General features: G+C 46.5%; 31 protein-coding genes, 1 pseudogene and 1 CRISPR repeat array (1 of these 33 only partly in view). Of the genes and pseudogenes, 10 read left to right on the top strand and 22 right to left on the bottom strand.

Translation table 11 applies throughout. The annotated features are described in order from the left end of the window. Positions 1–118 precede the first annotated feature (118 nt). Positions 119–2,176, top strand: coding sequence for a PhoX family protein (locus K5Q99_RS02165; RefSeq protein ID WP_220775895.1), 2,058 nt, complete (start codon positions 119–121; stop codon positions 2,174–2,176). Positions 2,177–2,339: 163 nt separating this feature from the next. Here K5Q99_RS02165 and K5Q99_RS02160 read toward each other — a convergent pair whose 3' ends face one another. Continuing rightward, entirely contained in the window at positions 2,340–3,104 is a 765-nt protein-coding gene (locus K5Q99_RS02160) for a tRNA-uridine aminocarboxypropyltransferase (protein ID WP_220775894.1), read from the bottom strand. A 287-nt stretch (positions 3,105–3,391) separates the two neighbouring features. On the opposite strand from K5Q99_RS02160, the gene ampC reads away from it, so the two are divergent. Continuing rightward, on the top strand, positions 3,392–4,576 hold the full coding sequence (gene ampC / locus K5Q99_RS02155; protein WP_106650564.1) for a class C beta-lactamase: 1,185 nt from the start codon (positions 3,392–3,394) through the stop codon (positions 4,574–4,576). Positions 4,577–4,991: 415 nt separating this feature from the next. Continuing rightward, positions 4,992–6,224 carry a multidrug efflux MFS transporter EmrD gene (gene emrD, locus K5Q99_RS02150; RefSeq protein ID WP_220775893.1) on the top strand — a complete coding sequence of 411 codons (1,233 nt, stop codon included), beginning with the start codon at positions 4,992–4,994 and terminating at the stop codon, positions 6,222–6,224. A 110-nt stretch (positions 6,225–6,334) separates the two neighbouring features. Here emrD and pssA read toward each other — a convergent pair whose 3' ends face one another. Both pssA and K5Q99_RS02140 read right to left on the bottom strand, forming a co-directional pair. After that, positions 6,335–7,648, bottom strand: coding sequence for a CDP-diacylglycerol--serine O-phosphatidyltransferase (gene pssA / locus K5Q99_RS02145; protein ID WP_220775892.1), 1,314 nt, complete (start codon positions 7,646–7,648; stop codon positions 6,335–6,337). An 11-nt stretch (positions 7,649–7,659) separates the two neighbouring features. Next, the gene (locus K5Q99_RS02140; protein WP_006081709.1) at positions 7,660–7,992 is read right to left on the bottom strand and encodes a DUF1904 domain-containing protein; all 333 of its coding nucleotides are present in this window, start codon (positions 7,990–7,992) and stop codon (positions 7,660–7,662) included. Between the two features lie 475 nt (positions 7,993–8,467). On the opposite strand from K5Q99_RS02140, the gene K5Q99_RS02135 reads away from it, so the two are divergent. Together K5Q99_RS02135 and dacB are read left to right on the top strand one after the other, a co-directional pair. Then, on the top strand, positions 8,468–8,644 hold the full coding sequence (locus K5Q99_RS02135; protein ID WP_006086754.1) for a hypothetical protein: 177 nt from the start codon (positions 8,468–8,470) through the stop codon (positions 8,642–8,644). 66 nt (positions 8,645–8,710) lie between these two features. Beyond that, positions 8,711–10,219 (top strand): D-alanyl-D-alanine carboxypeptidase/D-alanyl-D-alanine endopeptidase, encoded by a 1,509-nt coding sequence (gene dacB, locus K5Q99_RS02130; RefSeq protein ID WP_220775891.1) that lies wholly within the window; start codon positions 8,711–8,713, stop codon positions 10,217–10,219. Between the two features lie 105 nt (positions 10,220–10,324). On the opposite strand, the gene K5Q99_RS02125 is transcribed toward dacB, so the two are convergent. From K5Q99_RS02125 to aroA, 10 genes and pseudogenes are all read right to left on the bottom strand, one after another. Beyond that, entirely contained in the window at positions 10,325–12,082 is a 1,758-nt protein-coding gene (locus K5Q99_RS02125; protein WP_220775890.1) for an acyl-CoA dehydrogenase family protein, read from the bottom strand. Between the two features lie 221 nt (positions 12,083–12,303). Next, positions 12,304–12,846, bottom strand: coding sequence for a DUF2058 domain-containing protein (locus K5Q99_RS02120; RefSeq protein ID WP_220775889.1), 543 nt, complete (start codon positions 12,844–12,846; stop codon positions 12,304–12,306). Between the two features lie 70 nt (positions 12,847–12,916). Then, positions 12,917–13,738, bottom strand: a complete 822-nt coding sequence (locus tag K5Q99_RS02115) for an SDR family oxidoreductase (RefSeq protein WP_220775888.1) — start codon at positions 13,736–13,738, stop codon at positions 12,917–12,919. 51 nt (positions 13,739–13,789) lie between these two features. Further along, entirely contained in the window at positions 13,790–14,485 is a 696-nt protein-coding gene (gene pyrF / locus K5Q99_RS02110; RefSeq protein ID WP_106650571.1) for an orotidine-5'-phosphate decarboxylase, read from the bottom strand. A 45-nt stretch (positions 14,486–14,530) separates the two neighbouring features. Continuing rightward, positions 14,531–15,691 (bottom strand): lipopolysaccharide assembly protein LapB, encoded by a 1,161-nt coding sequence (gene lapB / locus K5Q99_RS02105; RefSeq protein ID WP_220775887.1) that lies wholly within the window; start codon positions 15,689–15,691, stop codon positions 14,531–14,533. A gap of 1 nt (position 15,692) precedes the next feature. Beyond that, positions 15,693–15,968, bottom strand: coding sequence for a LapA family protein (locus K5Q99_RS02100; RefSeq protein WP_106650573.1), 276 nt, complete (start codon positions 15,966–15,968; stop codon positions 15,693–15,695). A 122-nt stretch (positions 15,969–16,090) separates the two neighbouring features. Continuing rightward, a complete protein-coding gene (gene ihfB / locus K5Q99_RS02095) occupies positions 16,091–16,378 on the bottom strand; it encodes an integration host factor subunit beta (RefSeq protein WP_006081718.1) in 288 nt (95 codons plus the stop codon). 73 nt (positions 16,379–16,451) lie between these two features. After that, a pseudogene (rpsA, locus tag K5Q99_RS02090) lies at positions 16,452–18,122 on the bottom strand (30S ribosomal protein S1); the annotation flags it as partial. Positions 18,123–18,221: 99 nt separating this feature from the next. After that, on the bottom strand, positions 18,222–18,914 hold the full coding sequence (gene cmk / locus K5Q99_RS02085) for a (d)CMP kinase (RefSeq protein WP_220590307.1): 693 nt from the start codon (positions 18,912–18,914) through the stop codon (positions 18,222–18,224). Between the two features lie 186 nt (positions 18,915–19,100). Next, positions 19,101–20,381, bottom strand: coding sequence for a 3-phosphoshikimate 1-carboxyvinyltransferase (gene aroA, locus K5Q99_RS02080; RefSeq protein WP_220775886.1), 1,281 nt, complete (start codon positions 20,379–20,381; stop codon positions 19,101–19,103). Positions 20,382–20,816: 435 nt separating this feature from the next. Between aroA and K5Q99_RS02075 the strand changes: the two genes are divergently transcribed. The 3 genes from K5Q99_RS02075 to K5Q99_RS02065 all read left to right on the top strand — a co-directional run bounded on the left by K5Q99_RS02075 (position 20,817) and on the right by K5Q99_RS02065 (position 24,820). Then, positions 20,817–22,007 carry an amino acid aminotransferase gene (locus K5Q99_RS02075; RefSeq protein ID WP_220775885.1) on the top strand — a complete coding sequence of 397 codons (1,191 nt, stop codon included), beginning with the start codon at positions 20,817–20,819 and terminating at the stop codon, positions 22,005–22,007. 379 nt (positions 22,008–22,386) lie between these two features. Further along, the gene (locus K5Q99_RS02070) at positions 22,387–23,937 is read left to right on the top strand and encodes a YjjI family glycine radical enzyme (protein ID WP_220775884.1); all 1,551 of its coding nucleotides are present in this window, start codon (positions 22,387–22,389) and stop codon (positions 23,935–23,937) included. Further along, complete coding sequence (locus tag K5Q99_RS02065; protein WP_220775883.1) at positions 23,909–24,820, top strand: YjjW family glycine radical enzyme activase; 912 nt, start codon at positions 23,909–23,911, stop codon at positions 24,818–24,820. Before K5Q99_RS02070 ends, K5Q99_RS02065 begins: the two co-directional genes overlap by 29 nt. Here K5Q99_RS02065 and K5Q99_RS02060 read toward each other — a convergent pair. The 9 genes from K5Q99_RS02060 to gyrA form a co-directional block, all read right to left on the bottom strand. Further along, positions 24,817–25,737, bottom strand: a complete 921-nt coding sequence (locus K5Q99_RS02060) for a LysR family transcriptional regulator (RefSeq protein WP_220775882.1) — start codon at positions 25,735–25,737, stop codon at positions 24,817–24,819. The two genes, K5Q99_RS02065 and K5Q99_RS02060, sit on opposite strands and share 4 nt — an antisense overlap. 190 nt (positions 25,738–25,927) lie before the next feature. Continuing rightward, a CRISPR array of direct repeats spans positions 25,928–28,102; the repeat unit is 28 nt; unit sequence TTTCTAAGCCGCCTGTGCGGCGGTGAAC. 152 nt (positions 28,103–28,254) lie between these two features. Next, complete coding sequence (gene cas6f / locus K5Q99_RS02055) at positions 28,255–28,923, bottom strand: type I-F CRISPR-associated endoribonuclease Cas6/Csy4 (RefSeq protein ID WP_220775881.1); 669 nt, start codon at positions 28,921–28,923, stop codon at positions 28,255–28,257. Between the two features lie 2 nt (positions 28,924–28,925). Then, a complete protein-coding gene (gene csy3 / locus K5Q99_RS02050; protein ID WP_220775880.1) occupies positions 28,926–29,954 on the bottom strand; it encodes a type I-F CRISPR-associated protein Csy3 in 1,029 nt (342 codons plus the stop codon). 25 nt (positions 29,955–29,979) lie between these two features. After that, positions 29,980–30,924, bottom strand: a complete 945-nt coding sequence (gene csy2 / locus K5Q99_RS02045; protein ID WP_220775879.1) for a type I-F CRISPR-associated protein Csy2 — start codon at positions 30,922–30,924, stop codon at positions 29,980–29,982. Beyond that, positions 30,921–32,237, bottom strand: a complete 1,317-nt coding sequence (gene csy1, locus K5Q99_RS02040) for a type I-F CRISPR-associated protein Csy1 (RefSeq protein WP_220775878.1) — start codon at positions 32,235–32,237, stop codon at positions 30,921–30,923. The genes csy2 and csy1 overlap by 4 nt, the downstream gene beginning before the upstream one ends. A 248-nt stretch (positions 32,238–32,485) precedes the next feature. Next, the gene (gene cas3f, locus K5Q99_RS02035) at positions 32,486–35,905 is read right to left on the bottom strand and encodes a type I-F CRISPR-associated helicase Cas3f (protein WP_220775877.1); all 3,420 of its coding nucleotides are present in this window, start codon (positions 35,903–35,905) and stop codon (positions 32,486–32,488) included. A gap of 12 nt (positions 35,906–35,917) precedes the next feature. Then, a complete protein-coding gene (cas1f, locus tag K5Q99_RS02030) occupies positions 35,918–36,895 on the bottom strand; it encodes a type I-F CRISPR-associated endonuclease Cas1f (RefSeq protein WP_220775876.1) in 978 nt (325 codons plus the stop codon). Between the two features lie 237 nt (positions 36,896–37,132). Next, positions 37,133–38,224: a 3-phosphoserine/phosphohydroxythreonine transaminase gene (gene serC / locus K5Q99_RS02025; RefSeq protein ID WP_220775875.1), complete on the bottom strand. Its 1,092-nt coding sequence runs from the start codon at positions 38,222–38,224 to the stop codon at positions 37,133–37,135. A 167-nt stretch (positions 38,225–38,391) separates the two neighbouring features. Then, complete coding sequence (gene gyrA, locus K5Q99_RS02020) at positions 38,392–41,142, bottom strand: DNA gyrase subunit A (protein ID WP_220590314.1); 2,751 nt, start codon at positions 41,140–41,142, stop codon at positions 38,392–38,394. 385 nt (positions 41,143–41,527) lie between these two features. Between gyrA and ubiG the strand changes: the two genes are divergently transcribed. Both ubiG and K5Q99_RS02010 read left to right on the top strand, forming a co-directional pair. Then, the gene (ubiG, locus tag K5Q99_RS02015; RefSeq protein ID WP_106650580.1) at positions 41,528–42,238 is read left to right on the top strand and encodes a bifunctional 2-polyprenyl-6-hydroxyphenol methylase/3-demethylubiquinol 3-O-methyltransferase UbiG; all 711 of its coding nucleotides are present in this window, start codon (positions 41,528–41,530) and stop codon (positions 42,236–42,238) included. Between the two features lies 1 nt (position 42,239). Then, positions 42,240–42,832 carry the 5' portion of an HAD family hydrolase gene (locus K5Q99_RS02010; protein ID WP_220775874.1) on the top strand. It continues 79 nt past the right edge of the window, so only the first 593 of its 672 coding nucleotides appear in the window; it begins with the start codon at positions 42,240–42,242; its stop codon lies off the right edge, out of view.

The following is a 42,832-nucleotide window of genomic DNA, read 5'->3' as shown; positions in this document are numbered from 1 at the left end:
ACATATCGATTGGATTACTCTTTAAATTATTCCTGTAATATAAAATCAGCTTTATTGTCATATTGGTACTTTAGCCTTAGACACGAAATTTAATTCATCGTACTAGCCGGAGTAAAATATGAGTAAGGCCACCTTTGATCCTACACTTTATAATAAAAGTAATAATGAACCCTTTAATCAAGTGTTGGATAAGCATTTATCTCGCCGTAATTTCGTAAAAAGTGGTCTAGGCCTCAGCGCTATGACTGCTTTTGCCAGTGTTGGCTTAACCGCTTGTGGTTCAGACAATGAAGCTATTCCTACACCTGTCGATCCAGTCATGCCAGTGCCACCGACTAAAAGTAGTGCCAAGCTTAACTTTACATCGGTTGCGGGTTCTCGCTTAGATGCGGTTGTCGTGCCAGAAGGTTACACAGCGCAGGTGTTAGCACCTTGGGGCACGCCATTAAATGCAAAAGCGGCGCCTTGGAAAAGTGATGGCAGTAACACCGCCGATGACCAAGCCAACTCAGTGGGTATGCACCACGATGGTATGCACTTCTTCCCATTAAACGATGCGGGTGATGACGGCCTACTCTGCATTAACCACGAATACATTGACGAAGATGCTTTGCATCCTACGGGCCAGACGTTTGACCCCACTTCTGGTCTTCGCACTATTATTGATGAAGTACGCAAAGAGATTAACGCTCATGGCGTATCGGTTGTACGTATAAAACTGGTGAATAATCAATGGGAAGTCGTCAGTAATGATGGTCATAACCGTCGATTCACTGGCGCGACTGTGATGGATATCAGCGGTCCTCTGGCCTACTCTTCGCTACTCGAAACCCGCTACTCTCCCGATGGCAGCCAAGCACGTGGCACCTTAAATAACTGCGGCAATGGCTACACGCCTTGGGGTACTTACCTGACCTGTGAAGAAAATTGGCCTGGTTATTTTGCTAACCGTGCTAGCTTAACCGCCGATCAGAGTCGCATCGGGATCAGTAAAACCAGCACTCGTTATGGTTGGGACGATCTTGCCGGTCATGATGAAGAACGCCTCGATGAATTTGCCCGTTTTGATGTCACGCCAAAGGGCGCAAGTGCGCAGGATGACTACCGTAATGAAGCAAACGGCCACGGTTATATTGTCGAAATTGACCCGTACAATGCCACATCTCGCGCGGTAAAACGTACCGCCCTTGGTCGTTTCCGCCATGAGGGTTGTACCTTTGGTAAATTAACCGAAGGCAAGCCAGTCGTGTTCTATTCTGGCCACGATTCGCAATTCGAATACCTCTATAAATTTGTTTCAAATGCGGTCTGGGATGCAAAGGATGCTGACAGCAACAACCGCCTGCAAACAGGCGATAAGTACATGAATGAAGGAACTTTATACGCGGCTAAATTTAATGAAAATGGTGTCGGTATTTGGTTACCTTTGACGTTAGATAGCCAAACCACAGACGGCAAAACCCTAGGCGATAGCTTCGCAACTTTGGCCGAGATTATTTTAAACACCGCGGGCGCAGCGGATTTAGTCGGCGCAACACCTATGGACCGACCTGAGTGGTGCGCGGTCGATCCGTTCACAGGCTCTGCTTATTTGACCCTGACCAACAACTCAAAACGTACCGAAGCGAATCCTGCCAACCCAAGATTGAAAAACTATTTCGGCCATATTATCCGTTGGAATGAAGGCGACAAAGCGACTGAATTTACATGGGATATTTTTGTTTTTGGCTCTCCCAGCGATGGCAATGCTGAGACCAACTTGTCAGGCTTAACCGATCTCAATCAATTTGCCAGCCCAGATGGTTTGGCCTTTGATAAACGCGGTATCTTGTGGGTTCAAACCGACAACGGCGCCAAGGAAGTTGCCGAAGAAACTAACGATCAAATGCTCGCAATAGTGCCTTCAACACTGGTAGATGGCCAAGAGAAACAAGTAGGCGTAACCGCCGATAATCAAATGGAATTAAAGCGTTTCTTTGTCGGCCCCAACGACTGTGAAGTGACAGGTTTTGCCATTAGCCCTGATTACACTTCGGTATTTGCTAACATTCAGCATCCCGGTAACTGGCCTTATTCGTCCAATGCCGCAGAACAAACGCCAACTGGAGTCACATTACGCCCTCGCGCCGCCACTGTGGTTATTCGCAAATTAGATGGTAAAGAAGTCGCTGTATAAGTCGTTTTCTGTGGATATAGCGGCATTGGTCGAAGCGTAAATAAAACGTTATTGCCAAAGAATATATACGCTTATATAAACTCCCCTTACCTGAGGGGAGTTTTTTTATTTAAGATAATAGCTGACTTAAATACTTTAAATACACATTCATTTCGAAGATGAATTAACGCTTGCCGTTATTGGCCTGTTCAAAAGCTAGTTCAAAGGCATCGGTAAAATCTGTGATTGGCAGAAGATCTTCGCGGCAACGACGATTACGACCCAGTAATGATGATTCGACAAACAAATCAAACCATGTACTTAAGGCTTTGCCATTAGCCGCTTCGCCAATCGCCCCTAAAGCTAATGATGCCACCTCGGCGGTGCCAAGTTGAAAGTCATGGCTGCCTTTACGCAATGCATAGGTTGCCAGCGTGTCGGGGTCAAAGGAAAGCAGTGGCAAAGAATGCAAGTATGGACTCTTACGGAACATTTTAATCGCTTCACGCCAACTGCCATCGAGCATGATTAACAACGGCCGTTTGCCTTCGGCTAACATCGACATAGGTACCTGATTTAGTACCGTTTGTCCTTGCTCCGCATATTGGGCAGGAAACACTAAATAGGGTTGATATTGCGGCGAATTGAGTAAGGTAAGTAATGCCGCTTCAGGTTCAGTGCGCGACCAAATATAGGCGTGTGTATCTGGGATAAGATCCGCAATCAAGCGCCCACTGTTAGTTGGTTTTAGCACTTCATCGTTGTACATGATCAGCAGAAAACTCGCTTGAGACTGTAACTGACGGCGCAGCGCGCAGGTACAGAACTGCTCACCTAAAAGACATAATGGACAGCGGATCAGTTTTTTACCACGAGCACCAAAGGGCTTAGTCGATAGAGACTTACGGTACTGATATAAATGGTGCACTGCATGTGGGGCTAAAGCCATAAAACCGATTCTCTTTCAAACTTATTAGGGATTGCAGCTAAGTTATTCAGCACTTTCCTCTCGCGGTGGCGCAGTTTATCCCTTGGCCGTAAAGGGCGCAACAGCTGTAATGCCAAACTCAATGTCACCACATCGCTTTTAACACAGGGTTAGCGAAGTTAACGCTTTAGTTACCTTCAGAGGGAAAATAATGCTAAATATCAGTAAGGGCTTAACTTTCTGAGGAATTGCCGTAATATCGAGTTCAATCTCGACTCTATAAATGCAATTTCGATGAAAGGCCCATTATGCAACGACATCCCCTGCTCGCTTCCATGCCGTTATTAAGCGGCGTACTGCTCACTGCAACGCTATTTTCCAATATCGCAGCAGCACAAACAGTTCATACCACAGACATCCAGTCAATTGTAGATGCCGCAGTTAAACCTCTGATGGCCGAATACGGCATTCCCGGCGCTGTGATTGGTATTACCCTTGATGGTAAACAGTATTTTTACCAATATGGCGTCAGTTCTAAAACCACAGGGCAAAGTGTGACTGAACATACTCTGTTCGAGATTGGCTCTATCAGTAAAACCTTTACCGCGACACTGGCGAACTACGCACAAATCGAAGGCAAGTTATCACTCACGGATATGACCAGTGATTATGTTCCTGCATTAAAAGGCAGCCATTTTGACGAGATTAGTCTCATTAATTTAGCGACTCACACTGCGGGAGATCTGCCGATGCAAGTGCCCGACAAGGTCACGAATAACGCGGAATTAATGGATTATCTTAAGCATTGGCAACCGTCATTTGCCGCAGGGACGCACAGGAATTACGCCAATCCTAGCATTGGCCTGCTCGGCATGATTGCCGCACAGAGTTTAGATCAAACGTTTCAACAAGCTCTTGAGCAAACGCTATTTCCACAATTAGGTATGACCAGCAGCTATATCCAGGTTCCGAGCAGCAAAATGGCTGATTATGCCCAAGGCTACAATAAGCAAGACATGCCAGTGCGGGTCAATCCCGGCGTATTAGCCGATGAAGCCTATGGCGTAAAAACCACAGCCACGGATCTGCTGCATTTTGTGGAGGCCAATATGCAAATGCACGAGCTTGCTAAGCCACTGCAAACGGCACTCGATGAGACCCACACGGGATACTTTGATGTGGGCATGATGACTCAGGATATGATTTGGGAGCATTACTCTTATCCTATTGATCTTGATAAAATACTTATGGGGCATACTCAGGAAGTGGTGTTTGGCAGCACACCCGTTAAACCCATAGTGCCGCCCCTCGCGCCGCAGCAAAATGTGTGGATCAATAAAACCGGCTCAACCGGTGGTTTTGCCGCTTATGCAGCATTTATTCCCGCACAAAAGCTTGGCATAGTATTGTTAAGCAATAAAAATTATCCTGTACCGCCTCGGGTGACTGTGGGGTATCAGATTTTAACTGGCATAGAGAAATTACAAAAATAGCATCTTGCTGGTAGCGACTATCTAGCATTAAGGGAAATAAGGGGATAGCCCGATTCGCTATCTCCTTTTTATTTGTTTCTTACCAATATATTTTTAGCGTGACTTCCTTACATTAGGCACCTTATCCACTTGCTTACCTCCAATCTCTTAATAGCCACTATTTTTAAGCAAACTCCCATGTAAGAAAATAGGCAGTGCGGGGTTAATCTGAGTATTAATTCATTTGCAATTACTCGACCTAGTTAACAGATGAATAACCCTACGTAAGTTTAGCTTTACAGCTAAAAATGAAGAGAAAAACTTATGCATCGCATTAAAATTTATTTCGTTAAATCAATATGATTGATACTTGAAGTTACGCTTTTAGGGAGTAAGATGCGCGCAAATACCTTAAGTGACCTTTTTCGGAACTATCATGTCAGGCACGCCACACTCTCCTATTCATCACGATATCGCTCCAGCGGCGAGTCAGTCTAGTTTACTGTTAATGATTGTCTTTATGGTCGCCTGCGGCCAAATGGCGCAGACGATTTTTGTGCCTGCCCTTCCGCAAATTGTGCTCGGGCTCCATGTGGACGCCAGCCAACTACAAGCAGTGATGGCTTGTTACTTACTCTCCTACGGAATTTTTCAATTTGTGTATGGCCCAGTGTCAGACCGCGTTGGCCGTAAAATGCCACTCGTCGTGGGTATCGCAATTTTTATTATAGGTGCAGTATTTGCGGCTAACGCCACAAGCTTTAACCAATTGATTATGGCGAGCCTTATTCAAGGACTAGGCACAGCCAGCGCGGGCGCATTGTGCCGAAGTATTCCCCGCGATCATTACTTTGGCGACCGACTGGTAAAATTTAATAGCTATGTATCAATGGCCGTAGTGTTTTTACCTTTACTGGCACCATTTATCGGTAGCGCCAGTGCAGCTTATTTTGGCTGGCAAGCTGTGTACTGGGTGTTAGCGGGATTCGGTGCCATGGTCTGGCTATTATTGATATTCGCCTTTAAAGAGTCATTACCTAAGGCGCAGCGAGAACATCAAGCCGTTATCGCATCCTATCGGCATGTCCTGCGCCATAGAGCATTTCGCGCTTACTTGTTTTCTTTGATCGCGACCTTTGCGGGTATTGCGGCATTTGAAGCGATTGCAGGCGTACTCTATGGTCAATATCTTGCACTAACGCCCTTCATGGTCAGTTGCTATTTTGTGGCACCTATCCCTGGCTATTTATTGGGCGCACTTATTGCTGGTCGACAAAATAAGCCGCAAAGAGTTATCTATCAAAGTGTTGCGTTACTCGGTGCTGGCGCATTATTTATGTTGATCCCCGGTCTTTTTAATTTAGTGGTTGACTGGAGCTTACTTATTGGATCAATTTTATTCTTCAGTGGCGCCGGCATGCTGTTCCCTACCCTGACTTCGGCGGCTTTGGAGCCATTTCCACGTCAAGCAGGTATAGCGGGGGCATTACTGGGAGGATTACAAAATTTTGGTGCCGGACTTGCCGCATTGACTATGTCTTTAGTGCCTATGGGCGGCCAGTTGAGCATAGGTTTATTAAGCGCTGTCATGGTGGTGTTAGTGATTTTGTCTTTGTATTACGCCAGAGATCAAAATGATACTCACCACAATTTGATGCCACAGCTTTAATCGAATGCTATTGTCGTAATTAGAAAAAAGCCCACGACTAGGTGGGCTTTGTAATTGCAAACTGTACTTAAATCGAAATAATGGCAAGTTCGTTGCGTTACAAACCAGCGTTACAGAATACGGCGCAGTAAGAAATCGGCTTTAAGGCGACGAATTCGGGTCATGATCTTCTTCACTGGCGCAGGATAACTCTGTAAGGTGTCTACTTGGCTGTAGTGATATAACCGCTGTGTGTGCTCAAGAATATGCGCCTGCTCTGCTTCAAACTGAGCTTTCCAGCAACCAATTTCATCTTGGATCAACAAACCATTCTCAAGATCCAGCGCCCAAGCTCTTGGATTCAAATTCGAACCTGTAATCAAATGCTTATTGCCGTCAGCACTGATGCCCTTGAGGTGATAACTGTTGATGCCGTGTTTCCACAGATGGATATTCAACTGACCATTATCAATCGCCCACTGTTGGCGTTTAGCGAACTTACGCAATGATTGCTCATACATATAGGGCAAGGCACCTATGGTTGAGAAATCCTGCTCTGGCGGAATATAAAAATCGTTAGCCGTCTTGTCGCCCACCACGATATCAATGCGTTTGCCATTGCGTAAATGCTTAGCTAAAGCACGCACTAAAATATACGGCGGATTAAAATAGGGCGTGCAGATAAACAGCGAGTCCTTTGACTCTTCCACCAAGGCGACAACCACTTTATTGAGCAAGTTTTTCTTGCGTCCTAGCCCAAGTAACGGCGTGATACGATTGCCATCACGGGTTTCCTTAAACTGATACTCAGCGTCAGATAGTCTCAGCTTAAAGCTACGCATATCCGTCTTTGGTGGTAGCACTTCTTGCTCAGCATCTTGCGTTAATGAACACACAGCTGGATCAGAAATGATATTTTTCTGGATCATCGCGCGCATACTGCGGGCTAACTCGGCCGACTCAATCAAGTGATAACGGTCGAAACGGTACTTATCATTTTGTTGTAAATAGATATTATTGAGACTGGCACCGCTATAGATCACCGCATCATCGATAATAAAGCCCTTAAGATGCAGTACGCCCATAAATTCACGGGACTTAACGGGGACACCTAAGATATCGATGGGATGTTCGGCTTCAGCCATCACTTTGCGGTACATTAAATAGTTACCGCTATCGCCTTTATGGCCAATCAAACCGCGTCTTGCGCGGTGAAAGTCCACTAAAACTTTGACATCAAGCGCTGGATTTGCCGCTTTGGCATCCATCAGGGCTTGTAATACTTCACGGCCAGCTTCGTCATCTTCTAAATACAGCGCCGCAATATAAATACTGTGCTTGGCGCTCGCGATACGAGCGAGTAATTCTGCCTTGAAACGGCATGGCGTGAGCAACCACGTTAAAGCCTCGGGTTGAACGGCTATTCCACCAAGCTTATCTAGCAAGGCATCCTCCTTTAATCATGCTGACCACCCCGATAGGAAGCACTGGGGTTCAGTGATAAAAACATCACAGCAATATGTGTTAACTCTGGATAGGCCTCTGTCACTGCCTGCCTGATCGTTTGTTCTACTTTAAGATGGATATCAGGGTCCTTAGGGAACCAGAGTAACTCAACTTGGACGAAGCGTTGATCAATTTTTCCATTTCGAAAACTGATGCTTGGGATCCAATCTAACGTGAAACTCTCTGCATTACCTTTACATATATCCGCCAATGACTGCAGTAATGTTTGGCTGAACGCTGCAACGACCGCTTGTGGTAAGCCGCGCATACTAATATGTGGCATGGTTTAGTTGTTACCTAAGAACCTAAAATCGTAAGGGGTAGAAATTACCGACTTCACCTCGTCTCGGCAAGACTTTTCTCCCAAAAGCTCTGTTAAAGCTCGCGGTTTTGCTGGTAATTTGACCTTACGCGATGTTATCCCGCTGTAGCGCCACTATTTAGCTAGAAATCATGTCTTTTGGGCAAGGATTACAACCACATTTAAGGGCTGATTTTTTGGTACAACTATCATGTTAAGGGCAATGCAAAAGTGTGAATATTATCGCTTCTATATTAACCTGACAGTCCCTGAATTAAATGATGTTTAACGCAAGCTGCCTATACAAACCGTCGCTGGCTTTACTGAATATCTGCAAAAATGTCGGTCAAATCACAAAATAATCTTCAAACCTATTTCGTTTACCCCGAACCCAATGATTTAGCGTAAACTAAAACGCCTATTTGCGATTGAATCAACACGATAAAAGACCAAAACCATGAACAAAAAAATTCTGCTGACGTTAGCGCTGACACTGCTGTTTGCTTGGGGTATTTTCCATTTTAAAGCCCAATTGGGATTACTGATCCTGCCACTGTTTATCGGACTGGTATTGTTTGTTACCCTACGTTTATATCGCTTGATGGAAAAGGATGACGGCAGCAGTGAAGATTAGCCCTGCATTGTTTCACTTTAACCTGAAGGCCCATGATGTTCTTAATAAAAATGGCCAATCGCTAACATGGAAACGTTACTGAAAACCACTCTGTATGCCAGCCTTCTCCTAGCGGCGAGCCACAATCTCGCCCGCGCTGAACACATCGACGCTGGAGCGATAGAGACCCAAACCATTTCGCTCAGCCAAGCGGTCAGCAAAATCAGCCCTCGGCACTCGCAAATTGCGCTACTGGCGATGGACATGTCGAGCAATCAAGTGATCTTTAGTCAACAGGCTGAGACGCTGTTTATTCCTGCCAGCACGCAAAAGCTACTTACAGCTGTGAGTGCCATGGCTCAGCTGGGGCCTGATTTTCGTTATATCACTGAATTATGGACGGATGCACCAATACACAAGGGCCATATCGCTGGCAGTGCATACCTGCGTTTTAGTGGCGATCCGACGCTGACCCAAGCCGATCTCAAGGCCATTTTTGTCAGTCTCGTGAAACAAGGCATTAATCGTATTGACGGACATCTGTATTTAGTCGGTGATAAACAAGAGCAAATGCAAGCTCCTGGTTGGGTTTGGGATGATTTGGGCATCTGTTTTGCCGCGCCTGTGTCGAGTTATATTATCAATCAGAACTGCGTCTACGGTCAGTTCAATCCCAGCACGGTCAATACACCTTCGCGGGTAAATCTGCGCACGGGAAGTTATGGGGTAGAAGTTAGCACCGATGCGGTATTTGATCCCAAGGCGAGTCGTGAATTTTGCCAACTCGATTTAGTGCGACTAGGCCAAAACAACTATCATCTGCGCGGTTGTTATCCGGGTAGCGAAGCAATTGGACTGGCGATTGCGGTCAGCGATCCGTTCAAATTTGCCCAAGATAACCTCACCTCGCTGCTCAAAGGCGAGATGTCACTGGCGGGTAAAGTTAAGCTTGGCACTAGCTTGCCTAAAAAGGCGAAACTGATTGCCAGCCATAGTTCGGCACCACTGCCTGAACTGCTCGATACTATGTTGCTCGAGTCAGATAATTTGATTGCTGATAGCCTGTTTAAACAGCTTGGCAAAAGTTATTTCAATGCCCAAGGTAGCTTTACTAATGGCGCGGCAGCCATGCAGCGGATTTTAACGGAGTTAGGCGTCGATCTGAGTAACGCTAACATTGTCGATGGTTCTGGCCTGTCACGCTATAACTTGCTCAATGCACAGCAGTTAGCGGCGGTATTGGCACTCATCCATAAGGACAGTCGCTTTAGCTCGTTAATGACCAGTCTGCCGCAAGCAGGAATAAGCGGCACCTTAAGGTATCGCATGGGCTATAACAAGCCGCCGCTTAAACAGCAAATTTTTGCTAAAACAGGCTCGATGCAAGGCGTGTCTAACTTAGCGGGGTTTATCCGTTTGCCTGAGCACAGTGACACCCTGTTTGTGGTGCTTGAGAATGGCATGAGTCCCGAGCTTAAACATCAGCATAAACCATCGTTTAATGCCGAGTTTCTCAAGCAATTGATTTCAGTGCTGCAAGCGTCATCCCCTTCCACAGCAGTGCTTAGTACCGCAGCTCACTCGGTCCAAGATTAAATACTGCAGAGTCAAAACCGCATGATAAAACAAAAAAGCACTGAGTCATCAGTGCTTTTCTCGTTTTTATTTCGCTTTGATTAAAACGGATCTAACGACGCCTAATTAAAACAACTCTGCAGGCATCGCCATAGTCGTCGCATCACCGGCTCTAACTTGAGCGATATGGTAATCCGCTTTAGGCAGTAACTTATCAAAATAGAACTTAGCTAAATAGGCTTTCTGCTCGGCGAACGCTTTATCTTCATGATCAGCAACTTTATCGACCATAGCCAACCAGTAGAAACCATAAAGGGTATAACCAAAAGCATCTAAAAAGTCGACCGCGCAAGCATTAATAAGCGCTGGCTGAGACACTTTGTGCTCATTAATCGACTCAGCGCCTATGACTAATGCATCTAAACGTACGCATACTGCGGCCACTTTCACCGCATCCACGTGAGTAAATGCGCGCATTTGTGCTTTCAAGTCAGCGACAAATTCATTTAATGCGGCAAGATTATCGCCCGTGACTTTACGGCCGAGGAAATCGATGGCTTGAATGCCATTGGTGCCTTCATAAATCTGTGCGATACGGGTATCACGAACTAATTGCTCAATACCCGTTTCACGAATATAACCATGTCCACCAAAGACTTGCTGCGCCATGATCGTCGCATCAAGACCGCGATCGGTTAAAAAGGCTTTAGCGACTGGCGTTAATAAACCCACATAACGCGCGGCTTTGGCTTTAACTTCATCTTGGGCATATTTTGCTAGATCCAGCTGTTGTCCTGTAAACACAGACAAAGCACGGCCCGCTTCTGTCATCGCTCGAATGGTCAACAACATACGGCGCACATCGCCGTGGACAATAATAGGATCCGATTCACTGCCCGTCGGCGAGCCGCCAGCGGCAACGCCTTGATTACGCTCTTTAGCATAATCGGCGGCCATCTGATATGCCGCCTGCGCACTACCAAGTCCTTGAATACCAATCGCTAAGCGCTCGTAGTTCATCATAGTAAACATACATACTAGGCCACGATTGGGCTCGCCAATCAAGAAACCTTGAGCATTATCAAAGTTCATCACACAAGTTGCTGAACCTTTAAGGCCCATCTTATGCTCGATAGACCCCACTGATACTCCATTGGCATTGGCTAAGCTGCCATCGGCATTCACCGATATTTTAGGCACAAGGAAAAGTGAAATCCCTTTGCTATCCGGTAACTTAGCAAGCACTAAGTGGATGACGTTTTCAGTTAAATCATGATCGCCACCCGTGATAAAAATCTTGCTGCCCGTGATGGCATAACTGCCATCATCCTGCGGTAAAGCACGGGTGCGAATATTACGTAGATCAGAACCCGCTTGCGGCTCTGTCATATCCATAGCACCCGCCCATTCGCCGGAATATAACTTAGGCAAATAAGCTTGTTTCAATTCTTCGCTGCCGTGGGCATTGATACATAAAGCCGCCCCCGCAGTTAACGAGCCATAAAGCGTAAACGCATTACAGGCACTGTAAGCCATTTCGTCGACTAAGATCCCCAGCATCTTTGGCATGCCCATGCCACCAAATTCCGGATCGCCACACAAACCAATCCAACCGCCCTGCGAATACTGTTCATAAACGGCTTTGTAGCCATCAGGGGTAATCACTTGATTATCTTGATGTAACACGCCCTGCTCATCACCCGTCCGGTTCAGCGGATGGATCAACTCACTGCTGATCTTGGCTGCTTCTTCAAGAATGGCATTGGCCGTGTCAATATCGACCATTTCAGCAATCTCAGGCAATTGTGCCCAAGTGTTAGAGGCATCAAATACCTGTTCCAGTAGGAAACGCATATCCGTTAACGGGGCTTGATAAGGGTTCATTGGTAGACTCTTAAACGTAGGATTAAAACAGTTGTTTTAATTTATACCAGTTCACTGTAGAAAACAATCTCATTACAAATACAGCCGCGAATAATATGAAAGTAAGTGAGCCAAGTATAAATCCAACCCATAAAAAAACCCTTAAGCTTGAACTTAAGGGTCTCTATTTTATAAGCTTTACCACAGGATTGTCGCAGCGTTAGCTCACAGGCTTGTGGCAATTACCACATTAAATCATCAGGAATTGCGTAATCTGCATAGGGATCATCTTCAACGACCACAGCTTTAGATTCATCCTGTTGCCACAAATAACCACACCACTGCGGCACCAGCAGTTTCACTCGCTCGGCTAACTTATGTGGTACTAAGTAACTCTTATCTTCGTAACGCACTATGCCTAACTGCCCTTTAAGCAATTCTGCCTGCAGTTTTTCATCTATGTATAAAGAATAGATTTTATTATCAAGAGTATAGTTAAATTTCACTTCAGCATAAGCTGGGATCTTAATCGCAGACTTAGTGAACTCAGTGATTAAACCGCGCACCTGTCCACGCTCTGATGCCTCTGCAAAACGTTGCTCATTTAGCGCTTTATCTTTTTCCGCCTGCAGCCGTTTTTGCTCGGCCACTTCTTGCTTAAAAGCACTTGAGCCATCATCAACTCGTGATTTTTTGTCACGGCGTTTTTGGGTCTTAACGTCGCGAACCTTTTGTTTACTGGCAAGCCCTGCTTTGAGTAGCTGCTCTTGTAATGCATTAGCCATGGATCATTACCTACTTAATTTCTATAAAATCAAAGTTCTCGATTTTGAATATCAAACATCTAAAACCAAACTACATTTTCGCGGCCAGTTCGCCAAGCTCTGTCATCGCAATACTGGCGCCGCCAAGTGACCAACCGCCATCAACCGGCAGCACAACTCCCGTAATATAGGACGCCAATTCAGAGCCTAAAAATAACGCAGCATTAGCAATATCCTGGCCTGCGCCGTTGCGTTTTAGCGGAACGGATTGGGCAACCTTTTGCTGTAATGCGGCGCTGGGTGCAAGGCGATTAAAGCCTTCAGTGTTTGCTATAGGGCCTGGCATAATCGAATTAACTCTCAGCCCCTCACATCCCCACTCTAACGCTAAGGTTCGCGTCAGCATATCCACGCCCGCTTTTGCCGCGCACACATGCACTTGCATTAGCATAGCGATCGAAGCCTGCGTCGCAGAAATCTGGATAATATTGCCATTGGGGCGACGCAGCAAAGGATACGCCTGTTTTAACACTTGAAAACTGCCGAGCAAATCAATGTCCATCACCGACTTAAAACCATTAGCCGAAAGTTTTGCGGCGCTGGCGGGGAAATTACCTGCCGCGCCGCTAACTAGTACATCGATAAAACCAAACTCAGCAGCGATTTTATCAAAACCGATTTCAAGGGCGCTAAGATCGCGCACATCAAAACTCACACCCAAATGAATACCGTCAGGATTGGCCTGTTGCAACTGCAATACCGCGGCATCGATTTTATCTTGACTGCGGCTCGCGACTGCGACATTGGCGCCAGCCTGCGCGAACGCAATTGCAATAGCGAGATTTATCCCACTGGTGCCACCGACAACGACAACATTCTTACCTTGATAGTTAAACATCGTAGCATTAAACATGGGCGTGCTCCGTGAACAGTGAGATATGCACTCAGGGTGTGATTAATTATTTTATGCCAATGATTGGTGAATCGCTTGCAATGCCGCTAACGGATCGACGGCTTTGGTGATGGGACGGCCAATCACTAGGTAATCTGAACCCGCTGCTATCGCTTGAGGTGGCGTCATCACCCGGTGTTGATCGCCAGCATCGCTACCAACTGGGCGGATCCCCGGCGTCACGAGCTTGAAATCCTGACCTAACAGCGATTTTAACGCTGTTGCTTCTTGGGCTGAACACACCACGCCATCAAGTCCCGCTTGCTGGGTCAGCTTAGCTAAACGCTGAACATGTTCAAATGCAGGCACATTGATGCCGAGTAATTTAAGATCGTCATCACTCATCGAGGTTAATACCGTCACAGCGATCAGCATAGGCGCATTGTCGCCGTATGGCAGCAAGGCCTTTTTAGCCGCTTCCATCATGGCTAAACCACCACTGGCATGCACGTTTGTCATCCAAACGCCAAGCTCTGCGGCTGCGGCCACAGCTTTAGCGACCGTGTTGGGAATATCGTGAAATTTTAAATCGAGGAATAAATCAAAACCACGATCATGGATATCTTTCACCAATTGCGGGCCAAACAGGGTAAACATTTCTTTGCCGACTTTAAGGCGGCATATGTTGGGATCGAGTTTGTCTATCAGTTGTAAAGCGTGGTTTTTATTATCGTAATCAAGCGCTACGAGGATAGGTTTAGTCGTCATCATCTCTCCAACGGGGTTACACAAACAGTGTTTTCTTCTAATAAATTATTCGCCGTCTAAGCCTCTGATCCGCTTGATACTGCCCCAATTTTTGCAAGAAGGACAATGCCAGTAAAGCGCATGGGAAGGAAAACCACACTCCTTACAACGGTAGCTCGGTCGGAATTTAATTTGTTGCTCAACGAGCTGCTCTAGCATAGTTAAACTCTGCTTGGCTTGCCCTTCTTCTGCTTGACGCAAATGCATTTGCATCAAGTGCTGAAAACCTTTCATCGTCGGATGGCGGTATAGGGCGTCGAGCACCATGGTCTCTGCCGCTTTAATCTCATCCAGACTTATCATGTGCTGCGCTAAGGCAACCACCACAGAAGCACCCGCGCCATCGGCCATGGCCCCTGCGAGTAACTCTTGGAAGCCTTCTTTATCTTGCGTGTCGCGATACACTTGTTTAGCAGTGGGGATTGCATCGGCAAAAAGCTCAATATCGGCTTTTTTCAGCTGCAGCAGCATTTGCTTGCACTGAGTATAATCTTGAATATCGAGGAATTTTTTCGCCAGGGTCAATAAAGCCCGACCGCATTGCGGGTCTTGTTTCAATGCTTGTTGCAGCAGTTTAATCTTCAGCGCGTCATCACTGGCTTCATCGGCTAATTGGCAATAGAAATGCGCCGTTAACGGCTTTAATACTTGCTGGCGTTTACGACTCAAACGCTTAGTGATATCAATGGCTTTTTGCCAATCTTTAATCACTTGATAGATAGCAATCAGCTGTGTTTCAGATTCTTCACTGTGATCGTCTTGGCTGACCAAATTGATAAAGATTTCTTCAGCCCTGTCATAAAAACCTGCTGCTAGATAATCTTTACCCAATTCCATCATAGCAATGTCACGCTGCTCATTGGTCAATGTTGGCCGCGCAATTAAATTTTGATGAATACGAATAGAGCGGTCGACCTCGCCCCGCTTACGGAACAGCGAACCGAGTGACAGATGGGTATCTATGGTTTCATCGTCAACATCTAGCATACTGATAAACAAATCAACGGCTTTATCCGATTCGTTCGACAGTAAGAAATTGAGGCCGGTAAAGTAGTCTCGGCTCAATTGTTTACGTTGATTGCTTTGATTCTGCCTTATGCTCCGTCGCCCCATATACCAACCGTAGGCGGCTGCAATGGGAAGCAACAGAAAGAGTATCTCAAGCATATTAGGCGTCTACATCCTGAGGGGCTTTAGCCATCACTTGGTTTAGTTTCTTTTGCGTTGTCGCTAAGCTCAATTTCAAGCGGACGATATAGTAGCTTGCAACTAACCAGCTCAAGATGAAACCAGCAAAAAACACGACCGCTAACACAACAGGTAAACGATATTCACCCTGTGCGACAAAATAGCTGATGGTCACCACTTGTTCGTTACGCGCGCCAAAGATCAACGCCAGAATAAATAACAGTGCCACAAGCACAGTTGCTACAAATGATTTCACGCTGCACTCCCTAAACGCGTTTCAATTTAATGATTATCCAAGAAATTCACTGAGCTGACCAGCATTGCCTTGCAATAGATACAAAAAAGCCTCCTAACGGAGGCTTTTTACTATGCGGTCAATCACACATTAACGGCGTCAACGCGCTCGCGCAGTTCTTTGCCTGGCTTAAAGTGCGGGACGTATTTACCTTCCAAATCGACTGATGAACCAGTCTTTGGATTACGGCCAGTCCGCGGTGCACGATAGTGAAGCGAGAAACTACCAAAGCCACGGATCTCAATACGATCACCGCTTTCTAATGTTGTTGCCATTTGCTCCAACATTTCTTTGATTGCGCCTTCAACCTCTTTCGCCGACAGCTGCGACTGCCTGGTGGCGAGTTTTTCGATAAGTTCAGATTTCGTCATCCTAGCTATCCCCTATTATCAAGCCAAACACAGTCGCCTAATGGGGAGAGATGTCTCCCCAAACAACAGGCGATTATTTACGAGCTGCTTTAAACGCTTCAGCCATTGCATTGCTAATAACAGCGTCATCTTGTTTGTTCAGAGTCGCCATTACTTCTTTCTCTTCAGCTTCGTCTTTCGCTTTGATTGACAGGCTGATAGAGCGGTTCTTACGGTCAACACCCATGAACTTAGCTTCGATTGCATCACCTACATTATAGACAGTAGATGCATCTTCGATACGCTCACGTGAAATGTCAGCTACACGGATGTAACCTTCAACAGTGTCAGCCAGTTCAACAGTCACACCTTTAGCATCAACAGCAGAAACAGTACCGTTTACGATAGTACCTTTCTTCTTGTCAGCCAAGTATGCGTTGAATGGATCATCTTCAGTTTGCTTAACACCTAAGCTGATGCGCTCACGCTCTGGATCTACAGACAGAACCACTGCATGGATTTCATCGCCTTTCTTGTATTCAGAAACTGCGTCTTCGCCAGTACCGTTCCAAGAAATGTCAGACAGGTGAACTAGACCATCGATACCGCCGTCAAGACCGATAAAGATACCGAAGTCAGTGATTGACTTGATCTTACCAGAAACCTTGTCGCCTTTGTTGTAACGAGTTGCGAAGTCATCCCATGGATTGGTCTTACATTGTTTCAGACCTAGAGAAATACGACGACGCTCTTCATCGATGTCCAGAACCAGAACTTCAACTTCATCACCTAAGTTAACCACTTTAGATGGGTGAATGTTCTTGTTAGTCCAATCCATTTCAGAAACGTGAACCAGACCTTCAACGCCTTCTTCGATTTCTACGAAGCAACCGTAGTCAGTTAGGTTAGTAACGCGACCAGTTAAACGTGTGTTTTCTGGGTAGCGTTTGCTGATTTCTAACCATGGATCTTCGCCAAGTTGTTTCAGACCTAGAGACACACGAGTGCGCTCACGATCGTACTTCAGTACTTTAACGTTGATTTCATCGCCAACATTGACGATTTCTGATGGATGTTTAACACGTTTCCACGCCATATCTGTGATATGTAGCAGACCGTCAACACCACCTAAATCTACGAATGCACCGTAGTCAGTCAGGTTCTTAACGATACCCTTAACTGCTTGACCTTCTTGCAGGTTTTCTAACAGTGCATCACGCTCAGCGCTGCTTTCTGATTCGATAACTGCACGACGAGAAACAACAACGTTGTTACGCTTCTGGTCTAGCTTGATAACTTTGAATTCTAATTCTTTGTACTCTAAGTGAGCGGTGTCGCGAACTGGGCGCACGTCAACTAGAGAACCTGGTAAGAAGGCACGGATACCGTTTAATTCAACAGTGAAACCGCCTTTAACTTTACCATTGATGATACCGATTACAGTTTCAGCATCTTCATAAGCTTTTTCCAGAACGATCCAAGCTTCATGACGTTTCGCTTTTTCGCGAGACAGTTGAGTCTCACCGAAGCCGTCTTCAACAGAGTCAAGAGCTACGTCAACTTCATCGCCAACTTGAATTTCTAAAACGCCTTGAGCGTTTTTGAATTGTTCAGCTGGGATTGGGCTTTCAGACTTCAGACCCGCGTCAACCAGTACCATACCGTTTTTGATTGATACAACAGTACCACGAACGATAGAGCCTGGACGGAATTCCAGAGTTTGAAGGGATTGTTCAAATAGATCAGCAAAAGATTCAGTCATGTTTAGGTTACTTTCTTTATTAAACCACTGTCCGTCCTAGACGTGGAGTCAGTCAAATTATCCGTATCATCCTTAATACGAATACCTATCCGGTGGGCTAACTTAGTTAGTGCCGGATAATTTTTGGTTGATAAAGTTAAGCGCAAGCGCTAACACTTCATCAATACCCTTTCCGCTTGTATCGATAATGAGCGCGTCCTCGGCGGGGACTAAAGGAGCCACCGGACGATTCATATCGCGGTCATCACGTTCGATAATTTCACTTAAAAGGCGCTCGATATTAACATCGAAGCCCTTGTCCTGCAACTGATTATAGCGTCTTTGGGCACGCTCTTCAGCTGAGGCGGTTAAATATAATTTTGCCGGCGCACTTGGGAAAACCACAGTTCCCATGTCGCGACCATCGGCAATTAATCCTGGCGCCGTTTTAAAGGCCCGTTGACGACGTAATAAGGCTTCTCTCACCCGTGGAAACGCGGCGACTTTCGAAGCGGCATTCGAGCACTCTTGAGTGCGAATATCGGTGGTGACGTCTTCACCTTCCAATATCACTTGAACCGGATCTTTATCATTGCCTGTTAGAAACTTCACATCGAGATGTGCCGCTAACAGCGTGATAGATTCTTCATTTTCCAGTTCAACGTTATGATGAATTGCTGCGAGCGCAAGAACTCGGTAAATAGCACCACTATCAAGTAGTTGCCAACCTAGATGCTGAGCCAATAATTGACTAATTGTACCTTTGCCAGCACCACTTGGGCCGTCGATTGTGACTACAGGAGCCCGTTCAGACATACATTCCTCCGCAAAAAATTACCATCATCCGTGAGTTCATCAAGTGAGCCCCCGAAAATGAGCGCGCCGCATTGTACAACAAAAGACAAACAAAATCCGTGGATTTTTTATGAAGATTAGCAGCCGCGCAAATACGGCTGACTATTCTTGACATCGCTTGTTGTTACAAAAACAAAACAGAATGATTTAGCCTTGCAGACTCGCAAACTGCTTAAAGTAGTCTGGGAATGTTTTAGAAGTGCAATCAGGGTCATTGATGGTAATACCGCAATCTGCAAAGGCCAGCATCGAAAAGCACATAGCCATGCGGTGATCATTGTAGGTATCAATTTCGGCGGTGTTAATCACGGCTGGTGGCGTAATTTTGATGTAATCCTTGCCCTCTTCTACCTCGGCGCCCACTTTTCGCAGCTCCGTTGCCATCGCCGCTAAGCGATCTGTCTCTTTAATGCGCCAGTTATAGATATTGCGAATAACCGTCGTGCCTTTGGCAAATAACGCGGCCGTTGCAATGGTCATGGCCGCATCGGGAATGTGGTTCATGTCTAAATCAACCGCCATTAATTGAGAGCCACGCGCGATAATATAGTCATCGCCCCACTCGATATCAGCGCCCATTTTTTCGAGCACATCGGCAAATTTCACATCGCCTTGAATACTTAAACGGCCCACACCGGTGACTTTGACTTCGCCGCCCTTTATCGCCCCTGCCGCTAGGAAATACGATGCCGACGATGCATCACCTTCTACCAATACTTTACCCGGAGACATATAACGCTGGCCGGCAACAATCTCAAAACGGGCATAGTTATGGTTAATGACTTTAACGCCGAACTGCGCCATCAAGGCGATAGTGATATCGATATAAGGCTTAGAGACTAACTCGCCTTTGACATGGATATTCACGCTGCCCTTAGCAAGCGGCGCCACCATCAACAAAGCCGTTAAAAACTGGCTAGATAAATCACCCGCAATGTCAACATCACCGCCATTAAGGCCAGTGGCATTAATCGTCAGCGGGGGGAAACCGTCATTTTTAAGATAAACAATATTGGCACCGAGTTGCCTTAAGGCATCGACTAAGTCGCCAATCGGGCGCTCTTCCATACGCGGTTCGCCCGTGAGGGTAAACTCGCCTTGGCCTAAGGTTAAGGCGGCGCACAAGGGGCGCATTGCTGTGCCTGCATTGCCTAAAAACAATTCCTGCGCGGATTCTGAGGAAATCACACCGCCTAAGCCATCAAGTTCACACACAGTATTGTTTTGCGATAAACGGTAGTTCACCCCTAGCTGCTCAAGGGAGGCCAACATGTGGCGGATATCATCTGAGTCGAGCAGATTGGTGAGCGTAGTCGTGCCTTGAGCTAAGGTGGCCAATAATAAGGCACGATTAGAAATACTTTTTGAGCCCGGAATATTAATTTCACCGCGGACTTGCACAACAGGTTCAAGACGTAATTGCTTCATGAATAAATCTTCTTTCTCTATAGGGCGTCATCATCACGATCACGCGGACTGAATACGCAAAATGGCAACTTCACGCTACACAGCGTCAAGTTAAGATTACAAATAAAAGGAGATTGGGGCCTTGTTGGTGCTTCGTCGTTATAAAATTACCGATTGTCGCTAAGGATTCAACCGTTTTTTCGAGAAAAATGGCTTTTTGGTCAGATTATTTACTGAGTTCAGTGTAAAAATAACAAAAACGCAAAATTTAAGCGGTTAATTTAGGATTTAATCGTATTTTTGGCAGGCTTTTTTGCCAAGATAACTGGCGTCTAATCACAGTTTTCACTTTAAATACTTTACCTTTCCGCGCTATTCTAAGCCCCAAACGATAAATAACGCATATCTGATACAAACAATCACGTTTGCACTATAACCAGAAAGGTAGATGGAGCTATGTTTAACTCACTCATCGCAATGCCAGCAGATCCCATCCTTGGCTTGTTGACTCAGTACCGCGAAGACACCCACCCACAAAAAGTTGATTTAGGTGTAGGCGTTTATAAAGACCCTACAGGCGTGACCCCAATCCTGAGCTGCGTGAAAAAAGCCGAGAAATTCCGTCTCGATACCGAAACCACCAAAGTGTATATAGGTCCAACGGGCTCGCCACAATTCAACACTTTAATGACAGAATTAGCCTTTGGTGCAAATCACAGTGCTATTCTCGCCAATCGTATCCGTACCGTTTCTACACCCGGTGGTACTGGCGCACTGCGCGTGGCAGGAGATTTTATCAAACGCTGCAACCCGAATGCGGTGTTATGGGTAAGCGACCCAACTTGGGCTAACCACATCGGTTTGTTCGAAGCGGCTGGCATTACCGTTAAAACCTATCCGTATTATGACTACGATAGCAAATCGTTGAAATTTGATGAGATGCTTGCTGCCCTATCGCAAGTGAGTCCAGATGATGTGGTGTTATTCCACGCCTGTTGCCATAACCCGAGCGGAATGGATTTAACCACAGAACAATGGGATAAAGTGGTTGCCCTGACAAAAGAGCAAGGCTTTACCCCACTGATTGACATGGCATACCAAGGCTTTGGTGATGGCGTTGATATTGATGCCTACGGCGTGCGTCAAATGGCGGCAGCGGTCGATAATATGATCCTTTGCAGCTCATGCTCGAAAAACTTCGGTTTGTACCGTGAGCGTATCGGTTCATGCTCTGTGATTGCCAGAGATGCCCATACCGCCAATGTCGCGCAGTCTGTGCTGCTTTATGTGGTTCGCTGCCTCTATTCAATGCCGCCTGCCCACGGCGCTGCGATTGTTGAAACGATTTTAGGATCGGCAGAATTAACCCAAGAATGGCTAGATGAGCTGAAAGTAATGCGCGATCGCATTAACGGCAACCGCGCCATTTTAGTGGATAAACTTAAAGCCAATGGCGTAGACCGTGACTTTAGCTTTATCGCCCGCCAAAAAGGCATGTTCTCCTTCCTTGGGGTGAATCCAGAGCAAGTGGCGCGCCTGCAAAAAGAATTCAGCATTTATATGGTGGGTTCAAGCCGCATCAGTATTGCTGGGATCAGTGAAGATAACGTCGATTACTTAGCCCAATCGATCGCTAAAGTGCTTTAAGCACGGCTGAGTTTATCTGAACAGTTCACTCTGCTGTATTGCTACGATTCAGGATGCAGCAGAGTTTATTTGCCCCTTACAAGGGTTAAACTTTTCAATCATGCCAATGCGTCAGTATTAACAAACCTTCCCTTCGGTTCTAAATTCCCAAAACCTTATCAAGCAACGCCAAATCTCACTGTTCAAGCTTTTATTTTCAATGGTAAAAACTACTTTCTCGCGTTTAAAAAAAACAGTCGTTTAATGCAATAAATTGCAAGTTGTGACCTCGGTCGGCGGATTTCCATTTCATCAATCAGGGCTGCGGCTATTTTCACTTTTTAAAGCCAGACCTGCCCAGTAGATTAGTGGTCATCATAGAACTTGTGGATATTCCGCCATGTTATTACAAGATAAATTAGTGCAAATCGTCACCAACCCGCAGCTTTCACCTAAGCAAAAATCCAACTATTTGGCGTTGGAGGCAGAGGCGAGCTTGCCCTACATGCCGATATCGACTGAGGTAAAAGCCGCGATGAATGACGGCATTATCTGCGATATGTTTGAAGGCCATGCGCCTTTTAAACCGCGCTATGTGTTGCCAGATTATGCCCGCTATCTAAAGCAAGGTTCAGAATATTTAGAGCTTTCACCGGCGCAGGATTTAGATGAAGCCATCAATGCCTTAACGATTCTGTATCATCATGTGCCATCGGTGACCAATATCCCCGTGTATTTAGGTCAGCTGGATGAAATATTAATGCCTTTCACCGAAGGAATGGATGCGGAAGTCCTTTATCGTAAACTTAAACTGTTCTGGATCATGCTCGACAGAACCCTGCCTGACGCCTTTATGCACGTAAATATTGGCCCGACAGACAACATTGTTTGTCGCACCCTACTGCGCATTGATGCTGAGTTAAAACAAGTTGCCCCCAATTTGACCTTTATGTACGACCCCGCCGTCACGCCGGATGATTTGTTGCTGCTTGCGACCACCAATATTTGTCACTGCAGTAAGCCGCATATCGCCAATTATCCTCTGCATGCCAGTGCGTTTGATGAGCGCGGCTTTGGGATTGTCAGTTGCTACAATGCCTTGCCGTTAGCGGGCGGCGCCAATACCTTGGTTCGGCTCAATCTTAAAGAAGTTGCGTTAAAGGCAAATTCTATAAACGATTTTTTTGATACTGTCTTGCCAAATTACTGCTCACTCACCTTCGAACTCATTGACGCGCGTTCGGCATTTTTACATCACGAATCGCACTTCTTTGATAGCTTTTTAGTTAAAGAACAATTGATTGATGAATCGCGCTTTGCGCCCATGTTTGGCATTTACGGCATGGCTGAAGCGGTAAATATTCTGCAAACATTAACAGCCAGTGGAGAAGTGACGCCAGCAATACACGCGAGATATGGCCACGAAATGGATGCAAATCAGCTGGGCTATCGTATTTCTGCTGCGCTAGATGCCATAGTGAAATCCACACCCGTTGCGCATGGCTTCCATGGACGAGCGCTGCTGCATTCACAGGGCGGTATTAGTCTCGATAAAAATGTGACACCTGGCGTTCGCATCCCCTATGGCACAGAACCCAATCCCATCGCCCATATTCAAGCCCTAGCACAACATCATCAATATTATACGGCGGGAATTAGCGATATTTTGACTATCGATGAAACTGTGAAATCCAATCCTCAAGCCATGTTCCAACTGTGTAAAGCCGCGCTTGAGTTAGGTTTTAGGGAGTTTACCGCCAATGTCGCCTCTAACGATTTAATGCGCGTGACTGGCTATATGGTAAAACGCTCAGATATTGAAGCGTTTAAACAGTGCGGCTCGCGTCTCAATACCACAGGCTTAGCCGCAGAAGCTGCGGTCAATACGGGAATATTGCAACGCCAAGCACGCGTTATTGCCCATGAGCATTCCCCCTGTGTCGTTAAATAAGCCAGCCATAAATAAACAGGCAATAGTCAGTCAGCTGTTGCCCTTTTCTTGCGTCGACGGGCCTGGCAGCAGGCTAGTGTTATTCCTGCAGGGCTGCAACTATCAATGCAAAAACTGCCATAACCCACATACCATAGGTTTATGCGATGCCTGTGGCGATTGTGTCGCCACCTGCCCTGAAAATGCGCTGACATTGATAAATCTCAATAATAAGCATCACATTCAATGGGATAGTGAGCGTTGTAGCCAATGCGATACTTGTATTGCCGTATGCCCGAAACAAGCGAGCCCTAAGGTCAGTCGTTACACAGTCGAGGAGATACTGACGATTCTCCATAGTCAGCGTCACTTTATTAATGGTATTACGGTTAGCGGCGGCGAAGCGAGTCTGCAACTGCCATTTATTCTTGCGTTATTTAAAGGAATTAAGGCGACAGAGTCGTTATCACACTTAACTTGCATGCTCGACACCAATGGCAGTTTGAGTCTAACCGGTTGGCATAAACTACTGCCGTTTTTAGATGGCGCTATGGTGGATCTTAAAGCATGGCAGCAAGATACCCATAGGTATATTACCGGGCGAGATAACCATGCGGTATTCAAATCCATTCAGCTATTGGCGCAGCAGCAAAAAATGTATGAGGTGAGATTGCTGCACATTCCGAGCATCACGGATTACGAGGACGAAATAGACGCACTAGCAACCTATTTACTTCTGCTAGGCCCAGATACGCGAGTTAAGTTAAATGCCTTTCACCATCATGGTGTTGTCGATGACGCACTCAATTGGCCAAGCTGTAAACAAGCCGATATTGAACGCTTAGCCGCAACGCTTGCAAAGCGAGGCGTAACCAATCTCGTGTTACCGTCCATCTACCTTTAACGACTGCAAAGCAAAATTTGCTCATAAAGCCAGCGCAGTGCGGGATCTTTCATGCTTTGTTTATGCCAAACGAGGCTGTAAGCCACTTTGCCATATTCTATGGGTAAAGATTTAATCGTTAAGCCTTTGGCTTGGCTAGCGATGGATGCCCAGCGGCGCGAGCAGGTAAAGAGCAACTCACTGTGATGGCACATTAACGCCGCACTGCCAAAGTCTGGGACCGAAATAGGAACGGCGCGTTTTTTAGATTGTTGGGCGAGCAAAATATCAAAATATGGCGTGCTCAGATCTGTGTCCGTAATGCCAATATGGCTAAAACGTAGGTAATCATCAAAGCTGATGTGTCGCTGCTTTGCCAAGGGATGGGATGAATTCATCAGGCAGGCCATTTCATCGCTGAATAAGGTTTCCCACACCAGATCGTCTTGAAGAGGATTAGGTTGACTCAGATCATGGGGTAACAACACAAAATCTAACGAGCCTTTGATGAGTCCATCAAAACCAATATTGTCTTTGCTATAAATATCGAGATGGATATTAGGAGCCAAACTCAAAATATGGGCGCTGAGTTTAGCGGCCAGTAGCTCAAAGGTACTTTCGCGCATCGCAAGCGAGAAACGCCCCTCAAAATGGGCAGGATTAAACGCATCCTGACTCATGATCTGATTCATATCATTGATCATTTGCTGCACGCTTGGCCCTAATCGTTTTGCCAATGGCGTTGCTACCAGTGAGTTGCCATTACGATAGAACAGTTCATCGTTCAAACTGTCCCTGAGCTGGCTTAAGGTTTTACTGACGGATGAGGGGCTGAGGCATAAACGTTCGGCGCTGGCGGTCACGCTCAGGGTATCGAGCATCACATGCAAAGTGATCAAGTGCTTCATACTAATCCGCGAAAGCTTGGCCAAATCCATCGGTGACATCCTATTGATTTATCTTCTATGCATACCCAAAAGCGTACTTTTAAGCATGATAAACAATAGCATGCAACTGACCCTACACATTGCTGAGAATATTCTCAGCAATGCGCACCACCTCACAAGATTTATAAGCCTACAGCGCAGCGGTGAACTCACAGAGCTCAAATATAGAATCAGAATTTTATTTCTAAGCCGCCTGTGCGGCGGTGAACCGACAAATTGCGCAGCGGTTGAAGCGTCAAGATTTCTAAGCCGCCTGTGCGGCGGTGAACTTTACGAGATACAACCCAGCGACGTGACGCTCTTTCTAAGCCGCCTGTGCGGCGGTGAACGTAAACGATCTATTGGCGGCTGGCTTTTCTAATTTCTAAGCCGCCTGTGCGGCGGTGAACAGCCAAAGTTACTGACACCTTACCCCAATACATTTCTAAGCCGCCTGTGCGGCGGTGAACTATTGTGGTCTTAGATGAGCGAACGTAAACGATTTCTAAGCCGCCTGTGCGGCGGTGAACAGTTATGCTGATAGCTTAGGTTTACCTTACAATTTCTAAGCCGCCTGTGCGGCGGTGAACCCAAACGCCATCGGTTGAACCTGACACTGCAATTTCTAAGCCGCCTGTGCGGCGGTGAACAGTATGGGTAGTCGTTTGAATCGTTATTAATATTTCTAAGCCGCCTGTGCGGCGGTGAACGTGACAGGTTCAACCGATGGCGTGTGGCTAACTTTCTAAGCCGCCTGTGCGGCGGTGAACGCTTAAAAGGTCTTGACTGGCGCAACCGTATTTTTCTAAGCCGCCTGTGCGGCGGTGAACGCACTGGTACGCCTACCGCATTTCTCACTAATTTTCTAAGCCGCCTGTGCGGCGGTGAACGACGACACAGCGTTCATGACGCCACTTAAAACTTTCTAAGCCGCCTGTGCGGGGCTTGCCAGACTTGCAACTTGGCACTGTTTCTAAGCCGCCTGTGCGGCGGTGAACCTAATGGCGTTTGGTGTTGAGGCTTTTGTTGATTTCTAAGCCGCCTGTGCGGCGGTGAACAAATCAGTCGTAACAGATGATAATTCTCTATTTTTCTAAGCCGCCTGTGCGGCGGTGAACCTCAGCGAAGCTTGAGATTGATGCCACTCGTGTTTCTAAGCCGCCTGTGCGGCGGTGAACGCCATAATATTGGCCGAGTAATTCTTGCATTATTTCTAAGCCGCCTGTGCGGCGGTGAACTTGAAGTTAAACGCGGGTACATTGACGGAGCATTTCTAAGCCGCCTGTGCGGCGGTGAACAGTGACGGTCGACTATCAGTTAAAAGCGAAATTTTCTAAGCCGCCTGTGCGGCGGTGAACCCCTACTTGTTGATTTTAGATGACCCATTTTATTTCTAAGCCGCCTGTGCGGCGGTGAACATCAGGAAAGAAGCACTCATCCATTTCATAGCTTTCTAAGCCGCCTGTGCGGCGGTGAACATCAATGCGGCTGATTCAAACATTACTCAAGTTTTCTAAGCCGCCTGTGCGGCGGTGAACTACCCGTAGCCGCTTCACAGAGTGCCTTAGTTTTTCTAAGCCGCCTGTGCGGCGGTGAACTGAGGTAGCAGCTAGATCTGAATTAGATACTATTTCTAAGCCGCCTGTGCGGCGGTGAACCTGAATTAGATACTAGGCTAACTGCTTCAGTTTTTCTAAGCCGCCTGTGCGGCGGTGAACCTAGGCTAACTGCTTCAGTTGGTGAGAATGCTTTCTAAGCCGCCTGTGCGGCGGTGAACGTAGCGTCTAGTGTAGCCGATGTTCCTGTCTTTTTCTAAGCCGCCTGTGCGGCGGTGAACGCGGTGAAACCACGTATGCAGGTACAGTAACATTTCTAAGCCGCCTGTGCGGCGGTGAACTTCCTTAGTTGGAGAAGTCCATTATCCCCAACTTTCTAAGCCGCCTGTGCGGCGGTGAACGAAAACACAGGGAAGTATTTCAATCCAATATTTTTCTAAGCCGCCTGTGCGGCGGTGAACAACGTCAGCGTTGATACAAAAGAGGCGCTAAATTTCTAAGCCGCCTGTGCGGCGGTGAACAAAATGACTGCATCAGAGTATGAGAGATACTCTTTCTAAGCCGCCTGTGCGGCGGTGAACATAGAATTGGCAAAAAAAGGCGCTGATGCGCATTTCTAAGCCGCCTGTGCGGCGGTGAACGTAGCGTTTAGTGTAGCCGATGTTCCTGTCTTTTTCTAAGCCGCCTGTGCGGCGGTGAACCAATCTATTTCAGCGCCTAAAAGGCCTTGATTTTTCTAAGCCGCCTGTGCGGCGGTGAACCAACTCAACCAGCGGTGGCATTCCCTACTGATTTTCTAAGCCGCCTGTGCGGCGGTGAACAATAGAATATCGTCAAAAAAATAAGTTACAACAGGCGGATAGGTAAAAATATGCTTTTTTACCTATTAAAAAACCATCTGTTGTAACACTCTGTTTTTAAATCAATTTTTTAAAGAGCGAAAATAAAGGGTATTTTTGCGTTCAATTCCCTCTCAAAACCAAGGGATGGCGACTTGCTCTGTTGGCGATCGGCGACTCAGTCCATAACACGTAAAGCGGCTATTATTGCTACTCGGTTCGGTGACTTTTCGGCACTCGATAAAGAGTAAAAACTTTTTGCGATCCTCCGGGTTTACTGCTTTATCCGTCGATAAGCTGCGTAAATGGATAAAAGGTAACCTTGACTGGGTTTGAAGCTTGTCTATCGAAGCCAATAAACGCGTTTTAACCTCACTGATATCAAAGCCATTTTTTTGCGCTATCACCGCCGCTCGGGCATCGATGTTTTTGCGTAATTTATCCGGTGACTTAACATGTCGGCGGGTAAAATAAGCATATTCAGTGACATTACTCGGCACAGCCTTAATCGCTTTGATATGCACATAATCGCTAAAGCGTGCTAGGCATAATGCAATATTTAACTTAACGAGCTGTTGTTCTGTTTCGGCCAACAATCTTAATTTGTCCCCTAATGGAAATGCCTTTTGGCTATGGGGCTTGTTGGCATCGTATTGGGGGAACGACAGCGCAATAGCAGAGTCATCTTTGCTGACTTTATGTTCCACTAACAACAGGTGAATTTGTTGAAAGACTTTGTGCCACAGGAAGCCGAGATTAGCTTCGGCGTCGGGCAGCAAAGTGATGTCGAGGTAGTATTTCATCACTACTCCTTATCACTTTCGCCAAACACCCCGCCGCGCACTAATACCGCCATGACATAGTGCTCATCTTCAACACGGCTTAGTTTCTCGCCGCGCGCCCATACATCAAAAAAGCTGTAAAAATCCTGCTTATCTTTAGGGGTACGATAGGCTTTACCTAAGTTAGTTACGGCGCCATAGGGTTCTATGGCAATGGGGCCTGCACTGGTTTCAGGATCGGTAAACTCAGGATACCAAGTATCGATAGTACGCAGCGCATTACCCAGTTTCTGTGAGTGCATTGCGGCTAGATCATTAACATGATAGAGAATTTTACTTTTTTCGCCCTTGCCTTTATCAAGCACTAACTCTTCACTTGGGTAGACTTCCTGCGCTCTGCCGACTTTAGCAAAACAATTGATATCTAATAATAAAAAGTCATCTTCGCTGGAAAGCACAGTGGCGATATGGGTTGCCAGTGTGTTGATTTGGGCATCATTGCTATCAAAATGCTTAGTGCTAAATTGAGTCGCATCAAATGTCCAGCTTTGATCTATGCTGCGATTTGTTGCCCTTACTTGCACCTCAATGTTTTCAGCGCCGACACGATTACGCCATAAAAAGCGTGCATTGGCTAAGTTAGTGGCATAACGGCGGGCTAATTCTGTGAAGCCTTGATTTTCGATGTAACTCACTGCGGCCGCACGGTAACTTTGCTTGAACAATGCATTGTTACAGGCCGATGGCTCTGTGATGCCGCCGAGTACTTTAATAGTGAACTGTACATTGAGTGTGTCGTGCTCTGGCGCCAGCGCACAGGCATCTACTTTTTGTAAGTTGGCCTTTTCAACTTCTGCATTGAGTTTGGCTGGATCGTTTTTTATCGCAGGTTTTAATCGGTTAGAAATGGTGCCCCGGACCGATTTTTCCTGTAATGCCAGTGGTATAACCTTGCTGCGTTCTGCCCATGATGTGCCATACATATAACCGTCGCTCACCACTAATTTTTTTTCAAAGGCTAATACTGATGCCACATTTTCTTTTTTCGCCATGATAAATATCCTTTTCTATTAACGATTAAAATTCTGATTCGATTGGAGGTAAAGTTAAGTTTGCTACTGTTGATGCCGCGCAGTGCTTTTGCTGGCAAAGGTAAAAGTCGCCATCGGTGTGATAACGCCACAGCATTTGCTCGATACTGTGTAAACGATGTGGCATTTTAAATTCGCCTAAGGTCACTAGGCTTTCAGCAAATCGATGCGGGGTATTCTGATCGCGCTGATTTTTCGCTTCATTGATGTCACTGAGTGCATGAAATCCCGTCGCTATGGGCACAATCCAACCTGCGGGTTTGTTATCGAGCGTTTTACGAAAGCTGCGCCACTCGATATTGCCCTCCTCGTCTTGCTCACAACTGTGGTGAATGGCAAGGTAGTCAATGACGGCGTCCATAGCATCAGTACCTTTCGCCATCGCAGCCATCATCAAGTCGCGGCGCTCAATTAGCACGTAGCCCGGCATTAAATGGCGTTGTATTTTGCGTAAATCATCATCGTCACCACAATTGATGCAAAATGGCGGCTGAAAACTGTTGATATCGCCACCGGCTAGCTTCATTTTAGCGTGCAGTAACTGGGTGACCGCAGTTAATAACTGCTCACGTTCATCTATGGTGATGCCATTAAATTCAATCACTAAACTGACATCTAAATGACAGCGGGCTTCTTCGATAAAAGCCGATCTGGCGCCAGTTTTATCCAGTGGATTCCCCGTACCGACAATAGAGTGAACGTAATCATTATCGCCTTTGTAGGTTTGCAGGTTCACCTCGTGGCTGACAACGCCGGTGGCGTCAAATGTCACCGCAATACCTTGGGCATTGAGATGCCGCTGCAGGGCATGCACAGCTCCAAGCCATGCGGTCATCGCCGGAAAACCTATGGTGAATGGGCTCGATAGTGCATTGGCGTTATGCACTTTAATATGCGGAATAATAAGCAGCTTTTTAACTTCAGCTATCATCGCAATGCCTCCTTATTACTTAAGACGATTTTCTGCATCTGCTTATGTTCAGCATCGCCAAATTTAATCGCTTTATTGCCCAATGTTTTTTCGTAGCCATGGAATAGATAACTGCTAATGCTATGGCAGATAACATCGAGCCAGTCATCGGTGGTTTCACGCAAGGCTTTAGCCTGCTCACACAACCAGGTTTGCTGCGCGCTTGAAAGCTGGCTATCGTCAGCGCGATATTGCTCTTGCGCTACCGAGCGTACTTGCCACATTTTTTCAATCACATGGTCAATCACACTCTGGTAATAGTCATCCCGCTGCGCCCGAATATGCATATTGTTATCATCGCCACGGTAAAGTTGATGCAAAGCTTGGAACTGAGTTCGGCATTGGCTGTAGCGTAATGATTGGCTAAAAAAATCACTGCGCGGGAAATGCACATCACGGTGTTTAATGCTGGGCGGTAAGCACATTAACAGATGTGCTTTACCACCATTTTGATTATTCAACACGCTGATGTTTCGTGGTTTAGTGCCGCCATAGCCGATGGTAGTAAGGTTATAAATTTCTTTATAGCCTTGATGAAGTTGATTGGTTTTCCGCTTATCGCGTGCCTCTTTGACAGCATCACCAAAACGTATGCCATCCAGCCGTTGACGTAATTCAAACACGAGCCCAGAGGCCGTTAACAAAGATAATTGATGATATTCGGTATCGGTTCCCTTGCCGTTAGCTGAGCTGCTGTTTGCCTGCATAGGTGTGGGCATGAGCGGAAAATACACCTGCTTGATTTTCGAGCTAGTAATACTTTCGCTGCTTTTTGCCGTCATGGCTAAAAATGCTTGTTTTAATGTTGGGTAATCTGGGTAGGTTGCTTTACTCGCGACGGCCAATAAATTTACCGCTTGCTCACTGTCACGTTCTAAATGATCAATCAGGGTTTCACCATCATCCAGCACTAAGGTTAAAAATTTATACACATCCAGCGCCGCCGCATTGCCTAAGGCATCGGCGGCGACTTCAACATTACCGCTACGTAAAAAACCATCGTTGGCTTTTTCGCTATTGGCAATAATGGCCGTCACGTAACCATTTTTATTCTTACGCGAACTTGGATGACTAAAAGTGCATGGGTGGGTCGCAATCGCAATTTGCCCAGCACGGCTAGCGGCATTAGGCAGCCAATCCGTTAAGTTAAACTGGGCATCGCACTCAAGCTCCAACGCCCTTATCTCCACATCCGACATGGATGCTTTGAGATTTTTCTTTAGCCACGCCGATTTTCTGTCGGCAAAGAACTCGCTTATTGCAGGATCCATCATGGAATATGAGCCTTCTTTTATTGGACGTTTTTCATACTAATATCTACAAAATCACAAATAAACACCTATTTAAACAATCTAAATTTTAAGTTTTTGACGTGAGATAAATTTTTTAACTTGAATTAGAAGTTACGTTACACTCACTGCACTGCCACACAGGCAGCTCAGAAATATTTCAACAAGCTAAAACACTTTCGTTCACTGCCGCACAGGCAGCCCTAAGCCAGAGCCACAAGCTCTGGCTTTTTTTATATTTTCACCAATCCTAATTGGTCGTTGTATGCGTAGTGCTGTTTTTCATCGTGGGGGAAGCTCAGCTCACCATAACGTAGTGATACTCGTCTTTGGCTAAGCGGTTGTGGGTAGTCGGCACTGTTATCAGCCAATGCAACGCAGGCACTATCATAATCACGCACCAGCCATAACCTACTGCGGGCTTGTGGCGATAACTCGACACGTTGAATATTAAGTTGATTTTCACGTTCAACAGCATAGCCTTCGGCATCTTTTTCGCAGAATCGGCTGACTTGTCGATCATTATCGAACACTAAAAACGCTTTGATGTTGGGTTGGCTTTGCCTAAAGGGCGTTAACTGTTGTGCCAGTGCAGTTAAAAACCAATGTTGGTTTAGCCAGCCTTGCAATGTTGCCGGGCTGGTTTGAGCGCCTTCACCTTGGGTTTTGTAATTCGCCAGCCAGCTCCACGTGGCGACATGCTCTAGCTCAATTAAGCTACTGCAACGATTGGCACTGCGCATATAGTCTGCCGTTAGATGAGCCGGTTTCTTAATCCGCGGTATAGAATTTAATCCTTCGGCGACAAAACGCACGTTAATAAGCTCGCTAAGATTGTGGGTTGCCAGTGATTCAGTAAGAGCATCTTCAAACCCCGGTCGTGTAAATACTCTATTGTTTTCTAAATGATGATCGCGAATGCCCTTCCAGTTGTATTGCATTAGCGCAATATTTGGCGCAGCAACGGCGCCCTCTCGGTGCCGCTTTACGCGCCCCGCAAGTTGAATAATCGAGCGATAAGAGGAAGGCTCAATCACCGCCCAGTCAAAATCGTGATCGCGGCCTACTTCTTCGACTGGCGTTGCCACCAAAATAAACAGCACATGCCGAATGGCTGCGGACTGCGCGGCGATTGCCGTTAAATGCTGGCGAATAACGGGATCTGACAAAGCTTGCGGCGGTTGGTGTTCAGCCTCTTTACGTTTTAGCACTTTATCTAAATGCTGTTCTTGTATAGAGCGCAGCAGTAGCACTTGTTGGCTGTGGTAAGCCATGACTCTTACCTCAGTATCAGGCGGCCATTCTTTGGTTAACAAGTATTGTGTTAAGGCAACACAGGGTGAGATATTCGCCACCCGCACCACGCCAAAGGACACGTTTAGCTGAGTGCTGCTATCGTGAAAATGGTGCTGTTGATGCTTGTGCAGTGCGCTTTGGGCCATCACCTTAAAATACGCTTGCTGCTTAGTTTCTATCACACTTTGCTGTTGATGCTTCTGCCCCTGATGCTGCTCAATAATGTGCTGGCACGGACTGATGTCGGCTTTTCGTTTTGCAGGTTGTTGCTGTAACTTGGCGATGCGCTTAGTGATAAAAACATCATGATCCTGCTGATATTGACTGATCGCGGTAGGTATTTCGGTTGCACTATTGCTGGTCACTTGCGTTGAAAATTCATCTATCCAAGCACAACCAATGACTGAGCTGGCACTGCGGGTTTTGCAATAGAGCTGCCAGCCATCGCGATAGGCCTTGAAATAGCCTTCGGCCATAAATGGCGGGATAGTGGCTGATGAGATCATCACCTTGCGGCCTAACATGCCCGCCAGATGGATAAGTCTGCCGATGGCAATTAAGTCATCACCAGTAAAGTCATCAATTTCGTCAATCACTAGATCTGACGACATCAATCGCAAGGTGGGCAATATATAGCGGCCCCCGCGTTTGGTTTCGGTCGCAGCCATCATGTGATCGATAGTACAAGCCAGCACTGGCGCATAGAGAAACTGTTTGTCTCTGGGACAGGTTAATACTGTGCTAAAACCTTCCTCTGGAATTGCACAGTCAAAATCGACTTCTTCATCGAGCAAGGTTTCTTGTGATGATGATCCTGTATGCTCTACATTATTCTTATCAAATTCAGCTTTTTGCTGTTGATGCAGTTCCATCACGGCACGCGAACCAATAAGCACGGCCAATTCGCTATTATCTAAGCCAACCCGCGAGCGATATTCATCACCGGTTTGCAGCGTTAACGTGCGTAGTCCCAAGGCCAAAATAAAGCGCAAACTTTGACTGTCCGCCGATAATGCCCGCATCACTTTAGCATTGGCGAAGGTTTTTCCGCAGCCTGTGCTTGCCATATTCACGGTAAAAAAGCCGTGTTGCAGCTTGGTTTGCTTATCGAACTCTTGCCGCCAAGCGGTGATTTTAGCAACGGCTTTATCCTGCCATTGATACGCCTTAGGGCTGGGTTTGCGTAAATTATCAATATCTTGTGCGACAGGAGGCTCGCGCTCAAATGCAGGGAGTAAATGCGCCGTTTTTAACGCACTGCGGGCAACACCCACTAAATGTTCATCCAACTTTTGTTTTAAGCTGTTCGTCGCTCTGTCGGTATTGGCATAGAGGCCAGTGGTGTCTTGCCATTTTTGATCCGCTTGCTGCGAGGAATAAAAGTGATCGCCCAACATTAAACATAAGCGCGCATGATTGAGCACTAAGCGGTAACTGCCGTCTGTCACGCACTGCTGTGCCTGTGTTTGTTGCTGTAATAGTTTTGCCGCCCATTTCTTAATTTGTTGCAGCCAAGGCTTTGAGGCACTGAGTAAGCCTTTAGGAAAGCTAAAGCAATTTTTTAGCCGTTGTTGATAATCCAGCTCGTCATAGCGATTCTGATAACCCCATTCTTTGCCAATGAGGGCAAGCATAATATCCAGTGAGGCGGCGCTTTCTGAGGTATAGCTTTTACATAACTCTTGATCAGGCAAAGGTAACCTGTGGTGTGACACGATTAACCACGCGACTAACTTAGCCATCGGCGGCAACGCATCGACTGGTTTTAGCGTGTCGACTTTAATCAACTGCTTGAGACGCGATTCGTCAATATCCGCTTCACTTAATGCCTTAAGCCATGGCTCGTCTGCTTGCGCGTCAGTTGCATGCACAAAAGCATGCAATAACAGTAACGATATCCACTCGTGGCGAATTGGATCGCCTTTAAATCGATGTTGACTCTTAGGGTTTAATTTATCTTGAAATAACGCAGTGGCTTTACCCCAGTCGTGTAATAACGCCGACAGCCCTGTTAACGCTTTTATCAAGGGTAAATAGTGCCAATCATTTTCAATATCGCTGGTGAGTAAATTCCTGCGGGTACTATTCACTGGCACTATGCCCTGTGCATTAAATTTTGACCGATTCCCCACCACCCAAAGTAGTTGGCTTCTGGCGCGCGAGCGGATCCAGTGGCAACTCACGGCGGTGCTTTTACTGGCGGTTTGGCGCAGCATTTTCTTAACCGTTAATAGCCCATCTTCGGTGATCAGTGTTTGCCAAGTGTTATCACCGATACGGTTAGCAAAGGTATCCAGCACGCGGCGGGTCTTTTTTAGGGCATTTTTTTCACACTGACTGATGAATGTCACCATCATAGTTGTTGTCCCTTATAAGTCTTGGGCGGCAATTTGCTCGGCGCTGTAGTCTTGCAAAGCAACGCCTTTCACGGTATTGAACATAAAATCTAAGGCGTTATGGTCAGTAAAGGCTTGCAACACTTGTTGGCGAAATTCTTGCTCGGTGGCCTTTTCTTTGGCGCACACAAAGGCCCACGGCAGCACTATGGCGTCTTTGATGAGATCGGCGACGTCGAACACTAAGGCTCCGCGGCGAGTTTTTCCGTGCATCACGGCAAAACCGTGGGGAATGCCCAATACCCAGAGGCAACTAGCTGCAAGGCCATAGGCTAGATAGTTGCCGTGGTTTAAAAAGTCGTTAGCGATATCCGTGCTTTGGTGTTGGCGGGTAAAATCATTGAGCTGGGTATTATTGGCGGCGTGTTTGTACAGCACTTTGGTTAACTGGGCTTCGGTCATGAGCAGATCCGATTGTTTGGTTGCCGCTGCAGTACGAGCATGAAATGTCTCGAGTGCGGCTTGGATCGCCGGATCCTTAAAGATAAAGCCTTCCGTTTTGAGTTCGCGATCCCTTTGCCATACTTGCTCGATAAATTGGATGCGGGCTTGCTGGAAGGCTTTGGCGGCACGTAATCGTTTTTCATCATCGAACCAAAATTGCATCCAACCGTGCAGGTATTCCGTCGGCCGATATTCACTTTGTGGCGTCAACCATTCCACTTCGCAGGCCATATAAAGAGGTGTGCCGCCACCGCCACAAAAGCCGACTAACACCCCTGCCTGCGCCAGCATTCGCATGGCCGCTTGGGTAATGGACGTGCCATTGCCCAATAATAGGACTGTGCTGTTAGCGATGGGGATATTGAAGTACTGATTGTCTTGCTTGGCTTCGGTTAAATACAGCACGCGGCCATCTTTTTGCATCACTCGGCAGTATTCTAAGTAATACATGTTGGCACGTTTGGAATGGAGTATGGTTTTTAAATCTGAGGGGCTGAAATCATCCATAATATTTGCCTATCTAGATGTTGATATGTGCGCAAACCCACGCCCTATAACGCGTGGTTACGCTACGGCATACTGCCTAAGTTGATTCAAAGCTAACGACTTAAGAAAAATAATACAAGGGCAGAGTTCACAGTTACGATTGATTTTATTTAAAATTTACAAAAAAAAACGAATGCAATTGCATTCGTTTTCATTAAGTCACACTGCTAACATTGGATAATTTAAAGCCCAAGTTAGCTAACTATGTTTATTGGCAAATTCATTCATAAACTTGACCAAGGCAATTACGCCATCGAGTGGCATAGCATTGTAAAGGCTCGCACGCATGCCACCGACAATACGATGACCTTTAAGTGCCACGAGTCCGGCAATTTGTGCTTGCTTTAAGAACTCACTATCGAGCGCTTCGTTGACTAATTGGAAAGTCACGTTCATTTGTGAGCGGTTCGCTGCAACAACACCATTCCGGTAGAAAGCATTACCATCAATGCATTGATACAACATCTGCGCTTTTTGTTGATTAATTTTCGCAATACTCGCAATACCGCCAGTCGATTTCAGCCAAGCAAAGACTTCAGCGGCGAGGTACCAAGCAAAGGTTGGTGGCGTGTTGAACATAGAATCATGCTCGACGGCTAGGCGGTAGTCCATAATGGACGACTGCGGTAAACTCGGCAGTGTTAACATGTCATCGCGCACTATCACTATCGACAGACCCGATGGACCTATGTTCTTTTGCGCACCGGCGTAAATCAAGCCGTAGCGGCTAACGTCAATCTCACGGGACATGATTGTTGATGATAAATCGGCAACAATCGGCCATGGTGAGTCTAATTCATCAAAAATTTCGATACCATCCACTGTCTCGTTAGGACAGTAATGAACATAGCGATAATCGGCATCGATTTTATGCAAGTCAGGTAAGACAACCGCATTGAGTCCATTGTGTTTTTCAACAATATTCAGACTATCGATCTGTGCTTCACCCGCCAGTTTCTGCGCTTCAGCTAACGCGGCAGATGACCATTGGCCACTGACTAAATACAGGGCTTTTCCCTGATCACCAAGAAAATTATTCACGACAGCAGAGAACTGTCCACGACCACCGCCGTGCATAAATAGCACATGGTAATTTGCAGGGATCTGCATCAGTTCACGTAAATCGGACTCGGCTTGCTCGGTCAGCGCGATGAACTCTTTACTTCGGTGGCTGATTTCCATCACGGAAACGCCTTGGCCATTCCAATCAAGTAATTCCTGTTGTGCTTTTTTCATTACCGCTGCGGGTAACATTGCAGGTCCAGCACAGAAATTATAAATCGCGCTCACTGACACTCTCCTTAATCCCAACCATGATGTAGGTATTGATAAAACGACACTATTTTAAAATGGCACTATTTTCAAATGAACAATGTTTAAAACGAACAATGCAACCAACTAACAACGCCATTAAAAAAACGAGCGTCCAATTGGACGCTCGCTAATATGACACTTAATTACTCTTCGTCTTGCTCATCATCAGCAAGCTCGTCTTCATCTTCGTCCAACTCTTCTTCGTCATCCAGCGCTTCATCAAGCGCCTCGTCGGCTAATTCGCCTTCGACAATGACAGGAACAATCGGTAAACCGTTTTCATCCAGCTCGACTTCATCTTCATCAGTTTGGATTTCGTCGATACGTTGCAGGCCAACTACTTTCTCGTCGCCCGCGGTGCGGATAATGGTCACGCCTTGGGTGTTACGGCCAATGATAGACACGCCGCCCGCTGGTGTACGCACTAAGGTGCCTTTATCACTGATGAGCATCAGTTCGTCATTCAGACCCACTTGTACTGCGCCAACAACAGCGCCGTTACGCTCGCTCACCTTGATTGAAACCACACCTTTAGTCGCACGGCTCTTCGCAGGGTATTCAGACAGTTGTGTCCGTTTACCGTAACCGTTTTCAGTCACAGTGAGAATCGCGCCATCACCTTTAGGTACGATAAGCGACACGACTTTTTGACCTTCTTCTAAACGGATACCACGAACGCCCGTTGCAGTACGGCCCATAGGACGTAAGGACAAGACTTCTTCACCGGTTTCAGGATCGAGTTTCACTTCGCCTGTTTCAGAATCACGGACTTTCTCACCAAAGCGAACCACTTTACCTTCGTTCGAGAACAACATGATTTCGTCATCACCGTTCGTGATATCGACACCGATCAGTTGGTCACCGTCTTTGAGGTTAACGGCGATAATGCCGTTAGCACGTGGGTTGCTATAAGCAGTCAGAGCGGTTTTCTTAACAGTACCGTGTGAAGTCGCCATGATGATGTATTTATCAGCGGCGTATTCACGTACTGGCAGAATCGCCGTAATGCGTTCACCTTCAGCCAAAGGTAGCAAGTTAACAATTGGACGACCACGTGCTGTACGGCTCGCTAATGGCAATTGATACACTTTAAGCCAGTACATTTTACCAAAGTCAGAGAAGCACAAAATGGTGTCATGGGTATTGGCAACTAACAGTTTTTCAACGAAATCTTCGTCTTTTACCTTAGTTGCCGCTTTTCCTTTACCACCACGGCGCTGGGCTTGGTAATCGGTTAACGGTTGATACTTGGCATAACCTAAATGCGACAGTGTGACCACAACGTCTTCTTCGTTGATAAGATCTTCAAGACTCATATCGACTTCGTTAGCATTGATCACAGTACGGCGTGCATCACCGTATTCTTCAAGAATGAGTTCTAACTCTTCCTTGATGACTTCCATCAAACGCTCAGGGCTACGCAGAATAAACAGTAGCCCCGCAATAAATTCGAGCAGTTCTTCGTATTCGGCGATGATCTTATCGTGTTCAAGACCAGTTAAACGGTGTAAACGCAGTTCCAGAATCGCCTGAGCTTGTTGCTCAGTCAGGAAGTATTGACCGTCGCGGATGCCATATTGTGGCTCTAACCACTCAGGACGCGCGGCGTCGTCACCCGCTTTTTCAAGCATGCCTTGAACGTGCCCTAATTCCCAACCTTGCTCCACCAATTTCACTTTGGCATCCGCAGGCGTGGGTGAGGCTTTGATTAGTGCAATAATCGGGTCGATGTTAGCCAGAGCAACCGCCAGCGCTTCCAAAATATGGGCGCGTTCACGGGCTTTACGCAGTTCGAATACGGTACGGCGCGTTACCACTTCACGGCGATGCAGAATAAAGCATTCGAGCATTTCTTTAAGGTTAAACAGTTTAGGCTGACCATTAGTCAGAGCCACCATGTTAATCCCGAAAGAACACTGCATTTGTGTTTGAGCATACAGGTTGTTTAATACCACCTCGCCCACTTCACCGCGCTTGATTTCGATAACGATACGCATACCGTCTTTATCAGACTCGTCGCGTAGACCGCTGATCCCTTCAAGTTTTTTATCTTTAACCAGCTCGGCAATCTTCTCGATTAAACGGGCTTTGTTCACTTGATACGGGATTTCTGTGACGATAATGCGCTCACGGCCATTATCTTCGGTTTCCACATCTGCCAGTGCACGCATGATCGCGCGGCCACGGCCAGTTTTATAGGCATCAATAATGCCTTTGCGACCGTTGATAATTGCTGCCGTTGGGAAATCCGGACCTGGAATGTATTCCATCAACTGTTCAATCGACAGTGAAGGTTCTTCAATCAATGCCAAACAGCCTTTCACTACTTCCGTTAGGTTGTGTGGTGGGATGTTGGTTGCCATACCCACGGCAATACCCGATGAACCGTTAATTAACAGGTTAGGTACGCGTGTGGGTAGTACGGCGGGAATTTGTTCAGTGCCGTCGTAGTTAGGGACGAAATCCACTGTCTCTTTTTCAAGATCGGCGAGTAATTGATGCGCTAACTTATCCATACGGATTTCGGTGTAACGCATTGCCGCCGCTGAGTCACCGTCGACCGAACCGAAGTTACCTTGGCCGTCAACTAAGGTGTAACGCAGTGAGAATGGCTGGGCCATACGGACGATAGTGTCATAAACAGCAGAATCACCATGGGGGTGATATTTACCGATGACGTCACCGACCACACGGGCAGATTTTTTGTAAGGCTTGTTCCAATCGTTCTTCAATTCACTCATGGCAAACAAAACGCGGCGATGAACCGGCTTTAAGCCGTCGCGCACGTCTGGTAATGCACGTCCCACGATAACGCTCATGGCGTAATCAAGGTACGAATTCTTTAGTTCGTCTTCGATATTAATTGGCGAAATAGATGATGCCAGATCAGTCATAAACTGCTCGTTCCCCTGAAAAATAGCCGACAACGTATAATCCGTATCATTGCCTAGCCCAAAAACGTGATTTGGCATTCTAACACAGTTATTTAATGTCGCCAGACCTATCCTTATCGAATTGAGAGTCTGGTGGCTTAATAGATGAAAACACTGTCAATTTGGTCGTTTGAGCGATAAACAAGCATTGGAATTCGCAGCTTAGGATGAGAAAAAATCGTCAAAGGGATGAAGTAAAAGATAGATACAGAGCACAACAATTAACATAAAGCCAGAAAACTGCTGAAAATTCACTCAACCACAAGGGCTTAGCTTAGTCGAACACTTTGTTTATCAAACATAGTCGTTATAATGGCCGCACAATAACGCTACTTCAGGTAATAGCATGCATCAGAATACCAATGTGGACCCACAGGAAATCGCAAAGTTTGAACGTATGGCCGAAACGTGGTGGGATCTCAACGGCGAATTTAAGCCGCTGCATCTGTTAAACCCGCTGCGCTTAAACTATATCGATCAAACCGCAGGCGGGATTTTCGGCAAGAAAGTGCTCGATGTCGGTTGCGGCGGCGGGATTTTATCTGAAAGCATGGCCCGCATCGGCGCCGAGGTTGATGGTCTCGACATGGGTGATGAGCCCCTCGAAGTCGCCCGCCTTCACGCCCTCGAAACCGGTGTAAGCATAAATTATGTAAAAAATACCGCCGAGGCCCACAGCCAAGATCATCAAGCTTACTACGATGTGGTGACCTGCATGGAAATGCTGGAGCATGTGCCCGATCCACAATCTGTGATCAAAGCTTGCTGTGACATGGTCAAACCCGGTGGCTTTGTGTTTTTCTCCACCATCAACCGCAACATTAAATCCTACGTTCACACGATTCTCGGCGCAGAATATTTACTGAAGATGCTGCCAGTTGGCACCCACGAGCATAAAAAATTCATTAAGCCTTCTGAGCTGATTGAGCTTGTGGACAATACCGATCTTATCTGTACCGATGCATTAGGCATCAGCTACAACCCGTTGACGGGCATTTTCAAATACACGCCTAAGGTTGATGTAAATTACATGATAGCGACGCGTAAGGTTGATTGATATGAGTCTGGCACAGATCAAAGGCGTACTGTTCGATCTCGACGGCACCTTAGCCGATACCGCGCCGGATCTGGTGCAAGCCCTCAATTTAAGTCTTCAAGACGTCGGCATCGCCGCGCAGCCGTTAGCAGCCATGCGCTACGCCGCATCCCACGGCAGTTTTGCCTTAGTCGATGCGGCAATACCCAATGCAGCGGATGATCTTCGCACTCAAGTTCAGCAAGGTTTGCTCGCCCACTATCAGCGCATTAATGGCGATCACTGTACACTATTCACTGGTATTGCGGCATTACTCGACTGGCTCGAATTAACTCAGCTGCCGTTTGGGGTGATCACTAACAAGCCAGCGCGCTTTACCCGTCCCTTATTGCGAAAACTGAATTTACACTTGCGTATGCCAGTGATTATCAGTGGTGATTCGACCAAACACCCAAAACCCCACACAGCACCTATGCTGTTAGGCGCACAGCAACTGAGCTGCGCTACAGAGCACATTTTGTATCTTGGGGATGCTGAGCGGGATTTGTTAGCCGCGAAGGCAGCGGGCATGTTAGGTGGCGTTGCCCTATGGGGTTATCTGGGGGTCAACGACAA

The sequence above is a fragment of the Shewanella hafniensis genome, from assembly GCF_019655335.1.
Classification (GTDB): domain Bacteria; phylum Pseudomonadota; class Gammaproteobacteria; order Enterobacterales; family Shewanellaceae; genus Shewanella; species Shewanella hafniensis.
This window is presented reverse-complemented; position numbering and strand designations above follow the sequence as displayed.

Excerpts from the sequence above, each read along its gene's own strand:
- K5Q99_RS02165 (WP_220775895.1), top strand. The coding sequence starts at position 119 with ATGAGTAAGGCCACCTTTGATCCTACACTTTATAATAAAAGTAATAAT.
- K5Q99_RS02160 (WP_220775894.1), bottom strand. The coding sequence starts at position 3,104 with ATGGCTTTAGCCCCACATGCAGTGCACCATTTATATCAGTACCGTAAG.
- ampC (WP_106650564.1), top strand. The coding sequence starts at position 3,392 with ATGCAACGACATCCCCTGCTCGCTTCCATGCCGTTATTAAGCGGCGTA.
- emrD (WP_220775893.1), top strand. The coding sequence starts at position 4,992 with ATGTCAGGCACGCCACACTCTCCTATTCATCACGATATCGCTCCAGCG.
- K5Q99_RS02140 (WP_006081709.1), bottom strand. The coding sequence starts at position 7,992 with ATGCCACATATTAGTATGCGCGGCTTACCACAAGCGGTCGTTGCAGCG.
- K5Q99_RS02135 (WP_006086754.1), top strand. The coding sequence starts at position 8,468 with ATGAACAAAAAAATTCTGCTGACGTTAGCGCTGACACTGCTGTTTGCT.
- dacB (WP_220775891.1), top strand. The coding sequence starts at position 8,711 with ATGGAAACGTTACTGAAAACCACTCTGTATGCCAGCCTTCTCCTAGCG.
- K5Q99_RS02125 (WP_220775890.1), bottom strand. The coding sequence starts at position 12,082 with ATGAACCCTTATCAAGCCCCGTTAACGGATATGCGTTTCCTACTGGAA.
- K5Q99_RS02120 (WP_220775889.1), bottom strand. The coding sequence starts at position 12,846 with ATGGCTAATGCATTACAAGAGCAGCTACTCAAAGCAGGGCTTGCCAGT.
- K5Q99_RS02115 (WP_220775888.1), bottom strand. The coding sequence starts at position 13,738 with ATGTTTAATGCTACGATGTTTAACTATCAAGGTAAGAATGTTGTCGTT.
- pyrF (WP_106650571.1), bottom strand. The coding sequence starts at position 14,485 with ATGACGACTAAACCTATCCTCGTAGCGCTTGATTACGATAATAAAAAC.
- lapB (WP_220775887.1), bottom strand. The coding sequence starts at position 15,691 with ATGCTTGAGATACTCTTTCTGTTGCTTCCCATTGCAGCCGCCTACGGT.
- ihfB (WP_006081718.1), bottom strand. The coding sequence starts at position 16,378 with ATGACGAAATCTGAACTTATCGAAAAACTCGCCACCAGGCAGTCGCAG.
- cmk (WP_220590307.1), bottom strand. The coding sequence starts at position 18,914 with ATGTCTGAACGGGCTCCTGTAGTCACAATCGACGGCCCAAGTGGTGCT.
- aroA (WP_220775886.1), bottom strand. The coding sequence starts at position 20,381 with ATGAAGCAATTACGTCTTGAACCTGTTGTGCAAGTCCGCGGTGAAATT.
- K5Q99_RS02075 (WP_220775885.1), top strand. The coding sequence starts at position 20,817 with ATGTTTAACTCACTCATCGCAATGCCAGCAGATCCCATCCTTGGCTTG.
- K5Q99_RS02070 (WP_220775884.1), top strand. The coding sequence starts at position 22,387 with ATGTTATTACAAGATAAATTAGTGCAAATCGTCACCAACCCGCAGCTT.
- K5Q99_RS02065 (WP_220775883.1), top strand. The coding sequence starts at position 23,909 with ATGAGCATTCCCCCTGTGTCGTTAAATAAGCCAGCCATAAATAAACAG.
- K5Q99_RS02060 (WP_220775882.1), bottom strand. The coding sequence starts at position 25,737 with ATGGATTTGGCCAAGCTTTCGCGGATTAGTATGAAGCACTTGATCACT.
- cas6f (WP_220775881.1), bottom strand. The coding sequence starts at position 28,923 with ATGAAATACTACCTCGACATCACTTTGCTGCCCGACGCCGAAGCTAAT.
- csy3 (WP_220775880.1), bottom strand. The coding sequence starts at position 29,954 with ATGGCGAAAAAAGAAAATGTGGCATCAGTATTAGCCTTTGAAAAAAAA.
- csy2 (WP_220775879.1), bottom strand. The coding sequence starts at position 30,924 with ATGATAGCTGAAGTTAAAAAGCTGCTTATTATTCCGCATATTAAAGTG.
- csy1 (WP_220775878.1), bottom strand. The coding sequence starts at position 32,237 with ATGATGGATCCTGCAATAAGCGAGTTCTTTGCCGACAGAAAATCGGCG.
- cas3f (WP_220775877.1), bottom strand. The coding sequence starts at position 35,905 with ATGATGGTGACATTCATCAGTCAGTGTGAAAAAAATGCCCTAAAAAAG.
- cas1f (WP_220775876.1), bottom strand. The coding sequence starts at position 36,895 with ATGGATGATTTCAGCCCCTCAGATTTAAAAACCATACTCCATTCCAAA.
- gyrA (WP_220590314.1), bottom strand. The coding sequence starts at position 41,142 with ATGACTGATCTGGCATCATCTATTTCGCCAATTAATATCGAAGACGAA.
- ubiG (WP_106650580.1), top strand. The coding sequence starts at position 41,528 with ATGCATCAGAATACCAATGTGGACCCACAGGAAATCGCAAAGTTTGAA.